A 56,751-nucleotide genomic window follows, 5' to 3' on the forward strand; every position below is an offset into this window, starting at 1 on the left:
ACGGTGTTCTCGGACGTGCTGGAAGTGGCGCGCGATCTGCTGGAACCGGGGCGGAACGTCGTTCTGACCGTCCGCGCCGACCCCGATGGCGAAGGGGTGAAGCTGCTGGCCAATTCCGTTGCGCCCATCGACGCGGTGGCCGATCAGGCCGGTGCCCGCCCGATCCGCATCCACCTCAACCGCCCCGAGGCGGTGACATCGGTCGCCAATCTGCTGGGCCAGGTCGAAGGCAAGATCCGCGCGCAGATCACCCTTTGCGTCGCAGATGCTCAGGGGCGCGAGATCGACCTGACGCTGCCGCAGGCCTATCCTGTCACCCCGCAGATCCGCGGGGCGATCAAGGCCATGCAGGGCGTGGTTCTGGTGGAAGAGATCTGACCCCGGCGTCCGGCCGCTAGCCTTGCCGCCGGGCCATCCCCTGCAAGACCACCACCGCCAGCACGATCCGCACCACATGATGCGCGGTGACATAGATCACGCTCATCTGCAGGCTCAGCGCGATCAGGCTCATCTCGGCCAGCCCGCCGGGGGCAAAGGCCAGGAACACCGCCGCCACCGGCTCTCCGGTAAGGCCATGCAGGGCCGTGGCGAAGCCGAAGGCGATGGCCAGCGACGCCGCCGCATTGGCCAGCGCCGCCTTGCCCGCCCGCAACAGCAGATCACGCCCGATCCCGGCAAACCGCGCGCCCAGGCCGGTGCCCAGCACCACCTGCGTCGCCGCGATCATCCAGCCCGGCGGCACCCCCTGCACCCAGCCCGCCCCATGCACCGCGGCCGAAGCCAGCAGCGGCCCCGTCATGATCCAGCCGGGCAGCCGCAGCGCCCGCGCGCCCGCCACCCCCACCGCGCCTGCCAGCACCAGCAGCGCCGCATCCCGCGCGGTCAACGGCACACCCCCCGCCAGCGACACGCCCGAGGCCGATCCGACCGCGTGGCCGGTCAGCACCAGAAAGATCAGCGGCACCGTCAGGATGGTCAGGATCAGCCGCAGGAACTGCATCACCATCACCACCCGCACATCGGCGCCCGCCGCCTCGGCCATGGTGACGCTTTCGATCAGCCCGCCCGGCACCGCGCCGAACAGCGCCTCTTTCCGGCCGATCCCCAGCCGCCGGCTGATCGTGAAGCTTGACGCCATGACCAGCGGCACGAAGGCCGCCACCGCCAGCAGCGACGGCGCCCAGCCCGGCATCTGTGCCAGAACCTGCGGCGTGAAGGCCCCGCCGATGGCCACCCCGATCACCGGCACGAAGGAAAACCGGAACCGCGCCGGCAGCGTGACCGGCTTGCCGAAGGGCCGCGCCCCGGCAATCGCCAGCCCCGCCGTCACCACCAGCGACCCCAGCAGAAACCCCAGCGGCAGCGCCGCCGCCCAGGCCAGCGCCCCCGCCACGGCGCCAATCGCCAGCGTCACCGCCAGCGCGGCCAGATCCACCCCGAACATCTGCATCCCGCGCCGGCCGGCTTACCAGTGCGGCGGGCGCACGTTGGCGGCGGGCGCCTCGCCCGCCATCGCCTCGCGTTCGGCCTCGCGCTCCAGCAGCATCTGTGCGCGGCGCGACAGCACCTCGATCTCGCGCGCCTGCCGGGCCACCACGTCCGAAAGGTCGTCCACGCTCCGCATCAGATGCGCAACCCGTTCCTCCAGCGCCTCGATCCGGTCCATTGCCGCCCCCGCTTGCCGCCCCGTTCCCCATCCGCTACAGCAAGCGCCGACCGATGCAAGGGGGCTCGCCCATGTCCGAAGGCAAGATCCGCCGTCCCCGGGCCGAAACGCCCAAGGGATTCCGTGATTATTTTGGCGCCGAGGTGACCGAGCGCAAGGCGATGCTGGATGCCATCGCGGCGGTCTATCATCGCTACGGCTTCGATCCGCTGGAAACCAGCGCGGTCGAAACGGTCGAGGCGCTGGGCAAGTTCCTGCCCGATGTGGACCGCCCGAACGAAGGCGTCTTCGCCTGGCAGGATGAGGACAAGGACTGGCTGGCGCTGCGCTATGACCTGACCGCGCCGCTGGCCCGCGTCGCCGCGCAATACCGCAATGACCTGCCCAGCCCCTACCGCCGCTATGCGATGGGGCCGGTCTGGCGCAACGAAAAGCCCGGTCCGGGCCGGTTCCGCCAGTTCTATCAATGCGATGCCGATACGGTGGGCAGCGGCAGCGTTGCCGCCGATGCCGAGATCTGCGCCATGCTGTCGGACATCTTCGAAAGCCTCGGGCTGGCCGGCGTCTATGTGATCAAGGTCAACAACCGCAAGGTTCTGAACGGCGTGATGGAAGTGGCGGGCCTGTCGGGCGACGACAAGGAAGCCGAACGCGGCATCGTGCTGCGCGCCATCGACAAGATCGACCGCCTTGGCGAAGAGGGCGTCCGCGCCCTGCTGGGCGCCGGCCGCAAGGACGAAAGCGGCGACTTCACCAAGGGCGCGGGTCTGTCGGACGAACAGGCCGAGGTGGTCATCGGCTTCACGACCGCCAAGCGCGAGACCGGCGCGGCCACCATCGCCCGGTTGCGCGAACTGGTCGGAAACTCGGCCATCGGCGCCGAGGGTGTAACCGAACTTGAGAGCATCGCCGCACTTCTTCAGGCACAGGGCTATGGCTCTGACCGCATCCAGCTAGACCCCGGCGTCGTGCGCGGCCTTGGTTATTACACCGGCCCGGTGTTCGAGGCGGAGCTGACCTTCCAGATCACCGACGAGAAGGGGCGTCCGCGCAACTTCGGCTCGGTCGCGGGGGGCGGGCGCTATGACGGGCTTGTCAAACGCTTCACCGGGCAGGACGTGCCGGCCACCGGCATCTCCATCGGGGTTGACCGTCTGCTGGCCGCGCTGCGGGCCAAGGGGCGGGCCGGCGGGGCCACCGAAGGCCCGGTCGTCGTCACCGTGATGGACCGTGACCGGATGGCCGATTACATGGCCATGGTGGGGGCGCTGCGGCAGGCCGGCATCCGGGCCGAGGTTTACCTGGGCAACCCCAAGAACTTTGGCAACCAGTTGAAATACGCCGACAAGCGCGGCTCTCCGGTGGCCGTCATCCAGGGCGGCAACGAAAAGGCGGCGGGAACCGTCATCCTCAAGGATCTGGTGCTGGGGGCGAAGATCGCCGAAAGCGCCACGCTTGAGGAATGGAAGGACCGCCCCGCGCAGGTCGAGGTGCCCGAGGCCGATCTGGTGGCGGCGGTGCAGCGGATGCTGGCGAAATGACCGGCTGTCCGGGCAGGGGCCGCGCATGATCGCCAAGGCCGCCATCCGCGCCGAGGCCGAGCGCCTTCATGCCGCCTTCGTGGCCGCCGGCGCCGTGCCGGTCGAGGCTGACATCCTGCTGCCCGCCGAAACCCTGCTGGATCTTTATGGCGAGGACATCCGCGCCCGCGCCTATGTGACCGCCGATCCGATGGCCGGCGAAATGATGCTGCGCCCCGATTTCACCGTGCCCGTGGTGCAGGCCCATATGGCCGGCGGGGCCGATCCCGCGCGCTATGCCTATCTGGGCGAGGTGTTCCGCCGGCAGGAACATCTTGATGGCCGGGCGCGCGAATACCTTCAGGTCGGGTATGAGGTGTTCGACCGCGCCGCGCCGCAGGCCGATGCCGAGGTGTTTGCGCTGTTCGCCGGCCTGCTGGCCGATCTGGACCTGCGCCCCGCCACCGGCGACATCGGCATCCTGATGGCCGCCGTGAAGGGCCTGTCCACCACCGACCGTCGCCGTCAGGCGCTGTTGCGCCACATCTGGCGCCCGCGCCGGTTCCGCGCCCTGCTTGACCGTTTCGCCGGCCGCGCGCCCATGCCGCCGGCCCGCGCCCAGTTGCTGGACCGGCTGGCCGCCGATGCGCCGGCCGCGCTGATCGCCGCGGCGGGGCCGCTGGTCGGCCTGCGTTCGGCCGAAGACATTGCCGCCCGCGCCGAGGCGCTGATCGAGGACGCCCGCGCCCCCGCCATCGCCGCGCCCGAAGCGGCGCTGCTGTATGATCTTCTGTCGCTGGAAGCCCCGTCGCGCGCCGCGCTGGCCCACCTGCGCGGCATCGCGCCGTTGCTGCCTGCCATCGGCCCGGCGGTCGAAACCTTCGCCGCCCGGCTGGACGCGCTGGCCGCGCGCGGGGTGGATGTGGACCGGCTGCCGTTCGAGGCCAGCCACGGCCGCACCACGCTGGAATATTATGACGGCTTCGTCTTCACCTTCGCCGCCGCCGATCCGGCGCTGCCCCCGGTGGCCAGCGGCGGGCGCTATGACGCGCTGACGGCGGTGCTGGGGCAGGGGCGGTCCATCCCGGCGGTGGGGGGCATCATCCGCCCCTCGCTGGTGGCCCGGCTCAGGGGGGCGGTCTGATGCTCAAGATCGGTGTGCCGTCCAAGGGCCGGCTGATGGAAAAAACCTTCGACTGGTTCGGGGCCCGCGGCGTGACCATGGCCCGCACCGGCAACGAACGGGAATATTCCGGAGCGGTTGACGGGGTGGACGGGGTGGAACTGGTGCTGCTTTCGGCGGGCGAGATCCCGCGCGAACTGGCCGCCGGGCGCATCCATCTGGGCGTGACCGGCAGCGACCTGATCCGCGACAAGCTGGCCGACTGGGACCGTCAGGTCGTCGACTGGGCCGCCATGGGCTTTGGCCATGCCGATCTGGTGATCGCGGTTCCTGCCGGCTGGATTGACGTGGACACGCTGGATGATCTGGACGCCGCCGCCGCGGCCTTCCGCGCCGCGCATGGCCACCGGCTGCGGATCGCCACCAAATATCACCGGCTGGTGCGGGACTTCCTGACCGCCAACGGCGTGGCGGATTATCAACTGGTTGACAGCCAGGGCGCGACCGAAGGCACCGTCAAGAACCTGACCGCCGAAGCCATCGCCGACATCACGTCCACCGGCGAAACGCTGCGGGCGAACCACCTCAAGATCCTGTCCGACGGGCTGATCCACGCCTCGCAAGCCACGCTGTTTGCTGCCCGCGCGGCAGACTGGCCCGCGGCCAACCTCAGCGCGCTGGCGGCTCTGGCGGCCCGGCTGGGGCTGCCGGTGCCGCAGGTCTCCGGCTGACCAGCGCCACGCCCACCGCCGCCAGCGCCATGCCAGCCCAGGTCAGCGGCGGCACCGTCTCGCCCAGCAGGGGCCAGGCGAACAGCGCCGACAGGGCCGGCACAAGGTAGAACAGCGACGACACGCGCGACACCGCGCCCGCCCGGATCATGGCCAGCAGCAGCGACATCGCCAGAAGCGAATTGCCCAGCACCAGATAGGCCATCGACCAGACGAAACCGGGCGTCCAGTCGATGGCGGTGTTTTCCGTCAGCAGGGCGGCGGGCACGCAGAAGGCCGCGCCCACGGCATACTGGATCAGGTTCGCCGCAACCGGGTGATGCGCCGCCCCGAACCGCTTTTCATACAGCGTGCCGGCGGTGATGCCGATCAGCGCCAGAACGGTGCAGATCAGACCGAAAAGGTTTTCCGCCTGCACCGCCGACCGGCCAAGGATCGCCAGCGCCGCCCCCGCAAGGCCCAAGCCCAGCCCCAGCCAGCCCAGGGCGCTGACCCGTTCCCCCACCAGACGCGGCGCGATCAGCGCCACAAGAATGGGTTGCAGACAGACCACGATGGCCACGCCCCCGGCCGAAACGCCGGATTTGAACGCCAGGTAGCACAGGCCGAAATACATCACCTGGATCAGGAACCCGACCACCGCCACATCGGCCATGCCGCGCGCGCCCGGAAAGCGCGGCCGCATCACCAGCGCCACCGGCAGCAGCAGCACAAGGACAAGCACATAGCGCAGCGCCAGCACGGTCAGCGGCGCGGCATGGGCCACCGCCAGCTTGGCCACGGCAAAGCCGGCCGACCACAGGATCAGAAAGACCACCGGCGCGGTCCGCAGCCAAAGGGGGCGGGGCGGTGTCAGCTTTCCAGCGCCGTGATCATGTCGACCCGCGTCGCATGGCGGCCGCCCTCGAACTCGGCCCCCAGGAAGGCATCGACGATCTCCAGCGCCAGCCCTTCACCCACCACCCGCGCGCCCAGCGACAGCATGTTGGCATCGTTGTGCTGGCGGATCATCCGGGCCGAGAACGGCTCGCAGCAGACGCCGCAGCGGATGCCGCGCACCTTGTTGGCGGCCATCATGATGCCCTGCCCGGTGCCGCACAGGATGATGCCCAGCCGGCAATCGCCCGAGGCGACCAGCCGCGCCGCCGCCTCGCCATGGGCGGGGTAATGCGTGCTTTCCGGCGTGGTCGGGCCGATGTCGACCACCTCCCACCCTTTGGCCGCGATGTGGCGGGCGATGGCCTGCCGCAAGGCAATGGCGGCGTGATCGCTGGAAAGGGCGATGCGGTTGGTGGTGGTCATGGAATTGGTCCCGTCTTCCGAAGCGTTCCGGCGGCTTGCCGTTCGCGGCAAGATTGCCGCGTCGGCCGGGTGGCGGCAAGCCCGAAGGCGGCAGGCGGTTCGGTTCGGGGGGGCGGTTCGGGGGCGCGTGGTCCCCCGGACCGCCCGCCCGGATCAGCCGCCGGTCCCCCGCAGGGCCAGATGGCGGATCAGCGCGCGCGCCTCGGGCGGCGGGCGCTGCTCAAGCCGGGCATAGTCGGTGCCATCGGGCGCGCGGCGGACCAGGCCCAGCATCACCATGTCGCGCCGCAACAGCGCGGCATCGCCAAAGCTGTGCAGCCCGTTCAGCAGCGCGCTGAACTGCCGTTCGGTCCGGCTGCCGCCGACCGGCAGCCGCGCCCACAGCGCCCAGAGGCACAGCACCTGCACATTGCGCCGCGCGGGCCAGCCCACCAGCCTGCCGGTGGCATCAAACTGGTTCAGCGCGCGGGCCACCAGCGTGTGATCCACTGCCTCGGGCGGTGGCGGCGGGCTGTCCAGTCGGGCAGCGGCGGCCTGCGCGGCCCCAAGGTGCTGCAGGTTGCGAAACCCCGCCGCGCGGGCCAGCATGTTCATCAGCGTCTGATGCGAGGGCGGGCTTTCGGCCGCCGTCAACTGGCGGGCCAGCGCGCGGGTAAAGGCCGAAAGATCGGCCACGGGAAGCGGAACAAGGGTTCGGGTCATCTCAGGTCATCCGTTGCCGTGCCACAGCAGGGGTCGCGGGTCGCTGTCCTGGCGACGGGCACGGGGGGAAAACCGGGTGCTGTCCGTCTGACCTCTGGCAGGTTCAGCTTGCCCTTGCGGGGCCCAGCGACGCCTTGGTGAACTGCCGACCGGGCGCAGTCATAGCACGGCGGCGCCGGGGCGGCAATTTCCTTCGCGGGAACCGGCCGACCGGCCCTCAGCGCAGCCCGATCTCGGCCAGCGCGCGGGCCAGTTCGGGCGGAAGCGTATCGTCCGCCCCCCGGCCTTGCGGCAGGTCGCGCGGGGCTTCGTCGGCGGCCAGATAGCGCCAGCCCTGAAAGGGGCGGCGCGGCGCGGGTTCGGTGCGGATGATTTCGGCATCCAGCACCAGCGCACAGCGCGAAATCCCGTCGCCGCCCTGCACCGCCTCAAGCCCGACAATCCGCTGGCGGCACAGGATAATCCCCTTGATCACCCAATACAGCGACCCGCCCGCCAGCACCTCGTCCTCGCGCTTGGGCCACATGCGGGTGATGTGCAGCGCCCGGCCCTGCGGCCACTGGCCGCGGTGGCTGTCCTGCCATTGGGCAAGGTCTTCCACGCTTTCGGCGCCGACGCAGAGCTTGAGGATGTTGAGATGAGTCATGCCCGCAAGAATAGCCCTGCCGGTGGCCGTGGCAAGATTGACCGGGCGGGGGCAGGGGCGTATCTTGGGCTTTCCGCCCGTTTATCCACAACTTGAAGGACGATTCGCCCCATGTCGCGATTCCATGCGCCCATTGCCGAAGCCATCTGGGACATGAAGTATCGCTTCAAGGAAGCGGACGGCACGCCCATCGACGGCTCGGTCGAGGATAGCTGGCGGCGCATCGCCCGGTCGCTGGCCGAGGTCGAGAAGGAACCCGAGGTCTGGGAACCCCAGTTCTATGAGGCGCTTGAGGATTTCCGCTTCCTGCCCGCCGGGCGCATCACCGCCGGGGCCGGCACCGGCCGGCAGGTCACGCTGTTCAACTGCTTTGTCATGGGCACGATTCCCGACACCATGGCGGGCATCTTCGAAAGCCTGAAAGAGGCCGCGCTGACCATGCAGCAGGGCGGCGGCATCGGCTATGACTTCAGCACGATCCGCCCGCGCGGCGCGCCCGTGGCGGGCGTGGCGGCCGATGCCAGCGGCCCCCTGTCCTTCATGGACGTGTGGGATGCGATGTGCCGCACCATCATGTCGGCGGGCAGCCGGCGCGGCGCCATGATGGCGACCATGCGCTGTGACCACCCCGACATCGAATCCTTCATCGAGGCCAAGAAAGACCCCGCCCGCCTGCGGATGTTCAACCTCTCGGTTCTGGTGACCGATGCCTTCATGGCGGCGGTCAAGGCCGACGGGCCGTGGGAACTGACCTTCGGCGGCAAGATCTACAAGACCTTGCCCGCCCGCGACCTGTGGAACCGGATCATGCGGTCCACCTATGATTTCGCCGAACCGGGCGTGATCTTCATCGACCGCATCAATGCCATGAACAACCTGGGCTATTGCGAGACGATCGCCGCCACCAACCCCTGCGGCGAACAGCCCCTGCCGCCCTATGGCGCCTGCCTTCTGGGCAGCATCAACCTGGCCCGGCTGGTGAAAGATGCCTTCGAGCCCCATTCCAGCCTGGACATGGCCGCGCTGGACCGGCTGGTCCGGCTGGCGGTGCGGATGATGGACAATGTGGTGGATGCCAGCCGCTTCCCCCTGCCCGAACAGGCGCAGGAAGCGGCAGCCAAGCGCCGCATCGGGCTGGGCGTCACCGGGCTGGCCGACGCGCTGCTGATGGTGGGCCTGCGCTATGGCAGCGACGAGGCGGCCAAGGCGACCGAGATCTGGATGCACGCCATCGCACGGTCGGCCTATCTCGCCTCGGTCGATCTGGCGCGCGAGAAGGGCGCCTTCCCCCTGTTCGAGGCCGAGGGCTATCTGGCCAGCGGGTCCATGGCCCAGATGGATGACGACGTGCGCGCCGCCATCGCCAGGCACGGCATCCGCAACGCGCTGCTGACCAGCGTGGCGCCGACGGGCACGATCTCGCTTTATGCGGGCAACGTGTCCAGCGGGATCGAGCCTGTTTTCGCCTATGCCTATACCCGCAAGGTGCTGCAGAAGGACGGTTCGCGCAGCGAGGAAGAGGTGGTCGATTACGCCGTGCAACTGTGGCGTGAGAAGAATGGCGACGAACCGCTGCCCGACTATTTCGTGAACGCCCAGACCCTGCCGCCGCTGGACCATGTGCGGATGCAGGCCGCCGCGCAGAAATGGGTGGATTCCAGCATCTCGAAAACCATCAACTGCCCCGAGGACATCAGCTTCGATGCCTTCAAGGAGGTCTATATGGCCGCCTGGGATCAGGGCTGCAAAGGCTGCACCACCTACCGCCCGAACGATGTGACCGGCTCGGTGCTGACCGTCTCGGAATCCAGCGACAAGACCCCGGCCGAAGCCCCCGAAACCACCCGCGGCGCCGAGGTGGTCTATCTCAGCGAACCGCTTGACCGGCCCGCCGCGCTGGAAGGCCAGACCTACAAGGTGAAATGGCCGGGCAGCGAACACGCGCTTTACATCACCATCAACGACATCGTCATCGCCGGCCACCGCCGCCCGTTCGAGGTGTTCATCAACTCCAAGAACATGGAGCATTTCGCCTGGACCGTGGCGCTGACCCGGATGATTTCCGCCGTGTTCCGCCGGGGCGGCGACATCAGCTTCGTGGTCGAGGAGCTGAAGGCCGTGTTCGATCCGCGCGGCGGCGCCTGGATGGAGGGGAAATACATCCCGTCGATCCTGGCCGCCATCGGCGGGGTGATCGAACGCCACCTGATCGAGATCGGCTTCATCGAGGGCGAGGGGCTTGGCCTGAAATCCGACCCCAAGGCCGAAATGCTGCGCGTCGGAGAAGCCCCGCGCGGTGCGGCCTGCCCCGCCTGCGGCAGCTATGACCTGCGCAAGGTGGAAGGCTGCCTCACCTGTGGAAGCTGCGGCCATTCCAAATGCGGCTGACGGGTCCGGTTCCGGCCCGGCGCAGAAACGGCAGATGACGACGCAAGGGGGGCGAAAGGCCCCCCTTGCTGCTGCAGGCGGCTGAACAAGCCGACGAACGGCCCTCCGCGCGCGCCGCAGCGACCCGGCGTTCAGCCTTGGGGGCGGGGATCAGCTCTCGGGAACCGGCCGTCACTCAGACGGCGGTCTGGCGCGCACGCATCCCGAAACCGAACAGGCGATGCGTGTAGTCATGGCGCGGCGCAGACATCAGCTCTGCCGTCGTGCCTTGTTCCAGCACCTCGCCGTTGCGCATGACCACCAGATGATCAGAAATATGCGCCACGACCTTCAGGTTATGGGTCACGAAAAGCATCGAAAGCCCCGATTCTGCCTTGAGATCGGACAGAAAGTTCAGGATCTGCGCCTGAACCGAAATATCCAGCGCCGAGGTGGGCTCATCCAGCACCAGCAGCTTGGGGTCCAGCGCAAGCGCCCGGGCGATGGCAACCCGCTGCGCCTGTCCGCCGGACAGCTCTCTTGCCCGGCGGGGCAGGAAATCGGCGGGCAGGCCGCAGCGCGACAGCAGTTCGGCGGCCCTGTCCTGCAAGCCCCGTCTTGCAAGGCCCTGGCGGGCCAGCAGCGGTTCGGCCAGGATTTCGGCAATGGTCATGCGCGGGCTGAGCGACAGGAAAGGGTTTTGCGCGACAACGCCGATGTCCTGGCGCGCGCGGCGCAGCTCGCGGGGCGACAAGGCCAGCCAATCCTGACCGTCCAGCACGACCTTGCCGCTTTCCGAGGGCACCAGCCGCAGGATCGCGCGCAGCAGGCTGCTTTTGCCGGACCCGGATTCGCCCACCACGCCAAGCGTCTGCCCCGGGGCAAGCGACAGGCTGACCCCGGACACCGCCGGGCGGGGCTGCCCGCGGAACAGCCCGCGGCTTCCATACCGGACAACCAGATCGCGCACCTCAAGCAGCGGCTTGGTCATCGGTTCCCCTTTCCACCAGGCAGGTCCAGCGGTGTTGCCCGTCCTGCCGTTCGGGCGGCGGGCGAAGGCGACATTCGGCCTGTGCGGCTGCGCAGCGCGGTGCGAAGGCGCAACCGGCAATCGCCTCGAAGGGCGGCGGAATGCGCCCTTCGATGGCGGCAAGCCGGGTGCCAGGCGGCCCGGCATCGGGCAAGGCGGCCAGCAGAGCGCGGGTATAGGGGTGGCGTGGCCGGGTCAGCACCTCGGACATCGGCCCGTCTTCGACCGAGGTGCCGGCATACAGGACCGTGGCGCTGTCGCAGACCTCGGCCACCACATCCATGTCATGGGTGATCATCAGGATGGTCAGGCCGCGCTCCTGCACCAGACGGCGCAGCAGCGCCAGCACCTGCGCCCCGATGGTCACGTCCAGCGCCGTTGTCGGCTCGTCCGCGATCAGCAGATCGGCCCCGGTCGCCAGCGCCTGCGCGATGACCACCCGCTGCTGCATCCCGCCCGAAAGCTGATGCGGATAGCTGCGCAGCACCCGCGCGGGGTCGGGCAGCCCGGTTGCGGCCAGCAGTTCCACCGCGCGGGCGTCGCGGGCCACCCGGGGCAGGTCGTGGTGGGCGCGCAGCACGTCGTCGATCTGGCGGCGGATGGTCAGAACCGGGTTCAGCGCCGCCGCCGGGTCTTGCGAGATCAGCGCGATGCGCCGGCCCCGCAGGCTGCTCGCAACATCGCGCAACGCCATGCCGTCAAACAGGAAACGCTCCGCCCCGATGTCGGCGCCGCGCGGCAAAAGGCCCAGCAGCGCCATGGCCGTCATCGTCTTGCCGCAGCCGGATTCGCCGATCAGCCCGTGGATCGTGCCCCGCGTGACCGTCAGGTCCACCCGGCGCAGGGCGTGAATGGCACCGCCCGGGGCGGGCAGGTCCACCGACAGGGCGCGTATGTCAAGCAGAGCCATCGCGGCGCCCTCCTGCACGGTCGCGCAGTGCATCCCCCAGAACCGAGAAGGCCAGCGCAAGGATAAAGACCGCCATCCCCGGGGCGGCGGAATACCACCAGCGCTCGGGAAAGAACTTGCGCCCCGCATCGACCATCTGGCCCCAGTCCGCCGTCGGCGGCAGCACGCCCAGCCCAAGGAAGGACAGCGCCGATGCGGTCAGCAGGGCAGGCCCCACGTCCAGCGCGGCCTGCACCGACAGCGGGCGAACGGCGGCGGGCAGGATGTGGCGCAGGATGATGCGCGGATGGCCAACCCCCATCAGTTGCGCCGCCTCGACATAGGGCTGCCCGCGCAGCGCCAGCACCTCGGCCCGGGCCATGCGGGCATACCAGGGCCACCAGGTCACGGCCACGGCGACGATGCTGTTCAAAAGGCCCGGCCCCAGCGCCGCCGCCATCAGCACCGCCAGCAGCAGCGCTGGGAAGGCCAGAAACACATCGGTGATCCGCATCAGCCCTTCATCCAGCCAGCCGCCGAAATACCCGGCCAGCACGCCGACCGGCAGCCCGATCAGCAGCGAGAAGGCAACGATCAGCAGCCCCGAACTCAGCGACACCCGGGCGCCGTAGATCACCCGGCTTACCATGTCGCGGCCAAGGTGATCGGTGCCCAGAAGGTGGTCGGCCGAAGGCGGCAGGAACTTGGTGGCGATGCTGGGCGCCCCGGCGCCCTGATCGGGAAAGGGCGCGACCCAGGGCGCCAGAAGCGCCATGCCGAAGGCGATCAGGATCAGGGCCAGCGACACCGCGCCCGGCCAGCCAAGCCGCTGATGCAGGCCCCTCATTTCAGCGTCACCCTCGGATCAATCAGCGCCTGCGCCAGATCGAGAACCAGGTTCATGGCGACATAGCACAGCGTCACCACAAGGGTTGCGGCGGCGATGACGGGAAAGTCCTTGGACAGGATCGCCTCGGACACATAGCGGCCAAGGCCGGGCCAGGCGAAGATGATCTCGACCAGAACCGCGCCGGTCAGGGCAAAGGCGAAACTCAGCCCCAGCACCGTCAGCGCCGGCCCCACCGCGTTGGGCAGCGCATGGCCGAACAGGATGCGGCGGCCCGACAGGCCAAGGGCGCGGGCCGCCAGGATGTGCCGGCGCTCCAGGATCTCGATCATGGCCGACCGGGTCAGCCGCATGGCGATGCCCGCGGGATAGGCCGCCAGCGTCAGCGCCGGAAGGATCAGATGCGCCAGCGCGTCACCAAAGGCATCGAAGCGGCGCGACAGCAGCGCGTCGATCAGGGCAAAGCCCGTCACCGGCGCCAGCGGGGCCGAGATGGCAATCTCGCGCGACATCCGCCCCGACAGCGGCAGCACCCCCAGCCATTTGGCAAAGACGAATTGCAGCAGCATGGCAAGAAAGAACGCGGGCATGGCAACGGCGGCAATCGAGGCAAGCCCGCCCATCCTGTCCAGCCAGCCGCCCCTGCGGGCCGCGGCAAAGGCGCCGGCCGGGATGCCGATCAGCAGGGCCAGAAAGGTCGAGAAGGCCGCCAGCTCCAGCGTCGCGGGCAGGAAGGCGGCCAGATCCTGCGAGATCAGCCGCCGCGACTTGTAGGACACCCCGAAATCCCCGGTTGCCATCGCCTTGCCAAAACGGATGAACCGCTCCGGCAAGGACGCCTCCAGATGCAGCTCGGCCCGCGCCTTTTCGATCTGCTCGGCGCTTGGGCGCGGCCCGGCATACAGCGCCGCAGGGTCGGAAGGCACGACCTGCGCCGCGACAAAAACCAGGAAGGTCACGCCGACAACGACGAAGGCCGACAGGATGAACCGTCTGAAGATGTACCGTCCCAGTCCCATCGGCCCGGCGTCCTATCGGCTCAGGTCGTTGACGAAGACGACATGGCCATAGGCCGGATTGTCGGCATAGCCCTTCACATCAGACCGCAGGATATGGACGTTCGGCTTGTCCAGGATGAAAACCGCGGGCGCGTCCTCGATCATCATCCGCTGCGCGGCCTTGAACATGTCTTCGGCCTTGGCGCGGTCGGTGCCCGAAAGGGCGGCCGCCTCGTCGATCAGCCTGTCGAAGGCGGGGTTGCTGTAATAGGCCAGATTGAAGGTCGGCGTCTCTTCGCTGTGGAAGAGGTTGAACAGATAGTCATAGGGCGTGACATAGGTCGCCCACCAGTACAGCAGCAGGATGTCCTGCGCCTGTGCCGGATCGGCCTTGGACAGATCCCACATCGCCTCCCAGGCCATCGGCTGCAGGGTCAGCGTGATGCCAAGGGTTTCGAGATTGGCCTTCCACAACTCTCCCGCCAGTGCCTCAAGCGCATCAGAGGTGACATAGGTCAGCGTCAGCTCCAGCCCGCTGTCAGCCAGGCCTTCCTCGGCCAGCAGCGCGCGGGCGGCCTCAAGATCGGTCATCACCATCGGCGCCTCGGGGTCATGGCCCCAGATGCCCGGCGGCACGATGCCACGGGATCGGGTGCCAAGCCCCGCCGTCCCGGCGGTGATCACATCGTCATAGGGAAAGGCCAGCGCCAGCGCCTGCCGCACGCGGGGCCGGTCCAGCGGCGCGCGGCGGGTGTTCAGCAGGGCAAAGAGGTTCTCGAACGACGGATTGGCCACCACCTGCAGGTCGGGATTGGCCTTCATCGCCTCAAGATTGTCGAAGGGCAGGCTGTAGGTCCAGTCCGCATTGCCGCTTTCGATCATGCTCTGGGCCAGAACCGAATCCTCGACCACCTCGAAAACGGCGGTGTCGAAGCCGCCCTCGGGCGTGCCGCCCCAATGGTCGGCAAAGCGCGAGGCGATGACGCGCTGGCCCGGCTCATAGCTGTCGATGCGGAAGGGGCCGGTGCCGCCGTCCTGTCCCGCGTTGAACCAGGCATTGTCCTGGGCCTGCGCGGCGGGGCTGATGATCCAGCCCGCAAAGCCCGCCGAGGCGATCAGGTCAAGCGGCTGGGCCGTGGACAGGGAAAAGACCACCGTCAGCGGATCGGGCGCGGTGATGGCGGTCACGGCGCTCCAGATGAAGGCCGCGCCGCCGCCGATCTTCATCGTCCGCTCGATCGAACCCTTGACGGCCTCTGCCGTCAGCTCGGTGCCGTCATGGAACCGCACGCCCTTGCGCAGGGTGAAGGTCCAGGTCTTGCCCCCGTCGGTGGCCTGCCAGCTTTCGGCCAGCAGCGGCGCCACGCTTGCCGGGGCCTCTGTCGTGCCCGGAACATAGCGGGTCAGGCTTTCATAAACATTGGCCAGCACCAGCCCGTCATTGGAAAACGAGGTGGAGGGGTCCAGGTCGGGAAACCCCGTGGGGTTGGCAAGGGTGAAGATGCGGCTGCCATCCTGGGCCTCTGCCACGCTCCAGCGCGACAGGGCCTGCAGGGCCAGGGGGGCAAGTCCGGCGGAAATCAGAAGGTCGCGGCGGTTCATGTCAGTTCACCTGTCATGATGGGGGTTGCAGCGGGTTCGGCATAGGCCGCGACCGGATGGGCGACGGTGGCCGTGCCGAAGGGGGTGTAGTCGAAGTCATAGCCAAAGGCGCGCGGCCCCATCATCCGCAGCGATTCCGGCGTGCGCAGCAGGGGCGCGCAGGGAATGGCCAGCACCGAGACACGCAGACCATAGCGCTGTTCCTCGGTGCCGATGGGCCGCCCGGTCTCGCTGTCAACGATGCAGATCAGGTCGGGCACCATCACCAGACGCCGGCCGTCCTCGGTGGCGACCAGAAATTCGTTCTGGATGTCGATGGTCAGGGTCCGGCCCTGATCCCCGGCAAGGCCCGCCACCGTCAGGCTGCCGCGCACAAAGCCACCCTCGATCCGGCGCGCAATGTCGGTCACCTTGCCCTGCATCAGCAGCCGCCCGCCCGAGACCCGCTCGATGGCCGCGACCGGATCGGTCTTGGCGGCGCGGGCCTGCAGCACCGCATCGCCCAGATGCCAGGCCTGGCTTGTGGTATGGGCAATCCCGAAGCGGCGCACGAAATCGCCGGTCATGGGCGCGGTGGTCATGCAGGCGGTGCAGCCCATGGCCACGGTCGCCGTCCGCATCAGCTTTTCCAGCATCTCGGGCGATTTCGCCTGCGTGATCACCAGCGTATTGCCCTCGGAATCCGACAGGGCCGCAGGCTGGTTCGCCTGACCGTAAACGAAGAACGAGGTCATCTGCACCTCGGGGAAGGCGCGGCCCATGCCATCGGCATCGACCACCGGCAGGTCCAGCTTGGCCGCCGTGATCATCGGATAGATGCCGTTGCCGCCGCCGACCTCATCGCCCAGCACGGCATCGACGCGGCGCCCGGTATGCGCCTCGATGGCGCGCAGGACGCGGATGCCCTCATTCCCCTCTTCCATCTTCTCGATGCTGACGGTGGGGGCGCCAATGCCGCCAAGGCCGATCACCTGCGCATCCGGCGCCAGATCGGCGGGGCGGATCATGCGGATGCGCTTGCCCTGCCGCAACAGCGCCTTGGCGATCAGCAGTTGCAGATAGGGGCTGCCGCCGCCGCCGGTGCCAAGGATGCCAACGCCGATGGCGATGCGGTCGATGTCGGTCTCGTTCAGTGTCCAGAAGGTCATGCTGCCAGATCCCCCACCACTTTCACCGCAATCCGCATGGCATTTCCGGGCAGATAGCTCAGCGGTGTCTCCTCCAGCTCGGCCAGCGTCACGCTTTCGGCCCGGGCACCCGCCTCGACCGCGCGGGTGCGGGCGTCTTCCACGATCTGCTCCAGCGCCGCGCCGCGTGTCGTGCCCTCAAGCGAAACCACACGGTCCACCTCGCCCGAAACCTGCGCGATGGCGGCCCCGATGGCATTGGCCGAACCAAAGTGATCGGGCCGCAGCGAAACCGATGTTCCGGCAAGCTGCCCCTCCAGCAGAACCGATCCGCCGCCCACCAGAACCGCCGGGATCGGCTCGGCGCTGGGCTTCATGCGGTCCAGCACGGCCTCGACATCGGCTTTCATCTTCTCGACGGTAGCCTTGACGAACCCTGCATCCAGATGCCGCAGCCGCGCCGGATCGCCCAAGGTCACCAGACCAGCCGCCACGGCAATGTCCGTGGCCGTCAACGTGTCGCCGCCAAAGCAAAGCGCCTTTTCGGCCAGGCGGAAGCCCACCGATTGCGGCCCGATGGCCAGCGGCGCCGATCGCACCAGACTGCCGCCGCCCAGACCGAAGGAATAGACATCCGGCACGCGGAAATTGGTCGGGATGCCGCCGATTTCGGCGCCTTCGCTGCGCACGCGCGGAAAGCCCGCCACCAGCATTCCGATATCGGTGGTCGTCCCGCCGACATCAATCACGGCGGCATCCGTCAGACCCGTCAGGAAGGCCGCGCCGCGCATCGAGTTGGTCGGCCCCGAGGCGATGGTGAAGACAGGGTGACGCTCGGCATAATCCGCGCCCATCAGCGTTCCGTCGTTCTGGGTCAGGTACAGCGGGCAGAACAGGCCCAGCCGCTGAAAGGCCGAACGGAAGGCGCCAACCGTTTCCTGCCCCAGGGCGTGCAGGCTGGCATTCAGGATCGTCGCACTTTCGCGCGCCAACAGCCCCGTGCGGCCGATCCGGTGCGACAGGCTGATCGCGGCATCGGGCATCTCTTCCGCGCAGATCTCGGCCGCTTCGACCTCCATCCGTGCATCGACCAGCGCGAAGACCGAGGAAATCGCAACCGCCCCGATTCCGGCGGCACGCCAGGCCTTGCAGGCCGCCCGGATCTCGCGGGCATCCAGCCGGGCGATGGGCGCGCCGTCGAACTGCACGCCGCCATCCACCAGCGCGGCCCCGCCATCGACAATCCCGCGCAGATCGGCCGGCCAATCCACCATCGGGGGCAGGGCGCGCGTGGCCCGGCCGCACAGCCGCAGGATGCCCACCTTGCGCAACTGCCGCCCCTCGACCACGGCGTTCAGGAAATGCGTGGTGCCGATCATGATGGCCCCGACCTCGGCCCCGGTAACACCGCTGCCGTCCAGCACCGCGCGGATGGCATTGGCAACGCCGCCCGTCACATCCGCCGTCGTGGCCGTCTTGACCGTCGCCAGAACCTTGCCGCCGCGCAGCAGGGCGGCATCGGTATTGGTGCCGCCAACGTCAATGCCGATGCGAACCAGCCCCGACATCACGGTTTGCCCTCGGCCCGATCCGTCGCCGTGTTTAGCGCGGTGGTGCGGGTCCCAAAGGCCTTGTACATCCGCAGGATGACCCAGGGCTCCACCCGGCGCACCCCGGGGATGCGCCCGATCGTGTTCTCGCAAAAGTCCAGCAGCGCCGCGTGCGTCTCGACGAACAGCGACCCCGACAGGTTGAAGCGCCCGCTGGTCGCCGCCAGATAGCCGATCTCGTCGAATTCCCCCAGGGCGATGGCCACCTCCTCGATGCGGCCGGGCTCGACCTCGATCATCACATCGGCCTGCACATCGCGCCCCATCGCGGTGGGGTCGGGAATGGCGCCGATGGTGATCATCCGGCTTTGCAGCAGCGCGGTGATCCGGTTGCGCACCGTGCGTTCGGACGCGGTGCCGATCTTCGAGGCGATTTCGCTGGCGGAAAGACGCCCGTCCTCGGTCAGAAGGCTGATGATCGTCCGGTCAAGATCGTCAAGGTCGTAACGCTGCAAGGGGGCTCTCCTTCATATGGGGTGACGATGAGGTGATCGCGGGGGTCTGTCAACAGAAATTTCCGAAACGGAAATTTATGTGAAAATTGCTTCCGAATACGGCAGCTTGCGTTTGAAAGATGGCCGGATGTTCGGTGCGCGGCGCGTCCGTATCCCGAAGCGGATACCGTTTCTGTAGGATATTTGTCCCGTTCTTGACATGGAAAAGCACCCGGCAAGATTTCCGCCCGGCAGATTCCGCAGCCGCAGAACTGCCGGGCATGGCGCGCTTTCGGTGCCTCGTGGGGCAAGGGGTGTGGCGCCCGCCGCCCCGATCGTCCGGGGGCGGCCGATGGCCGCAGGGGCGTGCCCGCTTCCCGCTGGCGTTGTGATCGCGCGGCGCACCCGCTAGGGTTGCCCGCCCCCCGACCCAAGCCGCCCCCAACCCAAGCCGCCCAGGACCGCCCTTGACCCAGGATCTTGCCCTCGTCCTCTGCCTTCTGGCCGCGACCGTGCTCATGTTCGCGCTGAACCGCCCGCGCATGGACGCGGTGGCGCTGATCATGATGACGCTGCTGCCGCTGACCGGGGTCATCACCCTGGAAGACTCGCTCGCCGGGTTCAGCGATCCGAACGTGCTGCTGATCGCGCTCCTGTTCGTGGTGGGCGAGGCGCTGGTGCGCACCGGCGTCGCGCAGCGGCTGGGCGATCTTCTGGTGCGCTCGGCCGGCCCGGGCGAAGCGCGGCTGATCGGGCTGCTGATGGTGCTGGTGGCGGGAATCGGGTCGTTCATGTCCTCGACCGGTGTGGTGGCCATCTTCATTCCCATCGTGCTGCGGGTGGCGGCCAGTTCCGGCACCTCGGCGCGGCGGCTGATGATGCCGCTTTCGGTGGCCGCACTGATCAGCGGGATGATGACGCTGGTCGCCACCGCGCCGAACCTTGTGGTCAACGCGCAACTGATCCGCGCCGGGCATGACGGGTTTTCCTTCTTTGCCTTCACGCCCTTCGGCCTGCCGGTGCTGGTGCTGGCCATCCTTGTCATGGTGGCCACCCGCCGCTGGCTGGGCGGCGCCGCCCCGGCCCCCGGCCCCGACCGCCCGCATCTGGCCGACTGGATCGCCGCCTATGGCCTTGGCGCGCGGGAAGTCCGGGTGCGGGTCGAACCCGGCTCGGCCTGGGCGGGCCGGCGGCTGGATGCGCTGGACCTGCGGGCCACCTCGGGCATCAACGTGATCGCGGTCGAACGCGGGCGCGGCTTCGGCCACCGGCTGATCCGGCCCGCCGCCGATACCCTGCTGGAACCGGGCGACGTGCTGTTCCTTGACATGTTCAGCCCCGGCATCGCGCAACAGGATTTCGCCGCCCGCTTCGGCCTGCATCCGCTGCCGATCTCGGGCCGCTATTTCAGCGACCATTCGCAGGACATCGGCATGGTCGAACTGCTGGTCCCGCCCGGCTCGGCCCTGATCGGCAAGACCGTGACCGACGCCCGCTTCCGCAGCGAACACGGGCTGGCGGTGATCGGCATCAAGCATGGCAGCAAGCCGGTGACCGGCCCCGTTCCGGCCGAACCCCTGCGGCTGGGCGATACGCTTCTGGCCGTGGGTCCGTGGAAGGCCATCGGCGCCCTGCGCAGCGGGCGCGACCTTCTGGTGCTGAACCTGCCCGCCGAGATGGACGAGGTGATCGAACGGCCGCGCCGCGCGCCCCATGCGCTGGCGGTGCTGGCGCTGATCGTGGCGCTGATGGTGACGGGCGTGGTGCCCAATGTGCAGGCGGCGCTGATCGGCTGCCTGCTCTTGGGCCTGTTCGGCTGCGTCGACATGAACGGCGCCTACCGCGCGATGCACTGGCAAAGCCTGATCGTGATCGTCGGCATGTTGCCGTTTTCCGTGGCCCTGCAGAACACCGGCGGGGTTGATCTTGCGGCTTCGGTGCTGGTGGCGGCGGTGGGCGATGCCGGGCCAAGGGTGGCGCTGGCGGCGCTCTTCGTGCTGACGGCGCTGTTCGGCCTGTTCATCTCGAACACCGCCACGGCGGTTCTGGTGGCGCCGGTCGCGCTGGCCGTGGCCACCGAGCTGGGCGCCTCGCCCTATCCCTTCGCGATGACCGTCGCGCTCGCCGCCTCGGCCGCCTTCCTGATGCCGGTCTCCTCCCCCGTGAACATGCTGGTCGTGGGGCCGGGCAGCTACACCCTGACCGACTTCCTGCGCATCGGCACCCCGCTGGTGGCCATCACGCTGGTCATCACCATCGCCCTGGTGCCGCTGGTGTTTCCGTTCTAGGGGCGCCTCACTCCCCCCGCGGAAAGCGTTTGCTCTCTTCCAGCACGTTCAGGTCCATGTGGTTGCGCATGTAGCGTTCCGAGGCGGCGCGGAGGGGCTGGTAGTCCCAGGGGAAATAGGCGCCGTTGCGCAGGGCCTCATACACCACCCAGCGGCGGGCCTGGCTTTCGCGCACTTCGGCGTCATAGCGGGGGATGTCCCAGCGCAGGTCGGCCAGCGCGCGGAAATGCGCCAGCACCTCGGCCGCGCGCGGGTCGGCGGCCAGGTTCTGCCGTTCGGCCGGGTCATTGGCCACGTCGAACAGCATCTCGGGGTCGGCCGGGCAGCGGATGTATTTCCAGGCCCCGTCGCGCAGCGCCACCATCGGGGTGATCGTGCCCTCGGCGGCATATTCCATCGGCACCGGACCGCGCGGCTGGCCTGCCGCCACCGGCAGCAGGTTCACCCCGTCGGTCCAGGGCATCACCTCGGACAGGTCCACCCCGGCCAGCGCGGCCAGCGTCGGCGTCACGTCGATGGTCGAGACCGGCACCTCGACCCGCCCCGGCGCCAGCCCCGGTGCCGAAATCATCAGCGGCACGCGCGCCGCGCCTTCGAAGAAGTTCATCTTGAACCACAGCCCGCGCTCGCCCAGCATTTCGCCATGGTCCGAGACGAAGACGATGATCGCCTCCTGCCGGGTCGCCTCCAGCGTGGCCAGGATCTCGCCGATCTTGTCATCGACATAGGAGATATTGGCGAAATAGCCCTGCCGCGCGCGGCGGATATGGTCGGGGGTAATGTCGAAGGCCCGCCAGTCGCAGGCATCCAGCAGGCGCTGCGAATGGGGATCAAGCCGGTCATAGGGCAGGGCCTCGGGCGGTTCCAGTTCCGGGGCGCCCTCGTACAGATCCCAGTATTTCCGCCGCGCCACGAAGGGATCATGCGGATGGGTGAAGCTGACCGTCAGGCACCAGGGCCGCGGATCGCCGCCGCGCGACAGGTCATACAGCTTCTGCACCGCCTGGAAGGCCACGTCGTCATCATATTCCAACTGGTTGGTGATCTCGGCCACGCCGGCGCCGGTCACGCTGCCCATGTTGTGATACCACCAGTCGATCCGCTCGCCCGGCTTGCGGTAATCGGGGGTCCAGCCGAAATCGGCGGGGTAGATGTCGGTCGTCAGCCGTTGTTCAAAGCCGTGCATCTGGTCGGGGCCGACGAAGTGCATCTTGCCGCTCAGCGCGGTCTGATACCCCGCCCGGCGCAGGTGATGGGCATAGGTCGGAATGTCGGAACAGAACTCGGCCGCGTTGTCATAGACCCGTGTCCGCCGCGGCAACTGCCCCGACATGAAGCTGGCCCGCGCCGGCGCGCACAGCGGCGAGGCGGTATAGGCATTTGCGAACCGGGCGGAACGCCCGGCCAGTGCCCGCAGGTTCGGCGCGTGCAGGAAGGGCGCCGGTCCGTCGGGGAACAGCGTGCCGTTCAACTGGTCAACCATCAGGATCAGGATGTTCGGGCGGGCGGTCATGCGGTCCTCCGGGGCTGGCTGGCCCATCGGTGCCGTTGCGGCAGGCGTCGCGCAAGGGGGTTTGCGGGCCGCTTGTCGCAAACGCGGGGCAATGCGGCGGAATCGGATTGCCGGGGCGGTGCGGCCCCGTGCCCAATGCGGCAAAGGAGACTCTGCCGATGGTTGTTCGCACCGATTTCCCGTTCCGCGTGGTCGAACACGAGGACATGGGGATCGTCCTGCCCGACGGCACGCGCCTGTCGGCCCGGGTCTGGATGCCCGAGGATGCGCCCGCGAACCCGGTGCCCGCGGTACTGGAATACATTCCCTATCGCAAGCGCGACGGAACCCTGCCACGCGACGAGATGATGCACCCCTGGTTCGCCGGCCACGGCTATGCCGCGGTGCGGGTCGACATGCGCGGCAACGGCGACAGCCAGGGCCTGATGGATGATGAATACAGCCCGCAGGAAATGGCCGATGCCCTGGCCGTGATCGACTGGCTGTCGCGCCAGCCCTGGTGCAGCGGCAGCGTCGGGATGATGGGCAAAAGCTGGGGCGGCTTCAACTGCCTGCAGGCCGCCTTCAACCAGCCGCCCGCGCTGAAGGCGGTGGTCTCGGTCTGCGCCACGACAGACCGTTTTGCCGATGACATCCATTTCAAGGGCGGCTGCCTGCTGGGCGAGAATTTCGGCTGGGGCGCGGTGATGCTGTCCTTCTCCAGCCGCCCGCCCGATCCGGCCCTGCGCCCCGACTGGCGCGAAGACTGGCTGCGCCGGCTGGAAGCCGAACCCTGGCTTGCGCCGCGCTGGGCGGCGCATCAGGCGCGTGATGCTTATTGGGCGCATGGGTCGGTCTGCGAGGACTGGTCGCGCAACACCGTGCCGGCCATGATCTGGGGCGGCTGGGCCGACAATTACATGAACACGGTGGCGGCGCTGGTCGAAGGGGCGCCCGCGCCGGTGAAGGGCGTGGTCGGGCCCTGGGTCCACCAGTATCCGCATACCGCCGTGCCGGGGCCGCAGGTGGGTTTCCTGCAGATCGCGCTGCGCTGGTGGGACCGCTGGCTGAAAGGCGTGCCGAACGGGGCCGAGGCCGACCCCGCCTATCGCGCCTATGTGCTTCATTCCGAACCTCCCGATGCCAGCGCGAAAGCACGCGCCGGGCATTGGGTGGCCGAGGCCGTGTGGCCGTCGCCCCGCGTGGTGCCGCAGGTCTGGCATCTGGCCGCCGCCGCACCGGGGGTTTCACACCCCCGGACCCCCGTGGGATATTTGCAGACAGATGAAAGCCCGGACGGGTTTTTTGTTGAGGTGGCCACGCTGCAACATCTGGGCCTTGCGGCGGGCGAATTCTTCCCGATGGGCCTGAACGCCGAAATGCCGGGCGATCAGGCGGGCGACGATGCGCTGTCGGTCTGTTTCGACGGGCCGGAACTGATGGCGCCGCTGCAACTGCTGGGCGCGGCCGAACTGACGCTGCGGCTGTCGTCGGACCGGCCGCTGGGCTTTGTCGTGGCGCGGCTGTGCGATGTGGCGCCGGACGGTTCCAGCGTTCGCATCGCCCATGGCATGTTGAACCTGTGCCACCGCGACGGCATGGCCACGCCCGCGCCGCTGGTGCAGGGGCAGCCGGTCGCGGTGACGGTCCGGCTCGACCAGATGGGTTATCGGCTGGCGCCGGGGCACCGTCTGCGGCTGGCGCTGTCGAACAGCTACTGGCCCTTCGTCTGGCCCTCGCCGCAGGCGGGGGTGCTGACGGTCACGGCGGGGCGGCTGGTGCTGCCCGTGCACCCGGGGGCCGACCGCAGCGAATGGACCCCGCCGCCCGCCGAACATGCCGCGCCCTGGCAGCACCTCGTTCTGCGACCCGGCCAAAGCCGCCGCTTCGTGGAACAGGATCTGATCACCGGCACCCGCGCGCTGGTGGTTGAAGAGGATGGCGGCGATGTCGAGAACCTCACCCATGGCCTGTGTTCCGGCGAGACGATGACCGAGCGCTGGGAGATCGCGCCCGACGATCCGTTGTCGGCCCGGGCGGTGCATGTCTGGGAACAGCGGCTGTCGCGCGGCGACTGGCGCATCAGGACGCGGGCCGAGGCCACCATGACCGGCACCGCCACCCATCTGCGGATGCAGGCCCGGCTGACAGCCTGGGAGGCGGACCGCCAGATTTTCCTGCGCGAATGGGACGAGGAGGTGCCTCGCCACTTCGTGTGACGGCCCTGCGCGGCGGCCCGGGCAAGAATCGTTGCCCGGTCAGCGCCTTCGCGGTTTAGTGAGTGCAATAAACAAACAGGCCCCGAAAAAACCGGGCCAGACAGGGAGAAGACAAGATGACGGACCAACTTGACCGGATGATCGACACGGTGCGCCGCGGGCGGATGACCCGGCGCGAATTTGTCGGCCGCGCCTCGGCCATGGGCATCACGGCGGGGCTTGCCTCGGCGCTGTTCAGCAAGACCGCGATGGCGCAGGAACCCAAGAAGGGCGGCGTGATCCGCGTCGGTATGCAGGGCGGCGAATCGACCAACTCGCTTGACCCGGCGCTGGCCGCTTCGGAAGTGCCGTTCCAGGTGAACATGACCTGGGGCGAAATGCTGGTGGACGTGAACCCCGACGGGTCGATCGACCACCGCATCGCGGAAGAGGTCAGCAGCAATGCCGACGCGACCGAGTGGAAGTTCAAGATCCGCGCCGGCGTCGAATTCCATGACGGCAAGACCGTCACCGCCGAAGACGTGGTGGCCACTCTGAAGCGCCACACCGACGAGAAGTCGCAATCGGGCGCGCTGGGCATCGTGCAGGGCATCAGCGAGATGAAGGCCGAGGGCGACATGGTCACCCTCAAGCTGTCGGCCGCCAGCGCCGACCTTCCCTATCTGATGGCCGACTATCACCTGATCATCCAGCCCGGCGGCGGCGTGGACAATCCGGCCGCCGGCATTGGCGCAGGCCCCTACAAGGTGGTGGTGAACGAGCCGGGCGTGCGGCACACCTTCGCCAAGCACGCCAACTATTTCGACAGCAGCATCGGCCATGCCGATGAGGTGGAAATCCTGGTCATCAACGACAACACCGCCCGTACCGCGGCGCTGCAATCGGGCCAGATCCACATGATGAACCGGGTCGATCCGAAGATCGTCGAACTGCTGAAAGGCGCGCCGGGCATCCAGATCAAGTCGGTGGCCGGGCGCGGGCATTATGTCTTCATCATGCACGTCGACAAGCCGCCCTTCGACAACAACGATCTGCGGATGGCGCTGAAATACTCGATCAACCGTCAGGAAATGGTGGACAAGATCCTGGGCGGCCTGGGCAGCCGGGGCAACGATTTCCCGATCAACGCGGCCTATCCGCTGTTCGACGACAGCATCGAGCAGCGCGAATACGATGCGGCCAAGGCGGCAGAGCATTACAAGAAGTCCGGCCATGACGGCAGCCCGATCGTGCTGCGCACCGCGCCGGGCGCCTTCCCGGGTGCGGTCGATGCGGCCAACCTCTTTGCCGCCAGCGCCAATGCCGCCGGCATCCCGCTCTCGGTCAAGCTGGAACCCGATGACGGCTACTGGTCGAACGTCTGGAACGTGGAACCCTTCTGCGCCAGCTACTGGGGCGGCCGCCCCGTGCAGGACCAGATGTATTCCACCGCCTATCTCTCCACCGCGGAATGGAACGACACCAAGTTCAAGAACGCCCGGTTCGACGAACTGCTGCTGGCCGCCCGGGGCGAGCTGGACGCGGCCAAGCGCAAGGGCATGTATTCGGAAATGGCCCATATCCTGCGCGACGAAGGCGGCCTGATCCTGCCGATGTTCAACGACTTCGTGTCGGGCGTCAGCGATGCCATCGCCGGCTGGGCCGACGATCCGAACGGCGAGTTGATGAACGGGCGGGCCCAGGTCCGCTGCTGGCTGGCATAAGGCCCGAAGCCGGTGCATCCCGTTCTTGTTCTGGTGGTCCAGCGCATCGCGCTGGGCCTCCTCCTGCTCCTCGCCGTGTCGGCGGTCATCTTCCTGGGCGTCGAGGCGCTTCCGGGCGATACCGCCCAGGCGATCCTGGGGCAGCAGGCCACGCCCGAGGCGCTGGCCAACCTGCGCGAAAAGCTGGGCCTGAATGACCCCGCCATCACCCGTTATTTCCGCTGGCTGGGCGGTGTCCTGACCGGCGATCTTGGCACGGCACTGACCAATGGCGCCGACATCGCCACCTCGATCGGGCAGCGGCTGGGCAACACGCTGTTCCTGGCGGGCTGCGCCGCGGCCATCTCGGTGCCGCTGGCCATCATCCTGGGTCTGATCGCCGCCCGCTACGCCGGGCGCTGGCCCGACAAGCTGATCTCGGGCGTCACCCTGACCACGATCAGCCTGCCCGAATTCGTGGCGGCCTATTTCGTGATCTACCTGCTGACCCAGGTCTTCCCGGTGTTCCAGCCCGTCGCCATGGTCTTTCCCGGGATGAGCTTCTGGGCCAAGCTGCAGGCGGTGGCGCTGCCGGTCATCGTGCTGGTGGTGGTCGTGCTGGCGCATATGATGCGGATGACCCGCGCCGCCATCCTGAACGTCATGCAATCGGCCTATATCGAAACGGCCGAGCTGAAGGGCCTGTCACCGATGACGGTGATCTGGCGCCACGCCTTCCCCAATGCCATCGCGCCGGTCGTCGCGGTCGTCATGCTGAACATGGCCTATCTGGTGGTGGGGGTTGTCGTGGTTGAGGTGGTGTTCAGCTACAACGCATTGGGGCAATATCTGGTGGACCACGTTTCCAAGCGCGACCTGCCGGTGGTGCAGGCCGTCGGCCTGATCTTCGCCGCCGTCTACATCACCCTGAACATGCTGGCCGATGTCATCGGCATCATCAGCAACCCGCGTCTGAGGCATCCGAAATGAGGCTGCCGTTCTCCGCCCTGCTGGGCCTGTCGCTGACCGGCCTGTTCCTGTTCATCGCGATCTTCGCCCGCTGGATCGCGCCCTATCCCATCGACCTGGCGGTCGGCGGGGTCTGGGAAGGCCCCTCCGCGAAATACTGGCTGGGCACCGATACCATCGGCCGCGACATCCTTTCGCGGCTGATCTACGGCGGTCAGGTCACCATCTTCGTGGCGCTGGCCTCGTCGATCCTGGCCTTCTCGCTGGGCTCGTTCCTGGGCTTCCTGGCCGCCGTCAAGGGCGGGCTGGTCGATCAGCTTCTCAGCCGGATGGTTGATCTGGTGATGGCGATCCCGTCGCTGATCGTGGCGCTGGTCATGCTTTCGGTGCTGCCGCTGAACCTGACGGTGCTGATCCTTGTCATCGGCGTTCTCGACAGCACCCGCGTCTTCCGCCTGTCGCGCGCGGTGGCCGTCGACATTGCCGTGATGGATTACGTCGAAGCCGCCAAGCTGCGCGGCGAAGGCCAGTCCTGGGTGATCTTCCGCGAAATCCTGCCCAATGCCCTGTCGCCGCTGGTGGCGGAATTCGGGCTGCGCTTCATCTTCGCCGTGCTCTTCATCTCGACCCTGTCCTTCCTGGGCCTCGGCATCCAGCCGCCGCTGACCGACTGGGGCGGCATGGTCAAGGAAAACAAGGATGGCCTGATCTATGGCAAGGCCGCCGCGCTGATGCCCGCCGCCGCCATTGCCGCGCTGGCGATCAGCGTCAATCTCGTGGCCGACTGGGTGCTGACCCGCACCTCCAGCCTGAAAGGAGGCCGCGGTGGCTGACAACACCCTTCTGGAAATCCGCGGCCTTGTGATCCAGGCCACCAGCTACCCGCCCGGCGAACCCCCGAAAGAGGTGACGCTGGTCCACGGGGTAGACCTCACGCTGCAACGCGGCCGCGTGCTGGGGCTGATCGGTGAATCCGGCGCCGGCAAATCCACCATCGGCCTGTCGGCCATGGCCTATGGCCGGGGCGGGGTGCGGCTGACCGGCGGCACCATCACCCTGAACGGCCGGGAAATCCGGCTGGCCAGTCCCGCGGCGCTGCGCAGCCTGCGCGGGCGCGAGGTGACCTATGTCTCGCAATCCGCGGCGGCCTCGTTCAACCCGGCCAAGCGGCTGATGGAACAGGTGATCGAAACCAGCATCGCCCATGGCGTGATGACGCGCCCCGAGGCCGAGGCGCGGGCGGTCCTTCTGTTCCGCAAGCTGGGCCTGCCCAACCCCGAAACCTTCGGCAACCGCTATCCGCATCAGGTGTCGGGCGGGCAGTTGCAGCGCGCGATGACGGCCATGGCGCTGTGCCCCAAGCCCGATCTGGTGATCTTCGACGAACCCACCACCGCGCTGGACGTGACCACGCAGATCGACGTGCTGGCCGCCATCAAGGAAGCCATCCGCGACACGCAGGTCGCCGCGCTCTATATCACCCACGATCTTGCAGTGGTGGCACAGGTGGCGGATGAGATCATGGTGCTGCGCCATGGTCGCATGGTCGAACTGGGCGAAACGGCGCAGATCATCAAGGAACCCCGGCAGGACTATACCCGCGCGCTGGTCTCGGTCCGCAGTCTGGAACATGCCGAAAAGCCGCCCGCGCCCCCGGTGCTGCGGATCGAAGGGCTGACCGCGCGCTATCGCGGCACGCATTTCGACGTGCTGAAACGGGTCTCGGTCGAACTGCCCAAGGGGCAGACGCTGGCCGTGGTGGGCGAAAGCGGATCGGGGAAATCGACGCTGGCCCGCGCCATCACCGGGCTGCTGCCGCCGTCCTCGGGGCGCATCACCTTTGACGGGCGCGAACTCTCGCCCGATCTGGCCGGGCGCAGCAAGGATGACCTGCGCGAAATCCAGATGATCTACCAGATGGCCGATACCGCGATGAACCCCCGGCAGACCGTGGGCACCATCATCGGCCGGCCGCTTGAATTCTACTTCGGCCTGAAGGGCGCCGCCCGCGACCGCCGCGTGCAGGAACTTCTGGACGAGATCGAGATGGGCAAGGGCTTTGCCGACCGCTATCCCGCCGAACTGTCGGGCGGGCAGAAACAGCGTGTCTGCATCGCCCGCGCGCTGGCCGCCAAGCCCAAGCTGATCATCTGCGACGAGGTGACTTCGGCGCTTGATCCGCTGGTGGCCGATGGCATCCTCAAGCTGCTGCTGAACCTTCAGGCCATCGAACATGTGGCCTATCTGTTCATCACCCATGATCTCGCCACGGTCCGCGCCATCGCCGACAAGATCGCGGTCATGTACAAGGGGCAGGTCGTCCGCTACGGCCAGAAATCCGATGTGCTGGCCCCGCCTTTCGACGATTACACCGACCTCCTCCTGTCCTCTGTTCCCGAGATGGAAGTGGGCTGGCTTGAGCAGGTGATCGCGCATCGCAAGATGGAAAGTGCCGGAAACTAGGTATGACCCTTTGCCATACGCCGGACATACCCAAGGCAGACGGAACGCAGACATGACGAAACTCCTGCTCATCATCCTTGACGGGGTGCCTTACGCGAACTGGCGCCGGCTGTTCGGCAATCTGGAAGGCTGGGTCGAAAGCGGCGACGCGCGGGTCCGCCGGATGCGCGCCGTGCTGCCCTCGACCTCGGCCAGTTGCTACGCCTCGATCCACACCGGCGTGCCGCCGCAGGTGCACCGGATCTGGGACAATGCCGACATAAGGCGGCTGGAAATGCCCGACGTGTTTTCCGAACTCACGCGGGCGGGCAAGAAGACCGGGGCCGTAACCCATTCATATTGGTCGGAATTCTTCAACCGCGCGCCCTTCGATGTGGTGCGCGACATCGAATATGACGAACCCGGCGGCCCCATCACCCATGGCCGGTTCCACACCATGAAGGGCTATGGCCACGCCAACCAGATGACGCCGGCCGATTACGACCTGTTCGGAACCCTCACCCGTCTGGCCGAGGTGAAGGGGATCGACTACGGCATCCTGCACACCTGCACGCTGGACAGCATGGGCCACCGCTTCTTCCACGACTGCGAAGAAATGGACCACGCCTGCTTCGCCATGGACGCCACCCTTGCCCCCTTCATAAGCCGTTGGAGAGACAAGGGTTTTGAGGTGATCGTCACCGCCGACCACGGGCAGGATTCGCGCGGCCACCACGGCGGAACCGGCGAAGCACAGCGCGATTTCGCCTTCTACTATTTCGGCACCTCCCCCCTTCCGCCGGGGGATGAGGTGCTGGACCAACTGGCCCTTGCCCCCTCGATCCTGACACGGATGGGCGTTCCGGTGCCCCCCGGCATGAAGGCCCGCCCCTTCCTGTCGGCCTAGGCCGCCTCAGCCCGCGTAGCCGGGATCTTCCGCGTCCAGAATGGCCCGGATCTCGCGCAGATGCGCCTCGGCAAAGCCGGGGTAGTCTTCCCATTCGCGCGCGGTCTTTTCGGCAACCTCGTCCGGCAGAACCCGCAGCGGCCGCCCCGTCTGCAGGGCGCGGATGTAGGTTTCTGCTGCGCGTTCAAGGTAATAGAGCCGGTTGAACGTCTCGGCCACCGTGCGGCCGATCACCAGAACGCCATGGTTTCCCATGATCAGCGTGGTGATCTTCGGGTCGGCCAGCAGGCTTGCGCACCGGGCGCCTTCGGCCTCGAACGCCATGCCGCCATAGGCGTCGTCCACCACATGACGGCCAAAGAACATGGCGGTGTTCTGGTCAATCGCCGGCAACCGGCTGTCGGCCAGGCTGGCCAACACGGTTGCATGGATCGAATGGACATGCATCACGCAGGCCGCATGGGGCAGGGCGCGGTGGATCGCGCCATGCAGGCCCCAGGCGGTGGGGTCGGGCGCATCGGAGCGGGTCATGGTGGCCGGATCGTCTGCGTCAATCTCGATCAGCGACGAGGCGGTGATCCGGCTGAAATGCCGGCCGTTCGGGTTGATCAGGAACCGGCTGCCCGAGGGGTTTACCGCCAGCGAAAAGTGGTTCGCCACCGCTTCATGCATGTTCAGCCGCGCCGTCCAGCGGAAGGCGGCGGCCATGTCAACACGCTGGGCCCAATGGGTGATGTTGGCAGGGGCGTTCATGGGCGGTCTCCGAAAGGCCAGTCGCCACGGGCAAAGCTGGCAAGGGTGGCGGTGATCAGGGCAAAGCTGTCGGCGGCGCGGGGAACCGTGGCCCGCGCCCGCAGATAGCCATGGACAAGACCGGGCGCCGTCACCGCATGGGCACGGCCCCCGGCGGCAGTGATCGCCGCGGCATAGGCGGCGGCATCGTCATGCAGCGGGTCACATTCGGCGCCGATGGCCAGGGTCATGGGCAGGCGGGTGAAGTCCTTGTCCTGCAAGGGGGAAACGGTCGGATCGCCCGGCGGTGGGGCGGTGCCGCCGTGGCGGATTCCGGCGTAGAACTCCAGATCGGCGGCGGTCAGCATCGGGGCGTTCGCGTGGGTGCGATAGCTGCCTGTGCTGCGGTCTCCGCCAAGGCCGGGATAGACCAGCACCTGGCCCAGAAGCCGCGTCTCGCGCAGCACATGCGCGGCGGCGGCCACCAGATTGCCCCCCGCGCTGTCACCCGCCAGCAGCAGCGGCCCGGGCGTGGCGCGGATCACGGCCAGCACATCCTCCAGCGCGGCGGGGTGGCGGTGTTCGGGCGACAATCGGTAATCGACACTGATCACCGTCAGCCCGGTTTCGGCGCGGATCTCGGCGCAGACGTCATCATGGCTGTGCAGCCCGCCCACCACATAGCCGCCCCCATGGGCGTAGATCACCACCGGCCCAGTGCCGGGGTAACGGCGGCAGGGAACGCCGGCAATCACCTCGTCCGTGGCGGTCACGCCCGGCGGATAGCCGCGAAAGAAGGCGCGGCACATCCTGTCATAGATCGCGCGCTGGTCGGCGATGGACAGGGTGGCGGTGTCGGGGGGATAGGCGGCCTCGGTCGCGCGGATGAAGGCCCAGGTGGGCGCGTCGATGAGGCGGGTGTAATCGGGCTGGGTCATGCCCGCAGTCTGCGCGGGGGCGCGTTCCAGCGCGGTGATGTGAACGAACACGTCCTTCTTGCCGCCTTCCGGGGCAATGAAGCCGTAGCCTTTGGTTTCATTGAACCACTTCACGGTGCCCTTGGCCATCGTGAAACTCCTTCCGAAGTGCCGCCCGCGGGAGTGCGGCGGCCTGGCGCAGTCAGCTGTAGTCGATAGCTGCGGCCATAGGCCCGAGACAGATCGAGAGAGATAACGTCGCCCCCTGCATATGCGGCAAAGGCGACCAAAATGCAAGTATTTCCGCCATTGCGGGAGCGTGGCGATCCGGGGCGAACCGGCCCTTCCCATGTTATTGCACAAACGATTTCAGCCGGTTGCGGGCAGGAGGGGCCGCCTTGCCAAGATATGGGGGCCGCGCGATGGCGCGGCCCCCCCCTCATGGGGCAGGGTCAGAAGACATCGGTCAGATAGAGGATGATGATGATGGGGATGGGAATACCGATCACCCAGGCGAGAATGCCTTTCATGGCCGTCTCCTTTCCATGTTCGGGGAAATCCCGTGCCTCAGGATGTGTGGTCTGATCCCGGTCCGGCAAGAACAGGGCCATCGGGACTGGCGGTATTCTGCTGAAACGGGAATTCCGAATCTGCCGCGCAATCGAAGGAGATCCGCCGACGCCTCGCTTGCGCTCTGACTGGGAAAGCCGGCTTGATTCTGCCCTGCCGCCCGGAAACGGCGCGCGTAAGGCCGGGAATTGTGGCGCACCTGTTTCCAGTTATGCGCGGAATACCGTCTTGGGGGTGGGATTGATGAACTGAAATTGCTTAACCGTGTCTTGTTGTCGCGCGACACAACCTGAAGTTGACAAAAATATGCCGCGGATTTACCAATTTTGGCAGCGGAACCATCCCCGCTCGGGGCCAACCTGCGCCGTGTGCCCCCGTTCCACCCGGTGAAAGCCGAAAACCAGAAAACCCGGAGATATTCTGCTCAAGGAGACGGAAATGACTGATCTTGCTGAAAAAGCCCGTGCCGGTCGTCTGGCTGCCCTTGGTTTTCGCGGGACCGCCGCGCTGTCTTCCCAAGACCCGTCGGTGGAAGGGGCGCGCTACCGCGTGCCAGCACGGCAAGAGAATGTGATCTTCTTCTCCCGCCGTCACGGCGGCAAGCCGGCCCGTCTGGTGCTTTGACACCGCGCCGGCGGCTGGCCCCGACAGGTTCGGGGCCAGCCGTCGCAGGCTGGACCTTAGCGGGTGAACTTCTTGTATTTCACCCGCTTCGGTTCCACCGAATCCGGGCCAAGGCGGCGGATCTTGTCCTGTTCGTAGGCGTCGAAGTTGCCCTCGAAGAACTCAACCTTCGCGTCACCCTCGAAGGCAAGGATATGGGTGCAAAGACGGTCAAGGAAGAAGCGGTCGTGGCTGATGATCACGGCGCAGCCGGCGAATTCCTCGATGGCGGCTTCCAGTGCCTGCAGGGTTTCCACGTCAAGATCGTTGGTCGGTTCGTCCAGCAGAAGGACATTGCCGCCGGATTTCAGCAGCTTGGCCATATGGACGCGGTTGCGTTCCCCGCCTGACAGGATGCCGACCTTCTTTTGCTGGTCGGACCCCTTGAAGTTGAAGGACGAGCAATAGGCGCGGCTGTTCACCTCGGCATCGCCAAGCACCACGATGTCAAGACCGTCGGAGATTTCCTCCCAGACGTTCTTGTTCGGATCAAGGCTGTCGCGCGACTGGTCGACATAAGACAGTTGCACGGTGTCGCCGAGCGTGATGGTGCCGCTGTCGGGCTGTTCCTGCCCGGTGATCATCTTCATCAGGGTGGATTTGCCGGCGCCGTTGGGGCCGATCACGCCGATGATGCCGCCGGGGGGCAGCATGAAGGACAGGTTGTCGATCAGCAGCTTGTCGCCCATGGCCTTCGAGACATTCTCGAACTCGATGACCTTGGAGCCAAGGCGGGGCCCGTGCGGGATGATGATCTGGGCGCGGCCGACCAGTTCCTTGACGGATTCATCGGCCATCTTTTCATAGGCGCTGATCCGGGCCTTGGATTTGGCCTGACGTGCCTTGGCGCCGGCGCGGATCCATTCCAGTTCCTTTTCAAGAACCTTCTGCTTGGCCTTGTCTTCGCGGGCTTCCTGCGCCAGCCGCTTGGCCTTGGCATCCAGCCACGAGGAATAGTTGCCCTCATGCGGGATGCCGCGGCCGCGTTCCAGTTCCAGAATCCAGGTGGTGATGTCATCCAGGAAATAGCGGTCGTGGGTGACGGTCAGGATGGTGCCCTTGTAGTCGATCAGGTGCTTTTGCAGCCAGGCGATGGTTTCGGCATCAAGGTGGTTGGTCGGTTCGTCCAGCAGCAGCATGTCCGGCTCTTCCAGCAAGAGCTTGCACAGCGCGACGCGGCGGCGTTCGCCGCCCGAAAGGGTGCCGACATTGGCGTCATCGGGCGGGCAGCGCAGCGCCTCCATCGCGATGTCGACGCGGCTGTCGAGATCCCAGAGGTTCTCGGCATCAATCTCGTCTTGAAGGCGGGCCATTTCCTCGGCGGTGTCGTCGGAATAGTTCATCGCCAGTTCGTTGTAGCGATCCAGCTTGGCCTGCTTGGCCGCCACACCAAGATTGACGTTTTCGCGGACGGTCAGGTTTTCTTCCAGCTTGGGTTCCTGCGGCAGGTAGCCGACGGTGGCGCCCTTGGCGGCCCAGGCTTCGCCCTGGAAATCCTTGTCCCAGCCGGCCATCACGCGCAGCAGGGTGGATTTCCCCGCACCGTTCACGCCGACCACGCCGATCTTGACCCCCGGCAGGAAGTTCAGGCGGATGTTCTCGAACACTTTCTTGCCGCCCGGATAGGTCTTGGAGACGCCATCCATATGATAGACGTATTGATAGCTGGCCATGGTCGTTCTTCCTTTTCCGGCGGACCAAGGTGAGATAGCGGCAAACTGCGGGAAGGGCAACGAAGGGCGTAGCGATGCGGGCGGGGTTTCCGGTGGCGCGGCGGGGGATGGTGGTCGGCCTGCTGGGCGGGTCGTTCGATCCCGCGCATGAAGGGCATGTGATGATCACCCGCGAGGCGCTGAAGCGGATGGGGCTGGACCGGGTGTGGTGGCTGGTCAGCCCCGGCAACCCGCTGAAGGCCCGCCAGCCGGCGCCGATGGCGGCGCGGCTGGCGCGGGCGCGGGCGCTGATGCGCGACCCGCGGGTCGAGGTGACCGACCTTGAGGCGCGGTTGGGCACGGTCTATACCGCCGATACGGTGAAGCGCCTGCAGGAAATCTATCCGGGCGTGGCCTTTGTCTGGCTGATGGGGGCCGACAATCTGGTGCAGTTCCACAAATGGGGCCGCTGGCGCGAGATCATGGAGCGGGTGCCGGTGGGCGTGCTGGCGCGGCCCGGATCGGGGCTGAAGGCGCGGCTGTCGGTGGCGGCGCAGATCTACCGGGGCAACCGCGTGGGCCGGGGCGAGAACCTGGCCAAGTGCCGCGCGCCGGCCTGGGTCTTTGTGAACCTGCCGATGAATGACGCCTCGTCCACCGAGATCCGGGCGCGGGGGGGCTGGCGGCGCTGACACCCGGGCCGGGCCTCTGGGTGGGCGATCCCGGACTGACGCCGGCGGCCGGATCGGGTATTCCGGGCCGGTGAGTTTCAGGAGAATCGCTGTGATTACGCGACGCGGAATGTTGGCGGGGCTGCTGGTGGGCACAGCCCTGCCGGCCTGGGCTGAAGGAATGGACCGTTCGCCGCGCCCGGTGGCGCGGGGCGGCGCCCCGGCGGCGGCTGTGGCAACGCCTGCGGTTGTCGATGCTGGCGCGCTGGTCAAGGCGGCCGATCTGGGCGGTACGGTCGGTTATGTCGTGGCCGACGCCGAAACGGGTGCCGTGCTTGAGGCGCGCGAGCCCGAGGCGATGCTGCCGCCGGCCTCGGTCGCCAAGGCGGTGACCTCGCTTTACGCGCTGGAGAAGCTGGGCCGTGGCCACCGCTTTGCAACGCGGGTGCTGGCGACGGGGCCGGTGCAGAACGGCATTGTGCAGGGCGATCTGGTGCTGGCGGGCGGCGGAGATTCCACCTTGCAGACGGATCAGCTTGGCGATCTGGTGAAGCGGCTGGCGGGGCAGGGGCTGCGCGGCGTGACGGGCGGCTTCCTGCGGTGGGAAGGCGCACTGCCGCAACTGGAACAGGTGGCCGGGGATCAGCCGGTGCAGGTGGGCTACAACCCGGCGATTTCGGGCCTGTGCCTGAATTTCAACCGAGTGAACTTTGAATGGAAGCGCGCGGGCGACGGCTGGTCGGTGCAGATGGATGCGCGCGGCGAGCGGTTCCTGCCGCTCGTCGAAATGACCCGCATGTCGGTGGCCCGGCGCGAGACGCCGATCTTCACCTATGACCGGGGCGCGGATCATGAGGACTGGACGGTTGCCTCGACCGCCCTGGGCAAGGGGGGCAGCCGCTGGTTGCCGGTGCGCCTGCCGGGGCTTTATGCGGCCGAGGTGTTCCGCACGCTGGCCCGCGCGCAAGGCATCAAGCTGCCCGCGCCGGTTGCCGTGCCGGCCTTGCCCGGCGGCACCGAGCTGGGGCGCGTCGAGAGCGAGGACTTGCCCGAGGTTCTGCGGGCGATGCTGAAATTCTCGACCAACCTCACGGCCGAATGTTCCGGGCTGAGCGCCAGCGGCAAGGCCGATCTGGCCACATCAGGGGCCGCGATGACCGACTGGGCGCGGGCCAGTTTTGGCATCGGGGCGCGGTTCGTGGACCACTCCGGTCTGGGCGGCGCGTCGCGGATCAGTGCGGCGGACATGGTCAAGGTGCTGCTGGCCGACCATGCGCAAGGCCGGGGCCTGCGGCCGATCCTGCGCGACGTGGGCATGAAGGACGACAAGGGCAAGGTGATCAAGGGCCATCCGGTGAAGGTGGTGGCCAAGTCGGGCACGCTGAACTTTGTCTCGGGGCTGGCGGGCCATATCATCCCGCCGGGCGGCCGTGAGATGGTATTCGCCATCTTCACCGGCGACCCTGACCGCCGCGATGCGGTGCCCGTGGCCAAGCGCGAAGACCCGCCCGGCGTGAAAGCCTGGACCGCCCGGTCCCGCCGCTTGCAGGGACAACTGATTTCCCGTTGGGCGGCGGTGTATGGGTGAAGGATGCGGAGGGGGCGACCCTGACCGCATGGAACCGAGTGCGCACCCTGACCGTTGTGATCCTTGAGCGGAACGCCAGATGCCCCGTTGGCCCGGAATCAAGGGCGAAGCCCGCCGGGCCGCGCCCTCCCTCGGGAGGGCGCTTTTGCGACGGGGTTCACCCGAACTGCGGCGGAGGGTGTTGTGCCATAAACTGCCTCTGCCGGCCGTTGCTGCGCCCCACCCGAGGAAGGGCGCGGCCCTGCGTTGCGCCGACTGCGTGGCGTCAGGTGAGCAGGCCGGGAGCGCCCGATCGGCCCCCCCTTACACCACCATATGTCGCACCCTTGCGCCCCATTCGATGGCGGCGGCGTGCAGGCGGTCGATGCCCAGTTCGTGGCTGACTTCTTCCAGCATCCGCAGTTCAAGCTGGCTGTGCCGCCCGTCGGCGGTGACCACATCGCAGGCCAGCGCATAGGCGGTTTCATAAAGGCGCTCGGGCAGGGCGCCGCGGATCAGGCCGAACAGGGCGTCCAGCCCGTCTTCCTCTTCGAACAGGTCAAAGACGGTCTGGCTGACGCGGCGGATGCGGTCGGTGTCATAGGTGGCGAAGACGGGCATGTGGTTGACCATGCGCTGGATCGCCACCAGTTCGGCGGTGCGCATGTTCTGGTCAGAGGCCGAACAGGCCACCATGACGGCCACCAGGGCATCTTGCGGTGACATCGGGGCGGTATCGGTCATCTGCGGCTCCTCTCTCGCGATGGCCGGAGATTATTGACGGGGCAGGGCGGCGGCAATAGAGGACACAGGGTCCGGGACACAGGGTTCCGGGCGTTTCCTTGAAGGATCATTCCCATGACCGCGCTCCGCGACGCTGCGATGAAATCGAAGGCCTGGCCGTTCGAAGAGGCGCGCGCGGTGCTGAAACGGTATGAGAAGAAGGACCCCGAAAAGGGTTATGTGCTGTTCGAGACCGGCTATGGCCCGTCGGGCCTGCCGCATATCGGCACCTTCGGCGAGGTGGCGCGGACGACGATGATCCGCCGCGCCTTCGAGATCATCAGCGACATCCCGACGCGGCTGATCTGCTTCAGCGATGACGTGGACGGTATGCGCAAGGTGCCCGAGAATGTGCCGCAGCAGGAGATGTTGCGCCAGCACATGCAGAAGCCGCTGACCAGCGTGCCCGACCCCTATGGCGAGTACGAAAGCTTCGGCGCGCATAACAACGCCATGTTGCGGCGGTTCTTGGATACGTTCGGCTTTGAATACGAATTCATCAGCGCGACCGAATTCTACAAGAGCGGCCGGTTCGACGACACGCTGCGACTGGCGGCGGAACGCTATGACGCGATCATGGAGATCATGCTGGCGTCGCTGCGGGAAGAGCGGCAGCAGACCTATTCCGCCTTTCTGCCGATCCACCCCGAGACGGGCCGGGTTCTGTATGTGCCGATGAAGGAGGTGAACGCCAAGGACGGCACCATCACCTTCGACGACGAGGCGGGCCGCGAATGGACGCTGCCGGTGACGGGCGGCCATGTGAAGCTGCAATGGAAGCCCGACTTCGGCGCCCGCTGGACGGCGCTGGACGTGGACTTTGAAATGTACGGCAAGGACCACAGCACCAATACGCCGATCTACGACGGCATCTGCGAGGTGCTGGGGGGCCGCAAGCCCAACCACTTCACCTATGAGCTGTTCCTGGATTTCGAGGGCCAGAAGATTTCCAAGTCCAAGGGCAACGGGCTGACCATCGACGAATGGCTGACCTATGCGGCGACGGAAAGCCTGTCCTATTTCATGTACCAGAAGCCGAAGACGGCCAAGCGGCTCTGGTGGGATGTGATCCCCAAGGCGGTGGACGAATATCACCAGCAGCTCAAGGCCTTCCCCGAGCAGCCGCTGGAGCAGCAGGTGAACAACCCGGTCTGGCACATCCATGACGGCAAGCCGCCGGTGTCGAACATGGTGGTCAGCTTCGGCATGTTGCTGAACCTGGCCTCGGTGGCCGGGGCCAAGGATGCCAAGGGGCTGTGGGGCTATATCAAGGCCTATGCGCCCGAGGCGAGCCCGGAGACCCACCCCGATCTGGACGCGGCGGCCGGGTTCGCGGTGCGCTATTTCGCTGACAAGATCGCGCCGACCCGTGCCTTCCGCCTGCCGGATGACAAGGAGCGCGCGGCGATCGAGGATCTGCGGGCGCGGCTGGCTGCCTGGGAAGGCAGCCATGATGCCGAGGAGTTGCAGGCGGTGGTCTATGCCGTGGGCAAGGACCACGGCTTCGACCCGCTGCGCGACTGGTTCAAGGCGCTGTACGAGGTGTTGCTGGGCGCCAGCGAAGGCCCGCGCTTCGGCGGCTTCATCGCGCTTTATGGCGTGACCGAGACCGAGGCGCTGATCGCCCGCGCGCTGCGGGGCGAACTGGTCGCCGGCTGAGGCCCGGATTGGCAGCATTTCCGGGGGCCGGGGCGCGCAGTCGTTCCGGCCCCTGTCTTTTGGCCCCCTTTCCTTGCCGCCATGGTATGTTGCGCGGGCGGCTCCTGGGCCGTGCGCCCGTCTGAGGCGCGGTTAACCCTTCATTGATACTTCGCTGTCCCCAAGGCGCGGCGGACATCGCCCGCCCGGCATCCGGCGGAACGAGGCGAGGGGATTTTCAATGAACATGGCAATTACCGACGGGCTGGTCCTGATGCCGCCGCCGTTTCTGGGCGGGCTGGCGAACTGGTCCAGCGCGAATGGGCTGGCAGGCGATGCCTCGTATGACGGGGCGGCCAACGCGGCGCTGGTGACCAACGATCAGGATTTCGGGGCCTGTCTGGAGCTGCAAAAGACCCAAGGCACGCAGAAGCTGCGCGCCTTTGCCGAAACGCCGCTGCGGCCGGACATGTACATCCGGGTTTCCGCGCGGGTGAAGGCGGTGTCGGGCAACCTGCCGGCGGTGCGGATTGCGGCCTGGGCGGGAAATGCGGCGGGTACCGCTGTCGGTTCCGTTCCGCAGACTGGCCCATCGGTGCAACTGCTGACCTATGGCGAGGTGGTGACGGTCCAGGCGATCATCGGGGCGGGCAGCCGGACGGGGGTGGATCTGGTCTGGGGGCTGACGCCGGTGCTGGCGCATGTCGGGCTGGACCTGACCGGGGCGAATGGCGGCGTGGTGCGCATCGACGACATCACGGTCGAGGACGTGACCGAGGTGTTCCTGCGCAAGCTGGTGGATGTGGTCGATGTGCGCGATTACGGCGCCAGGGGCGACGGGGTGACCAATGACTTCGCCGCCTTCCAGGCGGCCGATCTGGCGGCGGCGGGCCGGACGGTGCTGGTTTCGGCGGGCACCTATCTGGTTGCCGGCAACCTGACGGTCAATTCCTCGATCCGCTTCGTCGGCAGCGTGACACAGCCGGCGGCGAACCGGATGGTGCTGACGCGCAACTTCGATCTGGACACCTATGCCGCCGCCTATGGCAGCGATGCCGAAGGCTTCCGCCGTGCATTGCAGGCGCTGTTCTATTTCAGCGACCACGTCACGCTGGACCTGTCGGGGCGCCGGATCGACCTGAGCGCGCCGGTGGATGTGGCGGCGGTGGCCGGTCTGACCAGCTTCAGCAACCGCCGGGTGCTGCGCAACGGATCCTTGAACGCGGTGCCGTCAAGCGGCTGGGACAACGAGACGGTCACCTCGGTCGCAACCTATTCGGCCTCGGCGCAGACAACACTGACGGCGGTGGCCAATGTCGCCAATGTGCCGGTGGGCGCCCTGGTCGAAGGTACCGGCGTAGGACGCGAGGTCTATGTCAAGGCCAAGGACGTGGGGGCCGGCACGATTGAGCTTTCGCAGCCGCTGTACGGGGCGGTGGGAACGCGCAGCTATACCTTTACCCGCTACAAGTATCTGCTGGATTTCTCAGGCTTTTCCAAGCTGTCGCAGTTCGAGATCCTGGATGTCGAATTCAACAGCCTTGGCCTTGCCTCGGGCGTGATGCTGGGGATGTCGGGGTCGGTCAACCGCTTTGACCATTGCACCTTCAACCGCCCGCGCGACCGGGGCATCACCTCGATAGGGACAGGCTGTCAGGGGCTGCATGTCGATTACTGCCAGTTCCTGTCGAACGAACAGGCGCTGCCGGCCCAGACCCGCACCACCATTGCGCTGAACGTGCAGGCCAATGACGTCAAGCTGCGCAACAATCGCGTGGTGCGCTTCCGGCATTTCGCCGTGATGAATGGCACCAGCCACATGATCCAGTCCAACCACTTCTTTCAGGGCGACGATCAGACGGCCGGAGTGCGGGTGGCCGGGCTGGTGTTCACGCAGACCAATGTGGCGACCGTGATCACGGGCAATTATGTGGACAACTGCTTTATCGAATGGGGCAACGAACACGATGCAGAGCCCGAATTCACCAACGAGTTTTCGTTCGGCGGGCTGAACATCACCGGCAACATCTTCATCGCCTCGGATGTGTCGTCGGCCTTTCGCTGGTTGGTGGTCAAGCCCTATGGTGCGGGCCATTTCTTCAATGGCTTCAGCCTGGTGAACAACACGTTCCGCGTGTTCAACGCCACGGTCGACCGGGTCGAGGCCGTGGACACCACCTTTGCCACGCTGAACGCGGGGCGCGCGCGCAACGTGCAGATTGCGGGCAACACCTTCAATCAGGTGAACCAGACCATCGCCAATCCGCTGGTGATTGCGCATACGCAGAACACAGCCGCGGATACCTGGACCATCGACCCCGGCCCCGCGGTGCCGTTTGGCGGCCAGATCCGGCAGGTCGAAAGCATCTGCCCGGAAGGCACCATCACCAACGGCGCGAACGCGGCGCGCTACATGTTTCCGAACGCCACCCCTGCGGTGGGCAGTTCCGGCGCGCAGGCGCAACTGCGCTGGGGCGAGGCGGTGAAGGGCAAGGTCGTTGCTGTCCTGCGGATGGACGTGACGGTCTGAGGCGCGGCGCCCCGGCTGGGGCGGGGCGGCGCGGAACGGGCGGCGGTGTGGGGGCACCGCCGCCCGTTGACATTCGCGCCTATCCCGGCGGGCCGGCCAGAAGGTCGGACGGGGCCAGCCGGAAGGCGCGGGCAAAGCCGCCGTTCAGCAGCGCCGATTGCGGCACCAGCCGGACAAAGGCGAAATCGGGCAGGTCGATATAGACCTTGGCCTTGGGAAACCGGGCAAGCCAGGCCGCGCGCAGCGGCGCGCACTGGTCTTGCGGCACAAACTCGGCGCGGGCGCGCAGCATCAGCCGGGCATGGGTCATCGGATCGCCGCGCGTGGTGTCTTCCACCACCATCAGCGCGCAGGCGGGATGGGCCCGCAGCGCGGCGGTATGGGGCGCAAGACCGGACACCAGCACCAGCGGACAGCCATCCTCATCCAGCCCGAAGGCGACGCGGCTGATGCCGGGGGTGCCGTCGGCGGGATCAATCCACGACAGCGCCGCATGGCCGGTGCCCGACAGCAGCGTCTGCGCCAGCGTCCGCGCCTCGTCATTGGCGGCGGCAACGGGGTCGGGGCGGCGGGTTGGTTGGGGTTCGGTCATCACATGGTCCTGATCGCGGTTGACAGCCGGCAAGGGCGGGAGTCTTCTGGCGTCATTCAGAACGGCTTGCCAGTGATTTCTGGCGTGTGATCCCCCTTCCGGTGGTGAAATGACCGACCAGATCCGACTGTCCCGCGTGCCGGAAGAGTTCCTTCCGAAAATCGTCACCGTTTTCCGCGAAGGCTATGGCGCGGCCGCGCTGCGGGCCGATGCGCTGGCCGGGCTGACGGTGGCAATCGTGGCGCTGCCCTTGTCGATGGCGATTGCCATTGCCAGCGGCGTGGGCCCCGAGCGGGGGCTGACGACGGCGATCATCGGCGGCTTCCTTGTCTCGGCCTTCGGTGGCAGCCGGTTCCAGATCGGCGGGCCGGCCGGGGCGTTCATCGTGCTGGTTTCGGCCTGCGTGATGACGACCGGGATCGACGGGCTGATCACCGCAACCTTCCTGTCGGGCTTCATCCTGATCGCGGCGGGGCTGCTGCGGCTGGGAACCTATATCAAGTTCATTCCCTATCCGGTGACGGTTGGCTTTACCGCCGGGATCGGGGTGATCATCTTTGCCAGCCAGATCAAGGATCTGTTCGGCCTGACCCTGACCGCGGGCGAGCCGGCCGAAATTCTGGGCAAGCTTGAGGCGCTGTGGGCGGCGCGCGGGTCGGTCACGCCGCAGGCGGTGGCGGTGGCGCTGGTGACCATCGTCACCATCATGGCGGTGCGGCGGTTCAGGCCGCATTGGCCGGGGATGCTGATCGCGGTGGTGCTGGCGGCGGTCGGGGCCGTGGCGCTGAACCTGCCGGTTGAAACCATCGGCAGCCGCTTCGGCGCCTTGCCGAACCTGCCGCCCCTGCCCGCCCTGCCGGTGCTGGACCGGGCGGCGGTGATGGCGGCGCTGCCCTGGGCAACCAGCTTCGCGCTGCTGGGGGCGATCGAATCGCTGCTGTCGGCAGTGGTGGCCGACGGGATGAGCGGTGCGCGCCATCGGTCCAATGCGGAACTGGTGGGGCAGGGTGTGGCGAACATCGGCAGCGCGCTGTTCGGCGGCTTCTGCGTGACCGGCACCATTGCCCGCACCGCAACCAATGTGCGGGCCGGCAGCCGGGGGCCGGTGTCCGGCATGTTGCACGCGCTGTTCCTGCTGGCCTTCATGGCGGTGGCGGCGCGCTATGCGGCCTATATCCCGCTGGCCGCGCTGGCGGGGGTGCTGGCCGTGGTCAGTTGGGGCATGATCGAGAAGGAAGAGTTCTGGAACCTTGTCCGCGGATCGCGGGGCGATGCGCTGATCATCCTGTCCACCTTTCTGCTGGTGGTGTTCCGCGATCTGACCGAAGGCATCGTGGTGGGCTTTGCCATTGCCGGGCTGGTGTTCATCAAGCGGATGTCCGATGCCACCGGCCTGCGGCAGGGCGAACTGCCCGCCGAGGAGGCAGGCTTCACCGCGGGCGACGTGCTGGTCTATCAGTTGAACGGCCCGTTCTTCTTTGGCGCGGCGGCGCAGGTGGGGGGCGTGCTGGACCGGATCGCCGAGCGGCCGCGCATCTTTGCGGTCGATTTCACCGAGGTGCCGATGATCGACAGTTCCGGTGCCAAGAGCTTTGAGGTTCTGGCGCGCAAGATGCACCGCAGGGGCGGGCGGCTGTGCATCGTCGGCGCCCGGCCCGAGGTGCGGCGCGCGTTGCAGGCGCAGGGCCTGACGGAAGCCGAGGCGCGCTACCTGCCCGATCTGGCCGCCCTGAAGGACTGCATCGCCACGCACGGCTGATAGCCGCCCCCGAATCACCCACGTTTTCGTGAGGGCCTGCCGGCACCGCTGGCCGGCACTGCGCTGTGTCGGGGCCGTTGCCCTGACGCCGCGTAAGCCCGGGGCGGAACTCCGGGGCTGACTTGTGAATCTGCAGCACGTTGAAAAAACGCATCAAATCGGATGCGAGCTACGGGATATTTACATAATTCACGCTTTATTCGTTAATTTATTTACAGAAAAATGTTTGCGTTAAAAGGGGTTATCAGAAAATTGACGATGCAGTAGAGTGGCGTTGGGAGAGATCTTCCCGGGACGACCCGGAAGATGTGGCGCAGGTACGGGCCCGGCCTGCGATTTTATGGGGGGAGAACGCCATGAAGGACCAGCCAGACGCGAGCGCCGTCTACAAGCCGTCGGATGACTTCGTTGCGAACGCGCATGTCGATGCCGGCGCCTATGCGAAGATGTACGCGGCCTCGGTCGCCGATCCAGATGCCTTCTGGGCCGAACACGGCCAGCGGATCGACTGGATCCAGCCCTTCACCAAGGTGAAGAACACCAACTTCGAATTCGGCAAGGTTGACATCAAGTGGTTCGAGGACGGCACGCTGAACGTCAGCGCGAACTGCATCGACCGCCACATGATCACCCGCGCCAACCAGACCGCGATCATCTGGGAACCCGATGACCCCAAGACCCCGGCGCTGCACATCACCTATGCCAAGCTGCTGGAAGAAACCTCGCGCATGGCGAACGTGCTGAAGTCGGTTGGCGTCAAGAAGGGCGACCGTGTCGTCATCTACCTGCCGATGATCCCCGAAGCGGCCTATGCGATGCTGGCCTGCGCGCGGATCGGCGCCATCCATTCCATCGTCTTCGCCGGCTTCTCGCCCGATGCGCTGGCCAACCGCATCAACGACTGCGACGCCAAGGTGGTGATCACCGCCGACTATGCGCCGCGCGGCGGCAAGAAGACCCCGCTGAAGGACAACACCGACAAGGCGCTGCTGCACTGTTCGGACCGGGTGAAGTGCCTGGTGGTCAAGCATACCGGCGACCAGATCCACTGGATCGCTGACCGCGACATCGACCTGCGCCAGCAGATGGACTGGGCCAAGCCCTATTGCCCCTATGTGGAAATGGGCGCCGAAGACCCGCTGTTCATTCTGTACACCAGCGGTTCGACCGGCAAGCCGAAGGGGGTGGTGCATACCTCGGGCGGGTATCTGGTCTATGCCTCGATGACCCAGCAACTGACCTTCGATTACCATGACGGCGATGTGTTCTGGTGCACCGCCGACGTGGGTTGGGTCACCGGCCACAGCTACATCATCTATGGCCCGCTGGCGAACGGCGCGACCACGCTGATGTTCGAAGGCGTGCCCACCTTCCCCGACGCTGGCCGGTTCTGGGAGGTTTGCGCCAAGCACAAGGTCAGCCAGTTCTACACCGCCCCGACCGCGATCCGCAGCCTGATGGGCCTTGGCCCGGAATGGGTGGAAAAGCACGACCTGTCCTCGCTCAAGGTGCTTGGGTCGGTGGGTGAACCCATCAACCCCGAGGCCTGGAACTGGTACAACACCCATGTCGGTAAGGGCACGCGCCCCATCGTCGATACCTTCTGGCAGACCGAAACCGGCGGCCACATGCTTACCCCGCTTCCGGGCGCCATCCCGGCCAAGCCGGGCTCGGCCACGCTGCCATTCTTCGGCGTCAAGCCGGTGGTTCTGGACCCGGCAACCGCCAAGGTTCATGACGAGGTGGAAACCGAAGGCGTGCTGTGCATCGCCGATAGCTGGCCGGGCCAGATGCGCACGCTCTGGGGCGACCATGAACGCTTCCAGGAGGCGTATTTCGCCCAATACAAGGGCTATTACTTCACCGGCGACGGCTGCCGCCGCGATGCGGATGGCTACTACTGGATCACCGGTCGCGTCGATGACGTGATCAACGTCTCGGGTCACCGGATGGGCACCGCCGAGGTCGAAAGCGCGCTTGTGGCGCATGAGAAGGTGGCCGAAGCGGCGGTCGTGGGCTACCCGCATGACATCAAGGGCCAGGGCATCTATGCCTATGTCACGCTGATGAAGGGCGTCGAACCCAGCGATGCGCTGCGCAAGGAGCTTGAGGCCTTTGTTCGCCAGGAAATCGGTCCCATCGCCAAGCCGGACCTGATCCAGTGGGCGCCCGGCCTGCCGAAAACCCGCTCGGGCAAGATCATGCGTCGCATCCTGCGCAAGATCGCCGAAAACGACTTTGGCAGCCTGGGCGATACCTCGACGCTGGCCGATCCGTCGGTGGTGGACGACCTGATCGAAAACCGCATGAACCGGCACTGAGATGGCGGCATCCCAGTCCCCCGTCCTGATCCTGCTCGGCCCTCCGGGGGCCGGGAAGGGCACACAGGCGCGTATCCTGGAAGAGGACTTCGGTCTGATCCAGCTTTCGACGGGTGATCTGCTGCGCGCCGCTGTTGCCTCGGGCAGCGAGGCCGGCCGTCGGGCGAAATCGGTGATGGACGCCGGCGGGCTGGTCAGCGACGAGATCGTCCTGGCCATCCTGCGCGACCGGATGGCGGCGCCGGATGTGGCGCGCGGCATCATCCTGGACGGCTTTCCCCGGACCGATGGCCAGGCCTCTGCGCTGGATGTGCTGCTGGCCGAAACCGGCCAACGGGTGACGGCCGCGATCAGCCTTGAGGTTGATGACGAGGCCATGGTCGGCCGCGTTGCCGGCCGCAGCACCTGCGCCACCTGCGGCGAAGGCTATCACGACGAATTCAAGCGGCCCGCCGTGGCGGGCACTTGCGACAAATGCGGCGGCACGGCGTTCAAGCGCCGGGCCGACGACACCGCCGAAACGGTGCGCGAAAGGCTGAAGGCCTATCACGCCCAGACGGCACCGCTGATCGCCTATTACGACGGCAAGGGCGTGCTGGAGCGCATCGACGCGATGGGAACCATCGCCGCGATCCGGGCCGCGCTGGGGGCCATCGTGGGGCGCGTGGCGGCCTGACGACCAGCCGGCATCCGGGCAGGAGGAGCCCGGGCGCCGGACAAGACCGGAAGGGGAGGCGGACCGCACCACCTGCGGGATGCCCTCTCGCCCGACCTCCGGCCCCGCAGGGGGACGGGGGCCCAGGGGCCCGGCCCGTCTTTCGCGGGCGGGCAAGAGGCCGAATGCGAAAGGGAACCGCTCCGACCGCAAGGCGGGGCAACATGGAGGAAGCCAAATGGCTATGACCGGTTCGGACGTGCGCGATCGCTCGCGTCCCATGACCGCAGAGGAGAAGAAGGTTATTCTTGCTTCCTCTGCCGGGACCATCTTCGAGTGGTACGACTTCTATCTTTACGGCTCGCTCGCCGCGATCATCGGCGCGCAGTTCTTCACCCCCTTCCCGGAAGCCACGCGCAACGTGTTTGCGCTGCTGGCCTTTGCGGCGGGCTTCATCGTGCGCCCGTTCGGCGCGCTGGTGTTCGGGATGCTGGGTGACCTCATCGGCCGGAAGTACACCTTCCTGATGACCATCCTGATCATGGGCCTGTCGACCTTCATCGTCGGCCTGCTTCCCAACTACTTCTCCTGGGGCATCGCGGCGCCGATCATCCTGATCGTGCTGCGGATGGCGCAGGGTCTGGCGCTTGGCGGCGAATACGGCGGGGCCGCGGTCTATGTGGCCGAGCACGCGCCGGCCAACCAGCGCGGCTACTTCACCGCCTTCATCCAGACCACCGCGACGCTGGGTCTTCTCCTGTCGCTGGTCGTCATCCTGTCGGTGCAGGGCTATGTGAACGGCGCCTATCCCGACCAGCCGGTGCTGGACGCGGCCGGTGCGGCCACCTTCAACGCTGACGGCACGCCGGCAATGATGAAGGCGTTCAACGCCTGGGGCTGGCGGATTCCGTTCCTGGGCTCGATCCTGCTGCTGCTGGTTTCGCTCTACATCCGTCTGCAGATGAACGAATCCCCCGCCTTCAAGAAGATGAAGGAAGAGGGTTCCGCCTCGAAGGCGCCGCTGCGCGAAGCCTTCGGCCAGTGGAAGAACGCCAAGATCGCCCTGATCGCCCTGCTCGGTCTGACCGCCGGCCAGGCCGTGGTGTGGTACTCGGGCCAGTTCTACGCGCTGTTCTTCATGCAGAACGTGATCAAGGTCGACAGCTTCAGCGCCAACGTCTTCGTGGCCTGGTCGCTGATCCTGGGCACCTGGGGCTTCATCTTCTTCGGCTCGCTCTCGGACCGTATCGGCCGCAAGCCGATCATCCTGGCGGGCTGCCTGATCGCGGCCGTCACCTACTTCCCGGTGTTCAAGTTCCTGACCGCCACCGCGAACCCCGCTCTGCACGCCGCGCAGCAGGTTCCGGTCGTGGTGACCGCCGATCCGGCTGACTGCTCGTTCCAGTTCAACCCGGTCGGCACCGCGAAGTTCAACAATAGCTGCGACATCGTGAAAGCCACGCTGTCGAAGAGCTCGGTGAACTCGACCACGGTCGAAGCCCCGGCTGGCACCGTTGCCACCGTCAAGGTGGGCGAGACCGAAGTGGTTGCCTATGACGCCGCCAAGAACGCCGCGGCCATCGCCGATGCCAAGGCTGCGCTTGCCGAAGTGTCGAAGGGCATCGACGCCGCTGCGCTGACCGCGCTGACGGATGCCGAAAAGGCCGTGGCTGCCGCCAAGGCTGCCGTTGGCACTGCCCAGAAGGCGCTGACCGCCGCCGAAGCCGGCACCGACGACGCGGCCAAGGCTGCGGCGCAGGCTGCCGTTGACAGCGCGACCGCCGCCGTTGCCCCGCTTCAGGCGACGCTGGACACCGCCCGCATGGCGGTTCCGGCCGACATCCTGGCCAAGTATGACGAGGCTGCGGCTGTTGTTGCCAAGGAAAGCGGCGTGAAGGCCGCCTTCGAAAAGGCGCTGAACGATGCGCTTGGCGCTGCCGGCTATCCGCTGGTTGCCGACAAGAACACCACTGTTGCCAAGGCGCAGAACTTCATCGACATCTTCACCGCGCAGAAGCTGACGATCATTGCGGTCCTGACCTATCTGATCCTGCTGGTGACGATGGTTTATGGCCCGATCGCCGCGATGCTGGTGGAACTGTTCCCGACGCGCATCCGCTACTCGGGTCTGTCGCTGCCCTATCACATCGGCAACGGCTGGTTCGGTGGCCTGCTGCCCGCGACCGCCTTCGCGATCTCGGCGCAGTCCGGCAACATCTACGCCGGCCTGTGGTACGCCATCGTGGTTGCGGTGATGACCGTGGTCATCGGCGCGATCTTCGTGCCGGGCGGCACCCACAAGAAGGACATCTTCGCCGACACCGGCAAGTGATGCCTCACGCCCGGGCCGGGGTTCGCCCCCGGCCCGGGCTTTCTGCTTCTTTCTCGTTTGGCCCTTTTGCAGATACTGAGGTGAGACCAAGCGATGCCCGCGGACGCTGCCGTCCCAGTCGAGGCGCATCCGCGCCATGTGATGATCGTCGAGGACGACGATTCCATCGCGCTTGCGCTGGAGTTCGTTCTGGGCCGCGAAGGCTATGCGCATGAACGGGTGGCCGACGGGGCAGAGGCGCTGCGGCTGATCCGCGACCGCCGTCCCGATCTGGTGCTGCTTGACGTGATGCTGCCCGGCCTCTCGGGCTATGACATCTGCCACCAGTTGCGCGACGATCCCGCCACCGCCGGCATCCGCATCCTCATGATGACGGCGCGCGGCTCCGCGCAGGACCAGCGCCGCGCCCGCGATCTGGGCGCCGATGGCTTCGTGTCAAAACCCTTCGAACTGGAAAGCCTGCGCCGCGAATTGCGCCGCCTGCTGGCCGCCTGAGCCGTCAGCCGCCGCGGGCGCGGCGGATCGCCGTCCAGATGCCCAGAACCACGCCCAGGATCACGCTGTTCGCGACCACACCCGTCGCCACCTGCCGCCACAGCGGTTCGGGGCTGGCGGTGCCCATGGTGGTGGGCAGGATCACTGCCACGAAAAGCACGCCCGCGGCCAGCGGCAGCCAGACGCCCGTGGCAGAGCGGGTGCGCAGCATGGTGAAGACAAGCGCGATGATCAGGCCAATGCGGAACGGATCGGCAAGTTGCGACAGGATCAGTTGGCTGAGGGTCATGCAGGGGCCTTTCTTCGCTGTGCAGAATTCCTAAGCCAAACCGGCCTGCCGGTCCACCGTTTCGCCTTTGCGATCAGCCGGCGAAGGGATCGGCCGGATAGGTGACGCCCGTCAGATACAGCCCCTGTGGCGGGGCAACCGGGCCGCAGGCGGCGCGGTCGCGGGCGGCAAGGGCCGTTGCCACGCGGTCCGGGGGCCAGGCCCCGGCGCCGACACGTTCCAGCGTGCCGACGATCGAGCGCACTTGATTGTGCAGGAAGCTGCGGGCGCGCAGGGCAAAGCGGATTTCCGTGCCGCCCGGATAGGGGTGTTCGGACACGGTGATCTCGTCCAGCGTCTTGACCGGGCTGTCGGCCTGACACAGCGCCGCGCGGAAGGTGGTGAAATCATGCCGGCCCACCAGATGCGCGGCGCCTGTCCGCAGCGCCTCCAGATCGGGGCGCGATTGCACCTGCCAGACCAGACCCGCATCATGGGTGACCGGCGCGCGGCGGGCGACCATTCGGAACAGGTAGCGGCGTTCCACGGCCGAAAACCGGGCGTGGAACTCGTCATCCACGCGGGCGCAGGCGGTGATGGCCACCGGCAGCGGCCGGAGGTGCCAGTTCAACGCCTCGGACAGGCGGAACGCGTCCCAGTCGCGCGCCAGATCGGCATGGGCGACCTGGCCTGTGGCATGGACGCCGGCATCGGTGCGCCCGGCTGCCGCAATGCGGTGCGGCCCGGGTTCCAGCCGGGCCAGCGCCTCCTCGATGGCGGCCTGCACCGAGGGCTGGCCATCGGCCTGCCGCTGCCAGCCGCAGAACGGGGCGCCGTGATATTCAACCTTCAGGGCATAGCGCGACATGTCGCGGCGATTAGCGCATGGTCCCCGGCCTGTCCACCTTTCCAATGGCCGCTGTCGCGCCTATCTTGCGCCCGAAGAAAAGGACGCATCTTGGCACTCTTCGGGATCACGGACGGTATTGCGCGGGGCGTCGAGGGCGTGCAGGCGCGCGTTTCGGAATATCTGTTCGAGCCGGTGATCCGGCTGGGCGTCACCGGCCTGTCGCGCGCCGGCAAGACCGTGTTCATCACTGGGCTGATTTCCAACCTGCTGGCCCGGGGGCGGATGCCGCAACTGACGGCTGAACGCGAGGGTCGGATCGAGGCGGTCTATCTGCAACCGCAGCCCGACGATACGCTGCCGCGCTTCGACTACGAAGGCCATATGGCCGCGCTGATGGCCGAGGTGCCGCGCTGGCCCGACAGCACGCGGTCAATCTCGGAACTGCGGCTGTCGTTCCGGGTGCGGCCCGGCGGCTGGTTCGCGGGGTTCCGCGGCCCGACCGTGGTGCATCTGGATATTGTGGATTATCCCGGCGAATGGCTGCTGGACCTGTCACTGATGGAGAAATCCTACGAGACATGGGCGCATGACACGCTGATCCGGCTGGAAGAGCGGCCCGAGGGGGCCGAGTATCTGGCGCTGGTGCGGGCCGAGGATGGCGCGGCCCGACTGGACGAGGCCCGCGCGCAGGCGCTGGCCCGCAGCTTCACCACCTATCTGCAAGCGGCGCGGGCGGCCGGACATTCCGATTGCACGCCGGGCCGCTTCCTGTTGCCCGGCGATCTGGCCGGGTCGCCCGTGCTGACCTTTGCGCCGTTGCGCCACCCCGGCCAGATGCCGCGGGGCAGCCTCTGGCGCGAGATGGAGCGGCGCTATGCCGCCTACAAGGACCGCGTTGTCGCGCCGTTCTTCCGCGACCACTTTTCCCGGATCGACCGGCAGGTGGTGCTGATGGACGTGCTGGGGGCCATCCATCAGGGGCCGCGCGCGGTGGAAGACCTGCGCCGGCTGATGGCCGAAATCCTGCAGGCGTTCCGCGTGGGGCGCACCGGCTGGCTGGCCACGCTTCTGGGGGCCAAGCGGGTGGAAAAGATCCTGTTCGCGGCGACCAAGGCCGACCATCTGCACCACGAACAGCACCCGCAACTGGCGGCCATTGCCGAGGCGCTGGTGGCCGAAGCCAAGGGACGCGCCGAATTTGCCGGGGCCGAGGTGGCGGCGCTGTCGCTGGCCGGCCTGCGCGCCACGGTGGAAGAGGTGATCGAACGCGACGGGCAGCGGCTGCCCTCGGTCAAGGGGCGGCTGTTGTCCACCGGCAAGCCGGCGGTGATGTATCCCGGCGCGTTGCCGGCTGATCCGTCGCGCGTGCTGGCGCCTGCGCGGGGCGGGGCGACGCGCTGGCTGGATGCCGAATACGGGCTGATGACCTTTGCCCCCGCGCGGCTGAACCTGCGCCCCGGCGAAGGCCCGCCGCATATCCGCCTGGACCGGGCGGTCGAGTTCCTGATCGGAGACCGTCTGTGACCGAGGCGCCCAAGCCCTTTCTGATGGAGCTGGAGGACGACGAGGCCGATCCCTCGACCGCGCCGCCGGTGCCCGATACCCTCCCTTCGGGCGAGGCGATGCAGGCGCTGGCCAGCATCGCCACCGCGCCGCCGAACCGGCTGCGCCGCTTTGCGGTCTGGGCCTTCGGGGCGTTGTTCAGCTTTGTGCTGTCGGTGGCGGCCTGGGAATTCGTGACCGACCTGCTGGCGCGCAATCCGGTTCTGGGCTGGATCGCGGTGGTTCTGGTCGGGCTGGCGGTGCTGGCCGCGCTGCTGCTGTCGCTGCGCGAGATGGCGGGCTTTGCCCGGCTGGCGCGGCTGGATGCGCTGCGCAGCCGTGCGACCGAAGCCCATGCCAAGGCCGACCTCAAGGCCGCGCGCGGCGTGACACAGGCGGTGCTGCGGCTGTATGACGGGCGTCCCGAGGCGGCCTGGGGCCTGTCGCGGTTTCATGAACGCGCCGATGAGCTGATGGATGCCGACGCCCTTCTGTCGCTGGCCGAGGCCGAGGTTCTGGCGCCGTTGGATGCACTGGTGCGGGCCGAGATCGAAGGCGCCGCGCGGCGGGTGGCGGCGATCACGGCATTTGTGCCGCTGGCGCTGGTCGATGTGGCGGCGGCGCTGTTTTCCAACCTGCGGATGATCCGGCGCATCGCGGAGATCTACGGCGGCCGCGCCGGCACGCTGGGAAGCTGGAAGCTGATGCGACGGGTCTTCACCTCGCTGGTGGCCACCGGGGCGGTGGCGCTGACCGATGACCTGATCGGGTCGGTCGCGGGCGGGGGGGTGCTGTCCAAGCTGTCGCGCCGGTTCGGCGAAGGCGTGGTCAACGGCGCCCTGACGGCGCGGATCGGCATTGCCGCCATGGACCTATGCCGCCCGCTGCCCTTTGTGGCGACGGAACGGCCCAAGGTCTCGGCCCTGGTCAGCCGGGCGCTGGCGGGGATGATCCCGCGCAACGGGGCGGCCAAGGGCAACGGTGGCGGCCAGGCCTGACCGGCGCGGGGTTACAGCGCGTCGGCGATGGCGCGCAGCATGGCCAGGTTCTGCGCCTCGACGCCCGGTTCCTCGAACCCGCGGTCGGCCGCGTTCACGGCGATGGCGATCCCCTTGGTGCGGTCGATCCAGAGGTATTGCCCGTAGATGCCCCGCGCCATCACCTCGCCGGGGCGGGCATCGTCGGGCACCCACCACTGGAACCCGTATCCCGCCCCATCGGGAGCCTGTTTCGTGGTCATCGCCTCGACCCAGGGTTCGGGAACGATCTGCGTGCCGTTCCAGCGGCCGTTTGCGGCGATCATGCCCGCGACCCGGGCATAATCGCGCGTTCGCATGTTCAGCCCGCCCAGAACGAAGCTGACGCCCTCGCCATCGGTCAGGTAATAGGGCGCGGCCTCAAACCCCATCGGCGTCAGGATGCGGTCCTCCAGCAGTTCGGGAATGTCCTTGCCGGTGGCGCCGCGGATCACCATGCCGATCACATGCGTATCGACGGAAACATAGTGCATATGGGTGCCGGGTTCGGTGGCGCGTTCGGTCAGGCCTGCGGCAAAGCCATCCATGCTGCCGCCAAGGGCAAGGATACGGCCCATCTTGTTGATGTCGGACCAGAAATCCATGTAGTCCTCGTTGAAGGCCACACCCGAGGTCATGGTCAGCACATCGCGGATCGTGGTGCCGTCATAGGCCGAGCCCTTCAGCGACGGCGCGTATTTGATCACCGGATCGTCGATCGAGGTGATGGACCCGTCGGCCAGCACAAGGCCGAACAGCGAGGCCAGCACCGATTTCGCCATTGACCAACTGATCCGCAGATCGTCCGGCCCGGTGCCAAGGTAATAGCTTTCGTGCCGGATCTGGCCATCTTTCAGCACGACAAGCCCCGTCACGCTGCGCGCTTTGATCCAGTCCTCCGCGCCGGGGGGCAGGGTCATGGGTTCCCCCTGCGGCAGGGGTGAAACCGGCCCGTCGCCCCGGCTCAGGGCCCGGGTCAGGAACAACTTGTCCATATGGCTGAAATTCTGGACGATCGTGCCGGGGGAAAACAGCGAATTGGCCGCCATCAGGCGGGTGATCTCGTCGCGTTTCCAGGCGGCGACGGCTGCCAGTGCGACAACCGCGATCAGCAAAACCTTCAGGATGCGCCGCATTCCCGTTTCTCCTCCGTGCCCCTGCCGCAGGAAGCATCAGGCGCGGGCCGCAATCAAGCGCGGGCAGGTCTGGTTGACGTTACGTCGGGCCAGTCAGCGGAACTTGTCGAGCAGCTTCTGCATCGGGCTGCGGCTGTCTTCGGCGGGGGGCTCCGGCGGGGTGGCGCGCGGCTTTTCGTCGGCTGTGGCCGAAGACCGGGGCGGTGCGGTGCGCAGCGACACCGCATTCATGAAGCGGGTGCCATCGCCCGCCGCCAGGGCCGCCGCCCCGTCCGACAGGCCGCGCAGCAGATCGTCCAGCCAGTCCTGATCGGCCTTGGCGAAATCGTGCAGCACATAGGCGGCCACGGCATCCTTGTGGCCGGGGTGGCCGATGCCCAGCCGGACCCGGCCGTAGGCTTCGCCCAGATGGGCATGGATGGACCGCAGCCCGTTGTGCCCGGCATGGCCACCGCCCTGCTTGACGCGGCACTTGCCGGGGGCAAGGTCCAGCTCATCATGGAAAACGGTAATGTCTTCGGGGCCGATCTTGTAGAAATCGGCAGCGGCGCGAACCGACTGGCCGGAGAGGTTCATGAAGGTTTCGGGCTTGAGCAGCACCACCTTTTCGGCGCCCAGCCGGCCTTCGCTGGCCAGCCCCTGAAACGCCTTCTTCCACGGGCCGAAGCCATGGTCGGCCGCGATGCGATCCACCGCCATGAAGCCGATGTTGTGCCGGTTGCCCGCGTATTTCGCGCCGGGGTTGCCAAGGCCGACAAAGAGTTTCACCGTTCCTGCCCCCGTCATCCTGTCGCTCCGGGCCGCCCGGATCTGACCCCGCCGGTATAGCGGCGATGCGCCGCCCCCTCAACCGGCAGCCCCGGATGATGCGCCTGCCGGAATGAAAACGGGGGGCGCGACGGCCCCCCGTGATCCTGTTCTGTAAAGGCCCAGGCCTTATTCTTCGTCAGCCACCGCGGCCAGACCGGCCGGAGCTGCGATGTTCGCCACGGCGAAGTTCCGGTTGACGGTCGGCTTGACGCCGGCAGGCAGCGGAATGTCGTTGATGTGGATCACGTCGCCGATCACCTTGCCGGTCAGGTCGACGGTGATGTGGTCCGGGATATCCCCGGCCATCACTTCCAGTTCGACTTCCGGGCGCATCACCGTCAGCGTGCCGCCGCGCTTCAGGCCGGGGCTGGCTTCGTGGTTGATGAAGGTCACATGGATGAACAGGTTGATGCGCGATTCGTCGTGAATGCGCATGAAGTCCACATGGGTGGGCAGATCCTTGACCACATCGCGCTGCACACCGCGGCAGATCACATGCGTGTCAGGCTGGCCTTCAACCTTGAGGTTGAACAGCGTCTGCAGGAAGCGGCCGGCCTTCAGGCGCTTCAGCAGATAGTAGTAGTTCAGGTTGATCGGCGTCGGCTCTTTGCCGTCGCCATAGACGATGCCGGGTACGTAGCCCTCTCTGCGGGCTTGAC

The 56,751-nt window shown here is 67.2% G+C and carries 50 protein-coding genes and 1 pseudogene (2 of these 51 running past the window's edge); 24 read left to right on the plus strand and 27 right to left on the minus strand.

Going from position 1 to position 56,751, the window contains the following annotated elements; genetic code table 11:
* A protein-coding gene (gene dnaE, locus C5F44_RS04060; protein ID WP_107672233.1) for a DNA polymerase III subunit alpha crosses the window boundary here: on the plus strand, positions 1-378 show its 3' end. Its footprint begins 3,126 nt before the window's first position; 378 of the gene's 3,504 nt are visible here — the last part of the coding sequence; the start codon falls outside the window, past its left edge; the stop codon is at positions 376-378.
* Positions 379-394: 16 nt separating this feature from the next.
* Here dnaE and C5F44_RS04065 read toward each other — a convergent pair whose 3' ends face one another.
* Together C5F44_RS04065 and C5F44_RS04070 are read right to left on the minus strand one after the other, a co-directional pair.
* Positions 395-1,450: an AbrB family transcriptional regulator gene (locus C5F44_RS04065; protein WP_107672234.1), complete on the minus strand. Its 1,056-nt coding sequence runs from the start codon at positions 1,448-1,450 to the stop codon at positions 395-397.
* Between the two features lie 15 nt (positions 1,451-1,465).
* Positions 1,466-1,666 (minus strand): SlyX family protein, encoded by a 201-nt coding sequence (locus C5F44_RS04070; protein WP_107672235.1) that lies wholly within the window; start codon positions 1,664-1,666, stop codon positions 1,466-1,468.
* Positions 1,667-1,737: 71 nt separating this feature from the next.
* Between C5F44_RS04070 and hisS the strand changes: the two genes are divergently transcribed.
* The 3 genes from hisS to hisG are packed head-to-tail and all read left to right on the plus strand — an operon-like array spanning position 1,738 to position 5,040.
* Positions 1,738-3,207: a histidine--tRNA ligase gene (hisS, locus tag C5F44_RS04075; RefSeq protein WP_107672433.1), complete on the plus strand. Its 1,470-nt coding sequence runs from the start codon at positions 1,738-1,740 to the stop codon at positions 3,205-3,207.
* A gap of 25 nt (positions 3,208-3,232) precedes the next feature.
* A complete protein-coding gene (locus tag C5F44_RS04080) occupies positions 3,233-4,330 on the plus strand; it encodes an ATP phosphoribosyltransferase regulatory subunit (protein ID WP_107672236.1) in 1,098 nt (365 codons plus the stop codon).
* Entirely contained in the window at positions 4,327-5,040 is a 714-nt protein-coding gene (gene hisG, locus C5F44_RS04085; RefSeq protein WP_107672237.1) for an ATP phosphoribosyltransferase, read from the plus strand. Before C5F44_RS04080 ends, hisG begins: the two co-directional genes overlap by 4 nt.
* Here hisG and C5F44_RS04090 read toward each other — a convergent pair.
* The 4 genes from C5F44_RS04090 to C5F44_RS04105 all read right to left on the minus strand — a co-directional run bounded on the left by C5F44_RS04090 (position 4,979) and on the right by C5F44_RS04105 (position 7,690).
* Positions 4,979-5,857 (minus strand): DMT family transporter, encoded by an 879-nt coding sequence (locus tag C5F44_RS04090; RefSeq protein WP_235822501.1) that lies wholly within the window; start codon positions 5,855-5,857, stop codon positions 4,979-4,981. The two genes, hisG and C5F44_RS04090, sit on opposite strands and share 62 nt — an antisense overlap.
* Positions 5,858-5,892: 35 nt before the next feature.
* Entirely contained in the window at positions 5,893-6,342 is a 450-nt protein-coding gene (gene rpiB / locus C5F44_RS04095) for a ribose 5-phosphate isomerase B (RefSeq protein ID WP_107672239.1), read from the minus strand.
* A 153-nt stretch (positions 6,343-6,495) separates the two neighbouring features.
* On the minus strand, positions 6,496-7,044 hold the full coding sequence (locus C5F44_RS04100; RefSeq protein WP_107672240.1) for a DUF2087 domain-containing protein: 549 nt from the start codon (positions 7,042-7,044) through the stop codon (positions 6,496-6,498).
* Between the two features lie 217 nt (positions 7,045-7,261).
* Complete coding sequence (locus C5F44_RS04105; protein ID WP_107672241.1) at positions 7,262-7,690, minus strand: DUF1489 family protein; 429 nt, start codon at positions 7,688-7,690, stop codon at positions 7,262-7,264.
* 111 nt (positions 7,691-7,801) lie between these two features.
* Here C5F44_RS04105 and C5F44_RS04110 point away from each other — a divergent pair, with 111 nt between their 5' ends.
* On the plus strand, positions 7,802-10,078 hold the full coding sequence (locus tag C5F44_RS04110) for an adenosylcobalamin-dependent ribonucleoside-diphosphate reductase (protein ID WP_107672242.1): 2,277 nt from the start codon (positions 7,802-7,804) through the stop codon (positions 10,076-10,078).
* Between the two features lie 175 nt (positions 10,079-10,253).
* On the opposite strand, the gene C5F44_RS04115 is transcribed toward C5F44_RS04110, so the two are convergent.
* From C5F44_RS04115 to C5F44_RS04150, 8 genes are read right to left on the minus strand one after another with little or no spacing between them, the layout of a single operon-like run.
* Positions 10,254-11,048 (minus strand): ABC transporter ATP-binding protein, encoded by a 795-nt coding sequence (locus C5F44_RS04115; RefSeq protein WP_107672243.1) that lies wholly within the window; start codon positions 11,046-11,048, stop codon positions 10,254-10,256.
* The gene (locus C5F44_RS04120) at positions 11,029-11,997 is read right to left on the minus strand and encodes an ABC transporter ATP-binding protein (RefSeq protein WP_181318179.1); all 969 of its coding nucleotides are present in this window, start codon (positions 11,995-11,997) and stop codon (positions 11,029-11,031) included. Before C5F44_RS04120 ends, C5F44_RS04115 begins: the two co-directional genes overlap by 20 nt.
* Positions 11,984-12,823, minus strand: a complete 840-nt coding sequence (locus C5F44_RS04125) for an ABC transporter permease (protein WP_107672245.1) — start codon at positions 12,821-12,823, stop codon at positions 11,984-11,986. Before C5F44_RS04125 ends, C5F44_RS04120 begins: the two co-directional genes overlap by 14 nt.
* Entirely contained in the window at positions 12,820-13,842 is a 1,023-nt protein-coding gene (locus C5F44_RS04130; RefSeq protein ID WP_107672246.1) for an ABC transporter permease, read from the minus strand. Before C5F44_RS04130 ends, C5F44_RS04125 begins: the two co-directional genes overlap by 4 nt.
* Positions 13,843-13,854: 12 nt before the next feature.
* Complete coding sequence (locus C5F44_RS04135; RefSeq protein ID WP_107672247.1) at positions 13,855-15,423, minus strand: ABC transporter substrate-binding protein; 1,569 nt, start codon at positions 15,421-15,423, stop codon at positions 13,855-13,857.
* Positions 15,420-16,571 carry a DUF917 domain-containing protein gene (locus tag C5F44_RS04140; RefSeq protein ID WP_107672248.1) on the minus strand — a complete coding sequence of 384 codons (1,152 nt, stop codon included), beginning with the start codon at positions 16,569-16,571 and terminating at the stop codon, positions 15,420-15,422. Before C5F44_RS04140 ends, C5F44_RS04135 begins: the two co-directional genes overlap by 4 nt.
* Positions 16,568-18,118, minus strand: a complete 1,551-nt coding sequence (locus C5F44_RS04145) for a hydantoinase/oxoprolinase N-terminal domain-containing protein (protein ID WP_107672249.1) — start codon at positions 18,116-18,118, stop codon at positions 16,568-16,570. The genes C5F44_RS04140 and C5F44_RS04145 overlap by 4 nt, the downstream gene beginning before the upstream one ends.
* Positions 18,118-18,615, minus strand: coding sequence for an Lrp/AsnC family transcriptional regulator (locus C5F44_RS04150; RefSeq protein ID WP_107672250.1), 498 nt, complete (start codon positions 18,613-18,615; stop codon positions 18,118-18,120). Before C5F44_RS04150 ends, C5F44_RS04145 begins: the two co-directional genes overlap by 1 nt.
* Positions 18,616-19,061: 446 nt before the next feature.
* Between C5F44_RS04150 and C5F44_RS04155 the strand changes: the two genes are divergently transcribed.
* Entirely contained in the window at positions 19,062-20,882 is a 1,821-nt protein-coding gene (locus C5F44_RS04155) for an SLC13 family permease (protein ID WP_107672251.1), read from the plus strand.
* A 7-nt stretch (positions 20,883-20,889) separates the two neighbouring features.
* On the opposite strand, the gene betC is transcribed toward C5F44_RS04155, so the two are convergent.
* A complete protein-coding gene (gene betC / locus C5F44_RS04160) occupies positions 20,890-22,395 on the minus strand; it encodes a choline-sulfatase (RefSeq protein WP_107672434.1) in 1,506 nt (501 codons plus the stop codon).
* A 158-nt stretch (positions 22,396-22,553) separates the two neighbouring features.
* On the opposite strand from betC, the gene C5F44_RS04165 reads away from it, so the two are divergent.
* From C5F44_RS04165 to C5F44_RS04190, 6 genes are all read left to right on the plus strand, one after another.
* The gene (locus C5F44_RS04165) at positions 22,554-24,593 is read left to right on the plus strand and encodes a CocE/NonD family hydrolase (protein ID WP_107672252.1); all 2,040 of its coding nucleotides are present in this window, start codon (positions 22,554-22,556) and stop codon (positions 24,591-24,593) included.
* 116 nt (positions 24,594-24,709) lie between these two features.
* On the plus strand, positions 24,710-26,296 hold the full coding sequence (locus tag C5F44_RS04170; protein WP_107672253.1) for an ABC transporter substrate-binding protein: 1,587 nt from the start codon (positions 24,710-24,712) through the stop codon (positions 26,294-26,296).
* A 12-nt stretch (positions 26,297-26,308) separates the two neighbouring features.
* The gene (locus tag C5F44_RS04175; RefSeq protein ID WP_107672254.1) at positions 26,309-27,265 is read left to right on the plus strand and encodes an ABC transporter permease; all 957 of its coding nucleotides are present in this window, start codon (positions 26,309-26,311) and stop codon (positions 27,263-27,265) included.
* Positions 27,262-28,077: an ABC transporter permease gene (locus tag C5F44_RS04180; protein WP_107672255.1), complete on the plus strand. Its 816-nt coding sequence runs from the start codon at positions 27,262-27,264 to the stop codon at positions 28,075-28,077. Before C5F44_RS04175 ends, C5F44_RS04180 begins: the two co-directional genes overlap by 4 nt.
* A complete protein-coding gene (locus C5F44_RS04185) occupies positions 28,070-29,707 on the plus strand; it encodes an ABC transporter ATP-binding protein (RefSeq protein ID WP_107672256.1) in 1,638 nt (545 codons plus the stop codon). Before C5F44_RS04180 ends, C5F44_RS04185 begins: the two co-directional genes overlap by 8 nt.
* Before the next feature lie 52 nt (positions 29,708-29,759).
* Positions 29,760-30,593 (plus strand): alkaline phosphatase family protein, encoded by an 834-nt coding sequence (locus tag C5F44_RS04190; RefSeq protein WP_107672257.1) that lies wholly within the window; start codon positions 29,760-29,762, stop codon positions 30,591-30,593.
* Between the two features lie 6 nt (positions 30,594-30,599).
* On the opposite strand, the gene C5F44_RS04195 is transcribed toward C5F44_RS04190, so the two are convergent.
* From C5F44_RS04195 to C5F44_RS17930, 4 genes and pseudogenes are all read right to left on the minus strand, one after another.
* Positions 30,600-31,346, minus strand: coding sequence for a class II aldolase and adducin N-terminal domain-containing protein (locus C5F44_RS04195; RefSeq protein WP_107672258.1), 747 nt, complete (start codon positions 31,344-31,346; stop codon positions 30,600-30,602).
* The gene (locus tag C5F44_RS04200) at positions 31,343-32,263 is read right to left on the minus strand and encodes an alpha/beta hydrolase (RefSeq protein WP_146161906.1); all 921 of its coding nucleotides are present in this window, start codon (positions 32,261-32,263) and stop codon (positions 31,343-31,345) included. Before C5F44_RS04200 ends, C5F44_RS04195 begins: the two co-directional genes overlap by 4 nt.
* An 18-nt stretch (positions 32,264-32,281) precedes the next feature.
* Positions 32,282-32,392, minus strand: a pseudogene (locus tag C5F44_RS18355) (cold-shock protein); the annotation flags it as partial.
* Between the two features lie 302 nt (positions 32,393-32,694).
* Positions 32,695-32,853, minus strand: coding sequence for a hypothetical protein (locus C5F44_RS17930; protein ID WP_181318188.1), 159 nt, complete (start codon positions 32,851-32,853; stop codon positions 32,695-32,697).
* A gap of 397 nt (positions 32,854-33,250) precedes the next feature.
* Here C5F44_RS17930 and C5F44_RS04205 point away from each other — a divergent pair, with 397 nt between their 5' ends.
* On the plus strand, positions 33,251-33,436 hold the full coding sequence (locus C5F44_RS04205; protein ID WP_107672260.1) for a hypothetical protein: 186 nt from the start codon (positions 33,251-33,253) through the stop codon (positions 33,434-33,436).
* A gap of 56 nt (positions 33,437-33,492) precedes the next feature.
* On the opposite strand, the gene ettA is transcribed toward C5F44_RS04205, so the two are convergent.
* Positions 33,493-35,148 carry an energy-dependent translational throttle protein EttA gene (ettA, locus tag C5F44_RS04210; protein WP_107672261.1) on the minus strand — a complete coding sequence of 552 codons (1,656 nt, stop codon included), beginning with the start codon at positions 35,146-35,148 and terminating at the stop codon, positions 33,493-33,495.
* A gap of 74 nt (positions 35,149-35,222) precedes the next feature.
* Here ettA and C5F44_RS04215 point away from each other — a divergent pair, with 74 nt between their 5' ends.
* Both C5F44_RS04215 and dacB read left to right on the plus strand, forming a co-directional pair.
* Positions 35,223-35,819: a nicotinate-nucleotide adenylyltransferase gene (locus C5F44_RS04215; RefSeq protein WP_107672262.1), complete on the plus strand. Its 597-nt coding sequence runs from the start codon at positions 35,223-35,225 to the stop codon at positions 35,817-35,819.
* A gap of 109 nt (positions 35,820-35,928) precedes the next feature.
* On the plus strand, positions 35,929-37,386 hold the full coding sequence (gene dacB, locus C5F44_RS04220) for a D-alanyl-D-alanine carboxypeptidase/D-alanyl-D-alanine endopeptidase (protein ID WP_107672263.1): 1,458 nt from the start codon (positions 35,929-35,931) through the stop codon (positions 37,384-37,386).
* A 303-nt stretch (positions 37,387-37,689) separates the two neighbouring features.
* Here dacB and C5F44_RS04225 read toward each other — a convergent pair whose 3' ends face one another.
* Positions 37,690-38,109, minus strand: coding sequence for a tellurite resistance TerB family protein (locus C5F44_RS04225; protein WP_107672264.1), 420 nt, complete (start codon positions 38,107-38,109; stop codon positions 37,690-37,692).
* Positions 38,110-38,223: 114 nt separating this feature from the next.
* Between C5F44_RS04225 and C5F44_RS04230 the strand changes: the two genes are divergently transcribed.
* Positions 38,224-39,807: a lysine--tRNA ligase gene (locus tag C5F44_RS04230; protein WP_107672265.1), complete on the plus strand. Its 1,584-nt coding sequence runs from the start codon at positions 38,224-38,226 to the stop codon at positions 39,805-39,807.
* A 226-nt stretch (positions 39,808-40,033) separates the two neighbouring features.
* Positions 40,034-42,316 carry a glycosyl hydrolase family 28-related protein gene (locus C5F44_RS04235; protein WP_328588457.1) on the plus strand — a complete coding sequence of 761 codons (2,283 nt, stop codon included), beginning with the start codon at positions 40,034-40,036 and terminating at the stop codon, positions 42,314-42,316.
* A gap of 79 nt (positions 42,317-42,395) precedes the next feature.
* On the opposite strand, the gene C5F44_RS04240 is transcribed toward C5F44_RS04235, so the two are convergent.
* Complete coding sequence (locus C5F44_RS04240; RefSeq protein ID WP_107672435.1) at positions 42,396-42,908, minus strand: HugZ family pyridoxamine 5'-phosphate oxidase; 513 nt, start codon at positions 42,906-42,908, stop codon at positions 42,396-42,398.
* Between the two features lie 109 nt (positions 42,909-43,017).
* On the opposite strand from C5F44_RS04240, the gene C5F44_RS04245 reads away from it, so the two are divergent.
* From C5F44_RS04245 to C5F44_RS04265, 5 genes are all read left to right on the plus strand, one after another.
* Positions 43,018-44,667 (plus strand): SulP family inorganic anion transporter, encoded by a 1,650-nt coding sequence (locus C5F44_RS04245; protein WP_107672267.1) that lies wholly within the window; start codon positions 43,018-43,020, stop codon positions 44,665-44,667.
* 356 nt (positions 44,668-45,023) lie between these two features.
* Positions 45,024-46,988 carry an acetate--CoA ligase gene (gene acs / locus C5F44_RS04250; RefSeq protein WP_107672268.1) on the plus strand — a complete coding sequence of 655 codons (1,965 nt, stop codon included), beginning with the start codon at positions 45,024-45,026 and terminating at the stop codon, positions 46,986-46,988.
* Between the two features lies 1 nt (position 46,989).
* Positions 46,990-47,664 (plus strand): adenylate kinase, encoded by a 675-nt coding sequence (locus tag C5F44_RS04255; protein WP_107672269.1) that lies wholly within the window; start codon positions 46,990-46,992, stop codon positions 47,662-47,664.
* A gap of 259 nt (positions 47,665-47,923) precedes the next feature.
* Positions 47,924-49,975, plus strand: a complete 2,052-nt coding sequence (locus tag C5F44_RS04260) for an MFS transporter (RefSeq protein WP_107672436.1) — start codon at positions 47,924-47,926, stop codon at positions 49,973-49,975.
* A gap of 93 nt (positions 49,976-50,068) precedes the next feature.
* Positions 50,069-50,470, plus strand: coding sequence for a response regulator transcription factor (locus tag C5F44_RS04265; protein WP_107672270.1), 402 nt, complete (start codon positions 50,069-50,071; stop codon positions 50,468-50,470).
* 4 nt (positions 50,471-50,474) lie between these two features.
* Here the strand turns inward: C5F44_RS04265 and C5F44_RS04270 are convergent, their stop codons facing one another.
* Complete coding sequence (locus tag C5F44_RS04270) at positions 50,475-50,759, minus strand: hypothetical protein (protein WP_107672271.1); 285 nt, start codon at positions 50,757-50,759, stop codon at positions 50,475-50,477.
* Positions 50,760-50,832: 73 nt separating this feature from the next.
* Entirely contained in the window at positions 50,833-51,606 is a 774-nt protein-coding gene (gene truA / locus C5F44_RS04275) for a tRNA pseudouridine(38-40) synthase TruA (protein WP_107672272.1), read from the minus strand.
* 90 nt (positions 51,607-51,696) lie between these two features.
* Between truA and C5F44_RS04280 the strand changes: the two genes are divergently transcribed.
* Together C5F44_RS04280 and C5F44_RS04285 are read left to right on the plus strand one after the other, a co-directional pair.
* Complete coding sequence (locus tag C5F44_RS04280; protein WP_107672273.1) at positions 51,697-53,112, plus strand: YcjX family GTP-binding protein; 1,416 nt, start codon at positions 51,697-51,699, stop codon at positions 53,110-53,112.
* Positions 53,113-53,135: 23 nt separating this feature from the next.
* Positions 53,136-54,128 carry a YcjF family protein gene (locus C5F44_RS04285; RefSeq protein WP_107672437.1) on the plus strand — a complete coding sequence of 331 codons (993 nt, stop codon included), beginning with the start codon at positions 53,136-53,138 and terminating at the stop codon, positions 54,126-54,128.
* An 11-nt stretch (positions 54,129-54,139) separates the two neighbouring features.
* Here C5F44_RS04285 and C5F44_RS04290 read toward each other — a convergent pair whose 3' ends face one another.
* The 3 genes from C5F44_RS04290 to C5F44_RS04300 all read right to left on the minus strand — a co-directional run.
* Positions 54,140-55,282 carry a serine hydrolase domain-containing protein gene (locus C5F44_RS04290; RefSeq protein WP_107672274.1) on the minus strand — a complete coding sequence of 381 codons (1,143 nt, stop codon included), beginning with the start codon at positions 55,280-55,282 and terminating at the stop codon, positions 54,140-54,142.
* A 93-nt stretch (positions 55,283-55,375) separates the two neighbouring features.
* Positions 55,376-56,050 carry an aminoacyl-tRNA hydrolase gene (gene pth / locus C5F44_RS04295; protein ID WP_107672438.1) on the minus strand — a complete coding sequence of 225 codons (675 nt, stop codon included), beginning with the start codon at positions 56,048-56,050 and terminating at the stop codon, positions 55,376-55,378.
* 168 nt (positions 56,051-56,218) lie between these two features.
* On the minus strand, positions 56,219-56,751 hold the 3' portion of the coding sequence (locus tag C5F44_RS04300) for a 50S ribosomal protein L25/general stress protein Ctc (protein ID WP_107672275.1). 64 nt of this gene lie beyond the right edge of the window; 533 of the gene's 597 nt are visible here — the last part of the coding sequence; its start codon lies beyond the right edge, outside the window — the gene reads right to left on this strand; its stop codon occupies positions 56,219-56,221.

Source organism: Fuscovulum blasticum DSM 2131 (genome assembly GCF_003034965.1).
GTDB lineage: Bacteria > Pseudomonadota > Alphaproteobacteria > Rhodobacterales > Rhodobacteraceae > Pseudogemmobacter > Pseudogemmobacter blasticus.

Excerpts from the sequence above, each read along its gene's own strand:
- C5F44_RS04065 (WP_107672234.1), bottom strand. The coding sequence starts at position 1,450 with ATGCAGATGTTCGGGGTGGATCTGGCCGCGCTGGCGGTGACGCTGGCG.
- C5F44_RS04070 (WP_107672235.1), bottom strand. The coding sequence starts at position 1,666 with ATGGACCGGATCGAGGCGCTGGAGGAACGGGTTGCGCATCTGATGCGG.
- hisS (WP_107672433.1), top strand. The coding sequence starts at position 1,738 with ATGTCCGAAGGCAAGATCCGCCGTCCCCGGGCCGAAACGCCCAAGGGA.
- C5F44_RS04080 (WP_107672236.1), top strand. The coding sequence starts at position 3,233 with ATGATCGCCAAGGCCGCCATCCGCGCCGAGGCCGAGCGCCTTCATGCC.
- rpiB (WP_107672239.1), bottom strand. The coding sequence starts at position 6,342 with ATGACCACCACCAACCGCATCGCCCTTTCCAGCGATCACGCCGCCATT.
- C5F44_RS04100 (WP_107672240.1), bottom strand. The coding sequence starts at position 7,044 with ATGACCCGAACCCTTGTTCCGCTTCCCGTGGCCGATCTTTCGGCCTTT.
- C5F44_RS04105 (WP_107672241.1), bottom strand. The coding sequence starts at position 7,690 with ATGACTCATCTCAACATCCTCAAGCTCTGCGTCGGCGCCGAAAGCGTG.
- C5F44_RS04110 (WP_107672242.1), top strand. The coding sequence starts at position 7,802 with ATGTCGCGATTCCATGCGCCCATTGCCGAAGCCATCTGGGACATGAAG.
- C5F44_RS04115 (WP_107672243.1), bottom strand. The coding sequence starts at position 11,048 with ATGACCAAGCCGCTGCTTGAGGTGCGCGATCTGGTTGTCCGGTATGGA.
- C5F44_RS04120 (WP_181318179.1), bottom strand. The coding sequence starts at position 11,997 with ATGGCTCTGCTTGACATACGCGCCCTGTCGGTGGACCTGCCCGCCCCG.
- C5F44_RS04125 (WP_107672245.1), bottom strand. The coding sequence starts at position 12,823 with ATGAGGGGCCTGCATCAGCGGCTTGGCTGGCCGGGCGCGGTGTCGCTG.
- C5F44_RS04130 (WP_107672246.1), bottom strand. The coding sequence starts at position 13,842 with ATGGGACTGGGACGGTACATCTTCAGACGGTTCATCCTGTCGGCCTTC.
- C5F44_RS04135 (WP_107672247.1), bottom strand. The coding sequence starts at position 15,423 with ATGAACCGCCGCGACCTTCTGATTTCCGCCGGACTTGCCCCCCTGGCC.
- C5F44_RS04140 (WP_107672248.1), bottom strand. The coding sequence starts at position 16,571 with ATGACCTTCTGGACACTGAACGAGACCGACATCGACCGCATCGCCATC.
- C5F44_RS04145 (WP_107672249.1), bottom strand. The coding sequence starts at position 18,118 with ATGTCGGGGCTGGTTCGCATCGGCATTGACGTTGGCGGCACCAATACC.
- betC (WP_107672434.1), bottom strand. The coding sequence starts at position 22,395 with ATGACCGCCCGCCCGAACATCCTGATCCTGATGGTTGACCAGTTGAAC.
- C5F44_RS04165 (WP_107672252.1), top strand. The coding sequence starts at position 22,554 with ATGGTTGTTCGCACCGATTTCCCGTTCCGCGTGGTCGAACACGAGGAC.
- C5F44_RS04170 (WP_107672253.1), top strand. The coding sequence starts at position 24,710 with ATGACGGACCAACTTGACCGGATGATCGACACGGTGCGCCGCGGGCGG.
- C5F44_RS04180 (WP_107672255.1), top strand. The coding sequence starts at position 27,262 with ATGAGGCTGCCGTTCTCCGCCCTGCTGGGCCTGTCGCTGACCGGCCTG.
- C5F44_RS04190 (WP_107672257.1), top strand. The coding sequence starts at position 29,760 with ATGACGAAACTCCTGCTCATCATCCTTGACGGGGTGCCTTACGCGAAC.
- C5F44_RS04195 (WP_107672258.1), bottom strand. The coding sequence starts at position 31,346 with ATGAACGCCCCTGCCAACATCACCCATTGGGCCCAGCGTGTTGACATG.
- C5F44_RS04200 (WP_146161906.1), bottom strand. The coding sequence starts at position 32,263 with ATGACCCAGCCCGATTACACCCGCCTCATCGACGCGCCCACCTGGGCC.
- C5F44_RS17930 (WP_181318188.1), bottom strand. The coding sequence starts at position 32,853 with ATGGCCCTGTTCTTGCCGGACCGGGATCAGACCACACATCCTGAGGCA.
- C5F44_RS04205 (WP_107672260.1), top strand. The coding sequence starts at position 33,251 with ATGACTGATCTTGCTGAAAAAGCCCGTGCCGGTCGTCTGGCTGCCCTT.
- ettA (WP_107672261.1), bottom strand. The coding sequence starts at position 35,148 with ATGGCCAGCTATCAATACGTCTATCATATGGATGGCGTCTCCAAGACC.
- C5F44_RS04215 (WP_107672262.1), top strand. The coding sequence starts at position 35,223 with ATGCGGGCGGGGTTTCCGGTGGCGCGGCGGGGGATGGTGGTCGGCCTG.
- dacB (WP_107672263.1), top strand. The coding sequence starts at position 35,929 with ATGTTGGCGGGGCTGCTGGTGGGCACAGCCCTGCCGGCCTGGGCTGAA.
- C5F44_RS04225 (WP_107672264.1), bottom strand. The coding sequence starts at position 38,109 with ATGACCGATACCGCCCCGATGTCACCGCAAGATGCCCTGGTGGCCGTC.
- C5F44_RS04230 (WP_107672265.1), top strand. The coding sequence starts at position 38,224 with ATGACCGCGCTCCGCGACGCTGCGATGAAATCGAAGGCCTGGCCGTTC.
- C5F44_RS04235 (WP_328588457.1), top strand. The coding sequence starts at position 40,034 with ATGGCAATTACCGACGGGCTGGTCCTGATGCCGCCGCCGTTTCTGGGC.
- C5F44_RS04240 (WP_107672435.1), bottom strand. The coding sequence starts at position 42,908 with ATGACCGAACCCCAACCAACCCGCCGCCCCGACCCCGTTGCCGCCGCC.
- C5F44_RS04245 (WP_107672267.1), top strand. The coding sequence starts at position 43,018 with ATGACCGACCAGATCCGACTGTCCCGCGTGCCGGAAGAGTTCCTTCCG.
- acs (WP_107672268.1), top strand. The coding sequence starts at position 45,024 with ATGAAGGACCAGCCAGACGCGAGCGCCGTCTACAAGCCGTCGGATGAC.
- C5F44_RS04255 (WP_107672269.1), top strand. The coding sequence starts at position 46,990 with ATGGCGGCATCCCAGTCCCCCGTCCTGATCCTGCTCGGCCCTCCGGGG.
- C5F44_RS04260 (WP_107672436.1), top strand. The coding sequence starts at position 47,924 with ATGACCGCAGAGGAGAAGAAGGTTATTCTTGCTTCCTCTGCCGGGACC.
- C5F44_RS04265 (WP_107672270.1), top strand. The coding sequence starts at position 50,069 with ATGCCCGCGGACGCTGCCGTCCCAGTCGAGGCGCATCCGCGCCATGTG.
- C5F44_RS04270 (WP_107672271.1), bottom strand. The coding sequence starts at position 50,759 with ATGACCCTCAGCCAACTGATCCTGTCGCAACTTGCCGATCCGTTCCGC.
- truA (WP_107672272.1), bottom strand. The coding sequence starts at position 51,606 with ATGTCGCGCTATGCCCTGAAGGTTGAATATCACGGCGCCCCGTTCTGC.
- C5F44_RS04285 (WP_107672437.1), top strand. The coding sequence starts at position 53,136 with ATGGAGCTGGAGGACGACGAGGCCGATCCCTCGACCGCGCCGCCGGTG.
- C5F44_RS04290 (WP_107672274.1), bottom strand. The coding sequence starts at position 55,282 with ATGCGGCGCATCCTGAAGGTTTTGCTGATCGCGGTTGTCGCACTGGCA.